Raw genomic sequence first — 53,707 nt, forward strand, 5'->3', positions numbered from 1 at the left:
CCGCGCCAATTTTTACCCGGCGTTGCGCATCACGGGCGGAGCCGGTTTTGGGGCCTTCAAGCCCGGTTTGCTGTTCACTACACCCGAGAGTATGCTGTACTCCCTGGCCGGCGACTTAGTGGCGCCATTGGTGAACCGCAACGGCATCAAGGCCGTGTACGGCAACGCCAACGCCGTGCAGATTCAGGCCGCCTACAACTATGAGCGCACAATCCTGAACGCCTACGTAGAAGTGGCCAACCAGCTCGCCAGCATCAACAACCTGCAGCAGAGCTACGACGAAAAAACCAAGCAAGTGCAGGCCCTGAACCAGTCCGTCACCATCTCCAACAGCCTGTTCCGCTCCGCCCGCGCCGATTACACCGAAGTGCTCTTCACCCAGCGCGACGCCCTGGAATCCAAGTTCAACCTCATCGAAACCCGAATGCAGCAGCTCAACGCCTCCGTAAACGTGTACCGAGCCCTGGGCGGCGGCTGGAAGTAGGCGGCGAGGTAGCAAGCGTATCAAAACCACCTTGTTATCCTGCGCATTCCACGCATCAAGCGGCGACAAAGGACCTTATCACCCCATACAAGCTGTCTACATAGCTCATTCCGGCGTGACACAAGGGCTTTTGAACCATGTAGAGACGCAAATATGCGTCTCTACATGGTTCAAAAAATTACTAGAGGACCTTGAATTGCGCCCAAGATGGGGAGGTGTTCAAAGCCAGCAAGACAAGAAAAAGGGCTTCCGCACACTGCAGAAGCCCTTTTTCTATCTAAACGCAGAACTCGCCTACGCTTGCTCTTTTACCATTTGCTGGCTAGTAGCAGCTTGGCCGTTGCTACCGGCAGCGGCGTGCTGCAGGCCTTCCCGCACGCGGCGGCCGTAATCCTCGTCGCACTGCGTAAACAGGGCAACCATCTTGTCCTGTACCACCTTCTCGGCACCGCTCAGGGCACCTACCAGGTTTTCGATGAGGTCATTGCGCTCCGTTTCGGTGTGCTGACGATACCGCACCCCGGCCTGTTTGAAGTTATTTTGGCGGTCCAGGGTTTGGCGCACCAGCTTGGCGTTGTACTCCGGCTCGTGCTCCTGGCCCGAGGGCGCAGCCTCTTTCAGACCGCTGAGGTTGCTGGGCTCGTAGTTTACATGCGGGTTTTGACCCGGGGCCGTGTCTACGTGGTAAGCCATCTGCCCGTCGCGCTGGTTGGTAGCTACGTGTTTTTTGGGCGCATTAATGGGCAGCTGCAAGTAGTTGGTACCCACGCGGTAGCGCTGCGTATCCGAGTAGGAGAAGGTGCGGCCTTGCAGCATCTTGTCGTCGGAGAAGTCAAGGCCATCTACCAGCACGCCCGTTCCGAAGGCCACCTGCTCTACCTCGGCGAAGTAGTTTTCGGGGTTTTTGTTCAGCGTCATCACGCCTACGGGCAACAGCGGGAACTGGTCTTCGGGCCAGATCTTGGTGTCATCCAAGGGGTCAAAATCCAACTCTTCGTGGTAGCCGTCGGGCATCAGCTGCACCTGGAGCTCCCACTCCGGGAAGTCACCGGCCTTGATATGGTCGTAAAGGTCCTGGGTGGCGTGGTTGAAGTTTTTGGCCTGAATGGCCTCGGCTTCGGGCTGAGTCAGGTTTTTTACACCCTGCTTAGGCTCCCAGTGGTATTTCACCAGGTGCGCTACGCCTTCCTTGTTCACCCACTTGTAAGTGTTCACGCCTGAGCCCTGCATCTGGCGGTAGTTAGCCGGAATGCCCCAGGGCGAGAACAGGAAGGTAATCATGTGCATGGCCTCGGGCGTATTCGAAATGAAATCGAAAATGCGCCCGCCATCCTGGCGGTTAGTTACCGGGTCGGGCTTGAAGGCGTGCACCAGGTCCGGAAATTTCATGGCGTCACGGATGAAGAACACCTTGAGGTTGTTGCCTACCATGTCCCAGTTGCCGTCTTCGGTATAAAACTTCACGGCGAAGCCGCGCGGGTCGCGCAGGGTTTCCGGCGAGTGGCCCCCGTGAATTACCGAGGAGAAGCGCACGAACACCGGCGTTTCCTTGCCAGCCGTGTTGAACAGCTTGGCGCGGGTGTACTGCTCAATGGGTTCGTTACCTACTTTGCCGTAAGCTTTAAACACGCCGTGGGCTCCGGCACCACGGGCGTGCACCACCCGCTCCGGCACCCGCTCCCGGTCGAAGTGGCTGATTTTTTCGAGGAAGTGGTAGTTTTCCAGCGTTACGGGGCCGCGGTTGCCCACGGTGCGCGTATTCTGGTTGTTGGTAACCGGGTGGCCCTGGCGGGTGGTAATGGTTTGGCTCTGCTCCCCGGCGGCCGTACGCTCGTCGTGGGAGGTGCCCGCGACGGTTACGGCCGTGCCAGTACCGTTGCCGGAATGGCCGTTCTGCGGTTGGTCTTGCTGATCTTGTGCCATAGTGTTAGGATGGGAAATACATGCTGAGTGTAATACCGGCAAGGTACACGGAGGTTTGGCTAGTGGAGAATTTTTCTCCGAAAGAATTTTGGCATTCCGTGGTTTTGGCCAGTAAGGAAGAGGCGTGTTTCCCTGAGCGCGAAGCTGAGCTGTAGGTAGGTATGTGCGGCGGCCGGCATTCTATGGGCTACCTTTACGGCTCCGATGCCCGCTACGCTTCCTCCTTCCGCGCCCCCTACCCAACGCGTGTACACCGTTGGTTTTTGGCTGATGTGCCTGTCGTCGCTCCTCTTTTTCATGAGCTTCAACATGCTGCTGCCCGAGTTGCCCGACTACCTCACCCGCCTGGGCGGCGAGGATTATAAAGGCTTCATCATTGCGTTGTTTACTCTCACGGCGGGTATTTCGCGCCCGTTCAGCGGCAAACTGGCCGACACAGTGGGCCGCATTCCGGTGATGGTGTTCGGTTCCCTGGTGTGCTTTGTTTGCGGGTTCTTCTACCCGTTTGCGGTTACGGTAACGGCCTTTCTGGGGCTGCGGCTGCTGCACGGGTTCAGCACCGGGTTCAAGCCCACCGGCACGGCCGCCTTCATTGCCGATATTATTCCGCTGGAGCGCCGGGGCGAGGCTATGGGCCTGTTGGGCGTGGCGGGCTCGGTGGGCATGGCCGCCGGCCCCATGCTGGGCTCCTGGCTGGCCCAGCGCTTCTCCCTCAATACGCTGTTCTACTGCTCCTCGGGCCTGGCCCTGCTGAGCCTGGTGGTGCAAGGCACCATGACGGAAACTCTGCCTAAAGCCCAGCGCCATCCCTTTAGTTGGAAGCTGCTGCGCCTGGAAAGCTGGGAAGAGGTATTTGAGCCCCGGGTACTGGCCCCGGCCGTGGTTACGCTGCTGTGCCTGTTCCCGTTTGGGGCGGTGCTCACCGTGGTACCCGACCAGAGCCGGTTTCTGGGTTTGGTAGGTGAAAATAAAGGACTGTTCTACACTTGTTACACCGGCGCTTCCCTGGTAATCCGGCTGGTGGCGGGCCGTGCCTCCGACAAGTACGGCCGCGTGCCGGTGCTCATTGGTTCTTCGGCCATTATGGTGGCCTCGCTGGGGCTGCTGGCGTTGGCGCAGTCGGCGCCGGTGTTTTTGGCGGGCGCTATTCTGCTGGGCCTGGGTACGGGCCTCAACTCGCCCACGCTGTATGCCTGGACGGTGGATTTGAGTCACCCCGAGCGGCGTGGCCGGGCCGTGGCCACCATGTACATTGCCCTTGAAATGGGAATCGGTCTGGGGGCGCTACTGGCCGGCTGGGTATTCGCCAACAAGCCCAGCCACCTGCCCTACGTGCACTTATTCAGTGTGCTCAGCGTGCTGGCGGGCCTGGTGTATCTGCTGATCTGGCGCCGGAAAACTGTCGCGTAGCTGAACAACACCAGGGGCTGGAAATCTGCCGGGTTGCGCCTATCTTCGTGGTTATTTACTAGGCTGCGGCCTGTTACCACGTATTGCTCGTGTCCTTCATTTACTCCACTGCGGGCCGGGTGCTGGCCACTGCGGGCTTGCTCCTGTGGGCCGCCACTGCGCGCGCCCAGGAAGAGCCCATCAAATTCGGCAAACTCGACGCCAAGGAGGCCGCCGCCCTGCTGGCTAGCCCCACCCCCGATTCTGCCGCCGCCGAGGTGCTCTGCGACTTTGGGCAATCCAGTATCCAAGGCAAGAAAGATGGTTTTGAGTTGCGCTTTGCGCGCACGGCCCGGCTGCTGATACGCCGGCCGGCGGGCTACGAACACGCCACCGTGCGAGTCTACCTCTACCACGACCCAAAGAATGGCGGCCACGAGGACATTCAGCAGCTTAAGGGCTTTACGTATAACCTGACAGCCGGCGTACTCAGCAAGGAGCCGCTACGCACTGAAGCCGTCTTCAGCAAGAAGATAAATGAGCGGCTCAATGAGTATGCTTTCACGCTGCCCAACGTGCGGGAAAATTCCATTCTGGAGTTTACCTACATAGTCCGTTCGCCCTTCCTGTTCAACCTTCAGGACTGGCAGTTTCAGCAAGATATTCCGGTGCGCTGGAGTGAGTACCGCACCGTAATACCCTCGTTTTACCGCTACAAAGAAACCACCCGCACCTACTGGCCCTTCACCATCAACGAAACCGGTACAAAACCTTACGCAACATCGTATCGGGAAGGATCCAACGCTGGATACGGGAGTACCAACGCTGGTGCTTCGGATAATGTATATAGCATTACAACTCAGGCCGTGACGCGCCGTTGGGCCATCAAGAATTTACCGGCTTTCCACTCGGAGCCGTTCATGACCACCCGCCGCGACTACCTCAGCCAGGTGGACTTTGAGTTGGAGCGCATTCAGTTTGATCCGCAACGCGACCCGCAGTTTATAGTGGGCAGCTGGCCCGAGATTGAAAAGGAGCTACTGGAAGATGAGCGGTTTGGTCAATATCTGAAGGCTAATAGTCCGGTAACTACTCTGGCCGCCGTGCTCCAGCCGATGCCCAACCCCACTGAGCGGGCCCAGGCCGTACGGCAGCTGGTCATGCAGCAGGTTGCCTACGACGACACCCCGGCCTCCCACGCCCGCCCGGGCAGCACGGCCAAACGCGTTGCGGAGCAGCGCAAGGGCAACGCGGCCGAGGTGAACCTGCTGCTGGTAGCTGCCCTGCGGGCCGCCGGGCTTAATGCGCAGCCCTTGCTCCTGAGCACCCGCTCAAACGGGCGCGTTCAAACGGAATTACCAGTGGTGAGCCAGTTCAACTACGTGGTGGCCCACGTGCTGCTGCCCGACAATAAAGAGCTGCTGCTGGACGCCACCGATGCCAGCTTGCCTCCCACGCTCCTGCCCGAGAATTGCCTGAACGGCCAGGGGCGCCTGCTAGGCCCGGCCGGGCGCTGGGTAAATCTGATGGACACCGCCCCCACCCTGCTGTATACCCGCGCCCAGCTCACGGCCACGCCCCAGGGCGAGCTGCGGGGCAGCATCCGGCAGGAGTACGCGGGCTACGCGGCTTCCAATTACCGCCGCCCCTTGCCGGAGCTGCGGCAGAACTGGCAGAAAGCTCACCCCGATTGGCAAATCAGCAAGGCCAGCGTGTTGGCGCCGGATGTGAGCCGGCCGGTGGCTCTGGAGCTTACTGCCAGCCTGCCCGGAGTCGAGGCCCCGGCGGCCACGCTCTACCTGCGCCCCTTGCAGCAGTTGGTGCTGAGCGGCAACCTGTTTCAGGCTGATGAACGGCTGTTTCCGGTTGATTTTGCCACTGTGCAGCGCTTCGAGTACGCCACCGACCTCACCTTGCCGGCAGGGTATGCTGTTGCTGAGCTTCCGGCCAACATGCAATTGGTATTGCCCGATAGCGGCGGGCGTTTCCTGTTCAACATCACCCAGCCTACTCCGCAAACCCTAAGCCTGGTGGGCCGCCTGCACCTGCTCAAAACGCACTATACGGCCGAGGAATACCACGCCCTGCGGGAGATGTACACTAAGGCTCTGAGCAAGCTGGCCGAGCCCATTGTACTGCAGCGGCAGTAGCCTATTGGGGTTGCCGAAATCCTGCTCCAGCACAGTTATAAGCCTTTTACAAACTGAGCAGTAGAAAACCGGGCTTCATCTGTTGCTCATGTTCCGGAGAAATAGGATATTTCGGTTCCGATACTCTGTCCAGCTCTATCTACGCCCTTAGTAGTGCCTTATTGCCTGCTTGTTTGCAGCCGGGAATATTCCGCTTGATTTCTTCTTATTTCCCTTTACGTCTTCCTATGAAGTCACCTTTACTCCGTCGGCTGTGGCTGGCTGGTATGCTCACCGGCGCGGCCGTAACCCTGGCCCAGGCCCAAACAGACCCCATTAAGTTCGGCAAGATTGATGAGCTTGACCTGACGCCCAAAAATTTCGTAGCCGACAGCACGGCCGGAGCCGTGGTGCTCGGCGACTTTGGCCGCACCCGCTTTGAATACAATGACGGCCAGTTTAAGGTGGTATTTGAGCGGGTAACGCGGCTCAAGATTCTCCGCAAATCCGGCTACGAGTACGCTACCGTGGAAGTGCCGCTCTACCACCGAAACAGCAGTGAAGAAAAGCTGTCGGGCTTGAAAGGCTTTACTTACAACTTGGTAAACGGGCAGGTAGTCAAGGAAAAGCTGAATGCTGATGCTATTTTCCGGGAAGAAACCTCACCCAACGTTACCACCCGCAAGTTTACGCTGCCCAATGTGCGCGTGGGCTCCGTTATTGAGTACACGTACACGGTTTTGTCGCCATTCACATTCAACTTCCAGGACTGGACGTTTCAGCGCGATATTCCGGTGCGCTGGAGTGAGTACCGGGCAGCCATTCCAGAATATTTCGACTACAAAATGCTGATGCAGGGCTACGAGCCCCTGGAAGTGCAGACGCGGGAAGAAAGCACCACGCAGTACACCATTAGCTGGTCGTCGAAGCTGGAATTTGGGGAGCGGACTTCGGGCGGCTCGCAGGTAGTAACCCCGCGCGTAACCAACCACCGCTGGGCCATGAAAAACGTGCCGGCCATGCGGGAGGAGCCGTACATGACCACCACCGGCGACTACATAGCCAAAATTGACTTTGAGCTGGCTGGCATTAAGTGGCCCGATGAGCCCTATAAAGCCGTGGCCGACTCCTGGGATAAAATTGACCGGGAGCTACTAACCAGCGACAACCTGGGCGGACAGCTTAATCGGGCGGGCTTCCTGAAAGAACAGCTCACCACCTTGCAGGCCCAGCACAAAGAGCCTGCAACGCGTCTGGCGGCCATCCATAACCTGGTGCGCAGCAGCGTGAAGCACAATGGTAACAACGGGGTATACGCCTCCGGCCCCGTGCGGCGCGCCTTCGACCAAAAAACCGGCAACGCCGCAGATATCAACCTGTTGCTGATTTCCGCTCTGCGGGAAGCCGGCTTCAAGGCCAACCCCCTGGTACTGAGCACCCGCAGCCACGGCCGCATGGAAACCAACGTGCCGCTGATTTCCCGCTTTAACTATGTACTGGCCCACGTAGAGCTACCCGATGGCACAACCATGCTGGTAGATGCCACGGAGGAACTGGCCCCCTGCGGCATGCTGCCGCCGCGCTGCCTCAACGGCGTAGGCCGCCTGGTACTGCCCCAGGATGGTGCCTCGCGCTGGGTAGAGCTGAAGCCCGCCGACCGCCTGCTCCACTACAGCCAAATCAACCTGACTGTGGATGAAAAAGGCGGCATCAATGGCAAAGTGCACCAGGAGCACGCCGGCTACCTGGGTCTGGCCCAGCGGGAAAAGCTGCGAAAATTGGGCGAAAAGAAATACGTGGAGGAGTTGGCCTCGGCCCACGAAGGCTGGAGCATTCCGAAGTACACATTCAAGGAGCAAACGACCCTGAACCGCCCCCTTACTTTGGACTATGAGTTTGCCACTGCCGGAGCTGAGGCGCCGGTTGGTACTATTTACCTGAGCCCTTTGCACGACTTCGGCACCGAGAAGAACCCCTTCCTGCACGAAGAGCGACGCTTTCCGGTAGATTTTGGGGCCAACATGGATGAAACCGTGCTGGTGAACCTGACGCTACCCGCCGGCTACGAGCTGGAGGAAATACCCAAACCCATGGCGGTGGAGCTGCCCGAAGGCGGTGGCCGCTTCACTTACGCCGTGCAGCCCGGCAGCGGTACCGTGCAGATTATGAGCCGTATGAGCCTAACCCGGCCAGTATATCAGGCCGAGGAATATGCCTACCTGCGCGAATTTTTCAGCCGCATGATGACCAAGCAGAACGAGCGGCTGGTCCTCAAGAAAAAAAGCTAAGCGCCATGCGTGTTCTTTCGTTGAGTATTGCGCTGGCCTTGGCAGCCGGGCTGCCCGGGCTGGCGGCCCCCGGTCCCGCGCTTAAATATGCCGTGGCCGACCTACCCGCCGCCCTGCGCGAAAACGCCCACGCCGTTATCCGGCGGCAGGATGAGCAGCTGCTGGTGAAGTCGGCGGCGCGCACCGTAGAAACCACCCACCGGGCCGTAACCATTCTGGATGAGGCCGGCGCCCGCTGGGCTTCCGAGCTGGTGTACTACAGCCAGCTCAACAGTATCAGCTACTTCCGGGGGGCCGTGTACGATGCCGCGGGCCGGCAGCTGCGGCAGCTGCGCAGCCAGGATATCCGGGATATTAGCTTATCGGATGGCTTTAGCCTGGCTTCCGATGCCCGGGGCCGGGTGGCCGACCTCAGCCAACCTACCTACCCCTACACGGTGGAGTTCGACTACGAAGTGGTGTCGGATAACCCGCTGTTTTACTCTACCTGGCGGCCCCAGCCAGTGGAGCAGCTGGCCGTGGAGCAGGCCACCTTCAAAGTACTGATGCCGACTGGTATGGCCCTGCGCTACCAGGAGCAGCAGCTACCCGCTGGCACGGCCCAGCCCAAACGCACCCAGGGTAGCCAGGAGGTGTACGAGTGGCAGGTGCACGATTTGGCCGCCCGCGAGGAAGAAACCGACGCTCCGCCCCTGGCCGAGCTAACGCCCGCCGTGTACACGGCTCCCGCCGAGTTTGAGGTGCAGGGCCACGCCGGCCGCCTCACCTCCTGGGCCGACCTCAGCCGCTGGACCTACGAACTCAACGCTGGCCGCGACGAGCTACCGCCCGCTATGAAAGCCGCCGCCGCTGCGCTGGTGCAGGGCGAAACCGACGAGCGGGCTCGCATCCGCAAGGTGTATCAGTTTCTGCAGGCCAACACGCGCTACATTTCCGTGCAACTGGGCCTGGGTGGCTGGCAGACGTTTCCGGCCTCCTCGGTGGCAGCCAACGGCTACGGCGACTGTAAGGCCCTGACCAACTACTGCCAAGCCCTGTTGGGGGCGGCGGGCATCAAGGCCCATGCGGCCCTGGTGCGTGCCGGCTCCGACGAGCAGGATATTCGCACCAGCTTCCCCAGCTCCCAGTTCAACCACGTGATTCTGTGCGTGCCCCTGACCAAAAGCGCCCGCCCCGATACCGTGTGGCTGGAATGCACCAGCCAGACCACGCCGTTTGGGTACATGGGCGGATTTACGGGCAACCGCCACGCCCTGCTGCTGCTGCCTGAAGGCGGCCGCCTGATTGCCACGCCCCGCTACGGTGCCTCCGAAAACCGCCAGGAGCGCCTGACCCACGTGTATCTGGACGCCGCAGGCAATGCTACGGCTACCCTTCGCACCCTGAGCACCGGCCTGGAATACGACGCCGTTTCGGGCCTGGCGGGCCTGGAGCTAGCCGAGCAGAAGAAGCACATCAGCCGGCGCCTGACGCTGCCCAACTTCACTCTTACCAAAGTGGGCTACAAGCACACGAGCCCCACAGCGCCCCTGCCCGGCATTACCGAAACCCTGGCGCTTACTCTGCCGGCACTGGCCCCTCCCAGTGGCAAGCGCCTTTTCCTGACGCCCAACCTTCTAAGCCGCCTGGCCCCGCCCCAGGCTACGGTGGGTGAGCGGCAGGCCGATGTGGTCTTGGAACATGCTTTCACGCAGCAGGACACCCTGCAGCTGCATTTGCCCGCCAGCCTTCACGCCGAGCAGCTCCCCACGCCGGTGCAGCTGACCACGCCCTTTGGCACCTACCACAGCCAGCTGACTGCTCTGCCCGATGGCACTATTCAGTACATCCGGCGCCTGGTAATGCCCCGCACGCGCTTTGCCCGCACGGAGTACCCGGCTTATCTGGAGTTCCGGCGCAAAATCAGTGCTGCTGACAAGGCCCAGCTGGTGCTCCTAAAAACCGATGCATAGGCCGCTAGAAGCCGGTTCTTAGCTCAAAACCACAACACCCGCTACCAGCAGTAGCGGGTGTTGTGGTTTTGCGGTCAGTTGGTGCTACTACCATGCTTCTGACTTGGCATTGAGCTTTTGCCAGAAATTCGGGTTGGGCCCACCACAGGAAATTTGCCGGATTTTAGCCCTTAGCACCATTGATAAACAGCCAAAATATATCCAGCTGGAAGCGCGGCCCCGGCAGGCAAAAACTTTAACTTGAGCCGTCTATTTCTGCTGATTATTTCTCGAATTCTTGCATTCCTCCTCCATAAGTATGCACCAAACCCCTACCCTGTTCCGGCAAGCCTGGCAGTCGTTGCTGGCTGGTGGCGCACTGCTTGCCAGCCTGGGCACCTTCACTACGGCCTCCGCGCAGCGCGTATTGTGGGCCGATGCGCAGCAGGTGCCTACGGCCGCCCGGGCGGCCACGCAGCCGCTTTCCCACTTCCGGGCCGTCACCTTTCAGCTGGATGCGGTGCGCGCCGCTCTGAGTGCGGCTCCCACGGAACGCGGTGGCGGGGCGCGGGCTTCTGCTACGGTCATCTCGTTGCCATTGCCCAATGGTACTTCGCAGCGGTTCCGGGTGGTGCAGGTGCCGGTAATGGCCCCAGAGCTGGCGGCCCGTTACCCCAGCATCCGCACCTACGCAGCCCAGGGCCTCGACGACCCCTCGGCCACGGCCCGCCTCGACCTCAGTCCGGATGGGTTTCACGCCCTGATTCTGTCGGCCAGTGCCACGGTGTACATTGACCCGGCCGAGCGGGGCCAACAGACCCACTTGGTATTTGAGCGCCGGGCCATGAATCGGAGCGCATTCCCGTTTGTGTGCGCCACGCCCGCCGCCGATGCCAGTGCCGCGCTGCCCCAGCTAACCAAAGCGCAGCGGGCCGCGGTAGCCAATGGCACCACGTTGCGCACCTACCGGCTGGCCTTGGCTTGCACCGGAGAGTACGCGGCCTTTCATGGCGGCACCAAAGCCGGGGCCATGGCGGGTATGGTAGCCTCCATGAACCGGGTTAACGGCATTTATGAAAAGGAGCTGGCCGTACGAATGGTGCTGGTGCCCGACAACGACAAGCTGATTTTTCTGGACCCCGCTACCGACCCGTACACCAACGACAACGGCAACGAAATGCTGGACGAAAATCAGGCCACCGCCGACAACCTGATTGGAGACGCCAATTATGATATCGGGCACGTTTTCAGCACCGGGGGCGGGGGCGTGGCCCAGCTGCCTTCAGTCTGCGTTGCCGGCAAAGCCCGGGGCGTAACCGGGGCTTCGGCTCCCCGCAATGATGCTTTCGACATCGACTATGTAGCCCACGAAATGGGGCACCAGTTCGGGGCCGACCATACGTTTAACAGCACCACCGGCAACTGCGGCGGCGGCAACCGCTCGGCCTCATCGGCCTACGAGCCGGGCTCGGGTACAACCATCATGGCCTATGCCGGCATCTGCGGGGCCGATGACATTCAGCCTAACTCCGACCCCTATTTTCACTCGCGCAGCTTCGACCAGATTGTAGCTCACATTGTAGGGGCCGGCAACTGCTCGGTGAATACGGCCACGGGTAATACGCCGCCGGTGGTGAATGCCGGCCGCAACTACGCCATTCCCATCAGTACGCCTTTCACGCTCACGGGCGCCGCCTCCGATGCTAACAACGATGCCCTAACGTACTCCTGGGAGCAGTTTAACCTCGGAAACCCCAGTGCCCCAAACGCCCCGACCGGTGACGCCCCCCTGTTTAGGTTTTTTCCGCCTACCACCAGCCCCTCCCGCACTTTTCCGCGCTTGGCCGACCTGCTCAACAACACTCAAACCAAGGGAGGACTCCTGCCCACGTACGGCCGGCGCCTGATTTTCCGGCTGGTGGCCCGTGATAACCGCGCGGGCGGAGGTGGGGTCGACTACGACTCCATGAATGTGGTGGTGGTAGGCACTGCCGGCCCTTTTGTGGTCACAACCCCCAACACGGCCACTACCTGGGTGGCCGGAGCGGCGCAGCAGGTAACCTGGAACGTGGCCAACACTACGCAGGCTCCCATCAATGCTGCCAACGTGGATATTCTGCTCTCGACCGATGGGGGACTCACTTACCCCACGGTGCTGCTGGCCAACACCCCCAACGATGGGTGTGAGCCGGTAACCGTGCCGGCCAGCGTGGGAGCCTCTTCCCAGGCTCGTATTCGAGTGCAAGCTACCGGTGGTATCTTCTTCGACGTCTCCAACCAGAATTTCACGCTGGAAATACCCACTGGCCCCACCTTCTTCCTGCAGGGCCCCGGGTGCGGAGCCAGTGCCCTCGCTTTTTGCCCGGGCGGGTCGGGTACGGTAGCCGTTACGGCTGGCCAGTTGCAGAACTTTACGGGCGCCGTTGCCTTATCGGCCACAAATTTACCGGCCGGCGTTTCCGTGGTTTTTGCCAACCCCAGTTTGCAGGCCGGTGCCAGCACTACGGCCACCATCAGCACTACCGGGGCCGTGGCGTCAGGTACCTACGTAATTCAGTTGGCGGGCACCAGTGGTGGCGTGGTGCGCTACCTGGATGTGGTACTTACGGTGCAGGCGGCGGCCACGCAGGCCACCGTACTCTCAGTGCCCACCGGCGGCGGCCCAGCTACGCTTCGCCCCTTGCTCACCTGGACGGCCGTGCCTAATGCCACAGCCTACGAAGTGCAGCTTGCTACCGATGCCGCCTTTACCAACGTGGTTCTGAGCCAGACTACCGGCAGTGGAACCAGCTTCACCCCCGCCGGCGCCCTGCAGCCCCTCACTACCTACTTTGTCCGGGTGCGGGCCCTGAGCAACTGCGGCCCGGCGCCATTCTCGGCGGTGGTGCAGTTTACGACTGGTGCCCAGATCTGCCAGAGCCTGGCGGCCACCAACGTGCCTCGCACTATTCAGGCTGGCGCAGCTACTACGGTAACTTCGGTTATAGCCGTTACGCGCACGGAGCGGGTTTCTGACCTGCGCATCCGCAACCTGACCATTACGCATCCCAATGCCGGGCAGCTAGAAATCAGCCTGACCAACCCGGCCGGCCAGCGAGTGGTACTATTTGCCCGCAACTGCCCCGGCACCAGCAACCTCAGCCTCTCGTTTGATGATGCGGCGGCGGCGGCCCTGGCCTGCCCCCTGCCCAGCGGTACCACGGTGCGGCCCGCCACGGCATTAGCCAGTCTGCTGAATACCTCGGCAGTTGGCAACTGGACGCTCACCATTTCCGGCAACGACCCGGCCACGACCGGCACCCTCACCGGCTGGACGCTGGAGCTGTGTACGCTGAATGAAGTACCCGCCGCCCCCATCAACCTTACTTCCTATGCGCCGGTTACCACGGCTACCGGCGCTACCGTTGATATGCTCTGGCTCGATCGGTCGAACAACGAAACCGGCTTCGAGGTAGAGCGGTCCGTGGGCGGCGGGGCTTTTGCTCGCATTGCTACGTTGCCCGCAGGTGACACTTTCTACCAGGATGCGGTTACCGGTAATGGGCTTTACTGTTACCGCGTGCGGGCCGTAAATGGCTCCGGCGCTTCCGCCTACTCCAATGAAAGCTGCCAGACGGTAGGCACCATTACGGGCCTGGGCACCACGCTGCAGCAAGGTATAACCGTAGCTCCCAACCCCAGTGCCAGCGTGTTCAACGTGCGTATCGACAACGACCAGCGGGGCCGTATCGGGCTGCGGGTGACGGATGCCCTGGGCCGCCAGGTTCATTCCCGCAGCCTCACAAAAACCGATACTATTCTGCAGGTTCCCCTGGACCTGGGCAACCTCAGCACCGGGCTCTACTACCTCCACCTGGATCTGCCTAACGGCTCCACGGTAGTGCGCCTGCTGAAAGAATAGTCGCCGTTCAGCACAACGAGCAAAGGGTCGTCTTTCCGCGTGGGAAGACGACCCTTTTTCATGGTTCAAAAGCGCCCCGACTTGCGGTGGACTGCCCATGAATCCTCAAACAGCTTATCAGAACCGATAGCGCAGCTGGGCATTTACATCGGAGCGCCGGGAGCCCTCAATTTCCTCCAGGCCGGAGCCCACGGTGCGCTGGTGGCGGTAGTGCGTATCGGCGTAGCGCAACCAGAGCGTGAGGTGACGGTTGACTTCCACCTGAGCCAGCACATAGGCGCGGGTGCCCTGGCCGGACAGGGCCGGCACCGAAAAAGCGTACAGTACATCCTGCTCAAACACGTACTGGCGGGTATCGTAGTCGTCGGTGTCGAAGAGGGCGTAGCGGGCCGAGAGGCGCAGGCGGCGCCAGGGCTGCACCGTTACGTCCTGGGCCAGCACATAGCCGTGGCGGGCGTGGCCGGCATCCTCTTGGTATTCGGAGCCTTGCACCCGGGTGCGCAAACTCAGGAAGGCGGTGGGGCTGGCATCATAAAACAGCAACAAGCTGCGGCGGCGCGTAGGCACGGGCAGCGGCACGGGGCGCAGAGTATCGGCATCATAGGCCTTGGTACGCTGCCGGACCTGGGCGTAGAGCAGGCTGGTTTTGGTGGGACTGAAGGCCAGGCGTACCAGCCAGTCGTGGCCGGTGCTGGGCGCCCCGGCCTGGTAGCGCAGCCACGGAAACCTAAACCGGTCGTAGTACGCTGATATTTCCCAGCGGACCGCCGGCCGCAGCTTCAGCCCCAGGTACAGGCCACTTTCGTTGATGTTGCGGGTGTTTTCACTCAGGGCATTGCCGTACAGCGTGTGGAAGTTGCGGGCGTAGTGCCGGTACAAAGCCGAGACATCCACGTTGGGCGCGAGACTGGCCAATAGGCCGTTCACTGTGCCCAGCCCGCCCCCGCTGCTGCGGGCTGTTTCGCCAAACAGCAGCAGGTTACGCCACACGTAGCTGTAGTTGGCGCTGAGGGCCAAGTTGCGGCGGCCGCGCAGCTCGTAGGCATTATACGGCTCGTCGCGGCGCTGCAAGGGCTTATCGAACACCGTATTCACGGCCGTGAGGCCGGCCTGCAGGTCGCCGCCGCGGCTGGCGTAGCTGACGTTGCCGCCCAGCACGGTTTCACGCAGGGCTTGGCGGTTGGCCAGTTCGGTGGGCGTGCGGTGGAAGCCCGTGAGCAGCAGGCCGGAGGTAAATTCGCTGAAATCGGCCAGGGAGTCGCGGGCTGTTTGCAGGGCCGCATCCACCCGTTTGCGAGAAGCAAAGGCCGTGGCCCGCACGGTGCCGGTTAGGGCCACCGTTGCCGCTGCACCCCGGAAAAACGTGCTTTCCAGCACTGAGGAGTAGGGTCGCACGCCCACCGAGCTGCGGCGCAGGGTAGTAATGGTTTCGGCCCCCTTGCCCACCGCCAGCCCCGACGACAGCAGCAAGCCCTGACCAAACTGCAGTTGATAGTCGCCCAATGCCAGGGTTTTGAGTCGGCCCCGCTCCTGCACCATCAAGTGGCCGGAGTAGAAGTCGGCGCCGTAGCGGCGGGTTTTCGGGTCCCAGGCAAACTGCTCGCCGGCATCCTGTTCGGCCGTAAAGCCCAGGCTGAAATCCTTGCTGCGGCTCACGCGGTAGCGCACCAGCAGCTTATCGGGCGAGCCGAGGTAGCGCGAGGCGGGCACGCCGGTGCTGGTGGTATCGGGTGGGAGGTAGCCGGGGCGGCCCTGCAGAGTCCGCTCGTAGCGCACAAACAGCGCGTTGTTGTCTTCCTGCCAGATGCGCTGCCACAGCGGCCCGCGGGCGGCGTTGGGGTCGGTGGCTAGCACGGCCACGAAGGGTGCTACCCGGTAAATGGTGCGCAGCTCGAAGCCCTGAATACTCTGTAGCTCATAGAGGCTCAGCAGCACGCCGTTCCGCTGCCGGTGCTCCAGCAGGTTAGTTATCTGGGTTTCGGAGAGTAGCAGCAGGCCGCGCAGTTCCTCGCGGGTGGCCGTGTTCAGGTTGAGGGGCGTCTGGTAATACTGCAGCAGCGTTTCGTAGAGGTCCTCGTAGGGCACCTGGTCGCTTTGGATTTCAGCAAACAGCTCCTGGGTCAGCCGGTCGAGGTCGGGCACGGCGGCGCGGGGGTACTCTTGCGCCCGGGCCCCGGTGGCCGCGAGCAGCAATGCCCCAAATAAAAGCAAGCGGCGGCTCATGGTTGCGGCTGCAGTTTGGCCCACACGTAGGCCACGCTCAGCTGCTGGCTCAGGCCCAGGGCCTCGTGCCAGGCCGCGGCGTAATCCACCTGAAACTGCCCGGCCTTTAGCCCTACTCCGCCCGTAAGCTGCTGCTGCAACGATGAGATGCCCGCGCGCACGGCCAGCACCGGTACCGGCTGGTATTCCAACCCAGCCTTGAAGTCGGCGTCCTGCTCCACGTCTTTCTCGGTTTCAGCCAGCAACAGCACCTTGGCTGAAGCCCGCCACGCCAGCCCGGCCCGTAGCACCGTGGGCAGGCGCTCATCCTGGTAGCGGTAGAGGCGGGCCTGGTTGAGGTTGTAGAGCGTGGCCCCGAAGGTGAGCTTGCGCGGAATGATATCGGCCTGCCCGCCCAACGACGCGGCCACCACCCGCTGGCTCCCCAGACCCTCGAAGCTGGTTTGCAGCACCTCCACCCGCGCCCCCACCCGCACGGTGCCCAGCTGGTAGCCGTAGCCCAGCCCCAGCCGCTGCTCCGAGTACAGCTTACCCCCAAACCGCTGGGCCGTGAAACCCACTACGCCATAGCGCGGAGCCTCCGCAGCAGCCACCGCCGCCGATACGCCCGCCACCGGCGCGGCTGGCTGCCCGGCTCGGTAGCCGATGGGCAAGGACGCAGCCAACGAAACCGTATTCAGTGCGGGCAGCAGATACCGGTTTTCGACTCCCACGCCCACCGTAGGCCGGGCGAGGCTGCCTAGCGCGGCAGCGTTGGCGGCACCGGCCCAACCGTCATTTTCCAGCACGCTCCCGATGTGCCCGAGCCCCGCCGAGCGGGCACCCCACAAACCGGGGCCGTTGCCCTGAGCGTGGGCAGTAGCTACTAGTCCAATACACAACCCAGATAGCAGGTAAATTTTCAGCATAGGCGTAGGATAACAGTTTCTATTGCTGGAAAGTAGCTACTCTAGCTCAACCGTACAACGGCTTTTCTAGAACCCACAAAAAAAGACCCAACGCCAGGTGGCATCGGGTCTTTTTTTGTGGGTTGTCGCTCCGGATAAAGTGAGGAAAATCTATCGAATATTTAACCCGGATTCCTCGCGCTGCTCGGAATGACACAACTGAAGCTGTTTAGAAAGTACCTGAAGCTTGAAAGAACGTCATGCTGAGCTTGTCGAAGCATCTCTACCGCTTCGGTAGGATAGTTCAGGCGAAGCGGTAGAGATGCTTCGACAAGCTCAGCATGACGTTCTTTCGGATTTTCTAAACTGCTTCAACTAAGTGTTACAGCATGGCGGCGTCCTTCTTGCGCTTGATTTTGGTTTTACCGCCTTTTTCGGTTTTTACCTTCATCTTTTCCACGTCACTCATATCGGCACCGCTGGCGGTGGCGGGGCCTACGCCGGGGTTCGGGCCGTTGTTTACCAGCGTCATTTCATCCACGATGTGCTTGGCACCGCCCAGCTTCTCGATGCACCAGAGCACGTAGCGGATATCGGCGTTGATGCAGCGCTTCAGGTCGGGGTCGTAGGCCAGGTCGCCGGTCATGGCTTCCCAGTTGCCATCAAAGGCCAGGCCAATCAGCTCGCCGCGGCCGTTGATGACGGGGGAGCCGGAGTTGCCGCCGGTGATGTCGTTATCGGTGATGAAGGCCACGGGCAGGTTGCCCTGCTTATCGGCGAAGCGGCCGTAATCCTTCATTTTGAGCAGTTCCAGTTCTTTCTGGGGCACCACAAACTCGGGGTTAGTGGCATCTTCCTTTTCCAGAATACCCTGGGCAGTGGTTTTATAGTCGTACTCCACGGCGTCGCGGCCTTTATAGGGGCGCACGGTGCCATAGCTCAGCCGGATGGTAGAGTTAGCATCGGGCGAGTACACCTTCGTGCTGTTCTTCTCGCGCAGGGCGGCCACGTACTGACGGTTGGCGCGGCCCAGGCCGGCCTGCAGGCCCTGCAGCTTGGGCACAATGTTCTGCACGTAGTTGGAGTACACTGACTGATACGTTTTGTAGCCAGGGTCAGCTTCCAGCTTAGCCAGGGTAGGTGCGGCCAGGAAGGCGTTTACCTTGGCTTCCGAGGTTAGGAAGGAGTTGCTGAACACGTAGTCGGCGTACTTCGGCATCGAGCCGCCGTACTGCTTCTGCACCGTCTGGAACACGTCGGGCTGCTGGTCCTTGGGCACGTCCTGCATGTACAGGTTCATGAGGGCGGCAAATACCTTTTTGTCGGTGGGGGCGCTGTAATCCTTGAAGTAGTCAGCTACGGGCTCTTTCAGGTCGGCTACGGCTTTGTCGATTCCGCCCTTGTCGCCGGCTTTCAGCGCGGTGGCGAGGGGCATCATGCGGGCGGCCAGCGTGATGATTTCGGTGCCGAATGCGGCTTCGTTCACGTACTGGCTACTGAGGTTGTACTGGCGGATGCCGGCGTAGCTTTGGTTAATGGTGTTCAGGGCCTCGCCGTACTGCTGGGCGCGGGTCTGGTCCTGGGCAATCCACTGCATGAGGGCATTTTCCTCGGCTTTCTTGGCGTCCACAGTTTTCAGGCGCTTCATGCCTTCATTCTGGCCGATGAAATACTTCCAGTAGTTGGCAATACCGGCGTACTTGGAGGCGTATTTCAGGCGCAGAGCGGGGTCCTGGTCCATGTCCTCTTTCCACAGCTTCAGGCGAGTGTCGCGCAGCTTGATGCGGGCGGGGTTGGTCTGGTCGAGGGTGAGCTGCAGGCCGGCGGCGGGCAAAAAGCGCTGGGTGCGGCCAGGGAAGCCGAACACCATAGCGAAGTCGCCTTCACTTACACCCTGCAGAGCCACGGGCAGGTGCTTTTTGGGCACGTAGGGCACGTTGCCTTCCTGGGGGCCAGCGGTGGGCTGGTTGTTCTTATCGGCGTACACCCGAAACATGGAAAAGTCGCCGGTGTGGCGGGGCCACATCCAGTTGTCGGTATCCCCCCCAAACTTGCCCACGGCTTCCGGTGGCGCGCCCACCAGGCGCACGTCACCAAAGCGCTGGTAAATGAACAGGTAGTACTCGTTGCCGCCGAACATGTCGCGCACGTAGGCCACGTATTTGCCGTTTTCTTTGGCGTTATCCGCCATTTCGCGCTGGCGCTTCTGGATGGTGGCCATGCGCTCCTGCTCCGGGGTGGCGGGCGTAATGCCTTCCAGCACCCGGCCGGTCACGTCCTCCATGCGCACCAGAATATCCACGAACAGGCCGGGGTTCTTCTTCTCGTCGCGCTTGGTAGCGGCATAAAAGCCGTTCTGCAGAATGTTGTTTTCGGGGGTGCTGTGGCTCTGAATGGCGTCGTAGCCACAGTGGTGGTTGGTGAGCAGCAAGCCTTGGCTGCTCACGAACTCGCCGGTGCAGAAACCGCCCAGCTGCACCACGGCATCTTTCAGCGAGGCATTGTTGACGTCGTAGATTTCTTCGGCCGTGAGCTTGAGGCCTTTCTTCTGCATGTCGGCCTGGTTGAGGCGCTTCACGAACAGGGGCAGCCACATGCCTTCGTCGGCCTTGGCGGCCAGCGGGAGCAGCAGCGTGAGCAGCAGCACTTTGGCCCAGTGTTGTTTTTGCATGATGAAATTGGGGGTGGATGAGTGGTTTAGCGGCGAAGATAAGCTGTTCTGCCGTTGGTTCCCGCAGAGGGCGCAGTGTTGACGCGGAGGACGCAGAGCCATTCTGGAACGGTTCTGCGTCTTCCGCGTCAACACTGCGCCCTCTGCGGGAACATCTACCGCACGAGTTAACTTTATCCCCACTATGACCTACCTATTTCGCCAGCTGGTGCTGGGCCTGCTGTGGGTGTACCGCCACCTGATTTCGCCCCTCACCCCGGCCAGTTGCCGCTACGTGCCTACCTGCTCGGCCTACGCCGTGGAGGCTGTGACCAAATACGGCCCCTGGCGCGGCGGCCGGCTGGCCCTGCGCCGCATCGGCCGCTGCCACCCCTGGGGCGGCCACGGCTACGACCCGGTACCGTGAGGTGAGGTGGTGAAATAGTGAGTTTGATGTTCAGTGTGCGCAAGCGGCGCTATCAGAACATCAAACTCACTATTTCACCATCTCCCCATCTTATCATCCGTATAAGGCACTCTGTTGCTGCCGAAACCTGGGGTTACGGCAGTTTTTTTTCGCCTGAAACCAATCTGGTATGCGTAGTTTGTGTGTGGCCGCCGTTGTGGCGGGAATAATGTTCAGTAGCTGCTCGGAGGCCCAGACCAAGGAAACGGTCGGGACCGAAACCGCCGAAAAGCAGGAAAAACAGGGCAAGAAGAAGGGCAAGAAAGGCGGTAAGGGCGCCGAGGCCATTGCGGGCCTCACCCAGGTGGGCACCATGAGCGGCGTGCCGGAAAGCTCGGGCCTGGCCCTCACCGGCGAGGCGGGCTCCTTTTACACCCACGGCGACGACGGTACCCAGCCCATTCTCTACAAAATCAGCACGTCCGGAAAAACCCTCGCCCAAATTGACGTACCCGTAAAAAGCCATGACTGGGAAAGCGTGACCCGTGACCAGAGCGGCAATGTGTACATCGGCGACGTGGGCAATAACAACAACAACCGCCGCGACCTGGTGATTTACCGCCTCAACCCCAGCAACCCGCAGCAGGTGCAGGAAATTCACCTCAAATACCCCGACCAGACGGAATTTCCGCCGGCCAAGGACGACCGGAATTTCGACTGTGAGGCCACACTCTGGTACGGCGGCAAAGTATACCTGTTTACCAAAGACCGGGGCCAGGAGCAAACCAGCAAGGTGTACAGCGTGCCCGATCAGCCCGGCACGTACACGGCTCAACTGGTAGCCAAGCTACCCATCCCTGGCGCTGTCACCGACGCCGCCCTCAGCCCCGACGGCCGCCGCCTGGTGCTGCTGGCCCGCCAGGAAATGTTTGTGCTGGAAGCCGGCAGCCTGCCCGAAATCCTGAAAGCCGCGCCCCAACAGATTTCCCTGAAAGGCGCTGGCCAGACGGAAGGCGCCGTTTTCACGGAAAACAACACGCTTTACATCAGCAATGAGCAGGGCGCTTTGTACACCTATAGCTTTCAATAATCTCCGGCTCGGGCAGCTTACAACACAAGAAAGAAACCAGTAACCGGCGGGCTTACAGCGAAAATTCGCTGTAAGCCCGCTACGGCGTTTAGCATGGCCCTTTTCTTTTGAGTATGTTTGACCGTCGATTCTGCAAACCCGGCGCGGCTCCTTCTGCGCCATCATCCTTTTCAGTACACATGGCTGAACAAACCACTCTCACCGGCCTGCGCGCCGGCGTGCTGCACGGCGACGAAGTGCAGCAACTCTTCGAACACGCTAAAGCTAACGGCTACGCCCTGCCTGCCGTGAACGTAACCGGCACCGACACGGTAAACGCCGTGCTGGAAGCCGCCCGCGACCTGAACTCGCCCGTAATTATTCAGTTTTCGAACGGTGGTGCCCAGTTTTTTGCTGGCAAAGGCTTGGCTAACGACAAGCAGCAGGCCAGCATTGCCGGGGGCATTTCGGGTGCCCACCACGTGCACCTAATGGCCGAAGCCTACGGCGTACCCGTGATTCTGCACACCGACCACGCCGCCAAGAAGCTGCTGCCCTGGATTGACGGCCTGCTGGAAGCCGGTGAGAAATTCTACGCTGAGCACGGCCAGCCGCTGTACTCCTCCCACATGCTCGACCTCTCGGAGGAGCCCATTGAGGAGAACATTGAAGTGTGCAAGGAGTACCTGAAGCGCATGGCCAAAATTGGCATGACGCTGGAAATTGAGCTGGGCGTAACCGGCGGCGAGGAAGACGGCGTGGACAACTCCGACGTGGATTCCAGCAAGCTCTACACTCAGCCTTCGGAAGTGGCCTACGCCTACGAGGAGCTGAGCAAGGTAAGCCCGCGCTTCACCATTGCCGCCGCTTTCGGCAACGTGCACGGCGTGTACAAGCCCGGCAACGTGAAGCTGCAGCCTGTTATCCTGAAAAACTCCCAGGACTTTGTGAAGGAGAAATTTGGCCTAAAGGCTGAGCGCCCCATCAACTTCGTATTCCACGGCGGCTCGGGCTCCTCGCAGGAGGAAATCCGGGAGGCTATCGGCTACGGAGCCATCAAGATGAACATCGACACCGACATGCAGTGGGCGTTCTGGGATGGTATCCGCGGGTACTACCAGAAAAACGAAGGCTTCCTGCAAAGCCAGATTGGCAACCCCACCGGGGAGGATTCGCCCAACAAGAAGTACTACGATCCGCGCGTGTGGCTGCGTAAAGGCGAGGAAAGCTTCGTAACCCGCCTCAAATCGGCCTTCGAAGACCTCAACGCCGTAAACCGCCGCCCCTAATTGGCAGTAGCGCGAACTTTGCAGTTCGCGTTTCCGCCCGCAAGCAGAAAGGCCCCGTGCTCAGGTTGAGCGCGGGGCCTTTTGTGTTACCCCACCCCCGGCCCCTCCCCTGCGGGAGAGGGGTGCCAGACGATAAAATCGTTGAACGCACCCCTCTCCCGCAGGGGAGGGGCCGGGGGTGGGGTGCCTACCGCTTGGCGGCGGCCAGGGCAGCTTCGCGGGCCTCCTGCTCTTCCAAGTCGCGGGGAGCATCCTGGGGGCGGCCGGGGCGGTTGCGGGCCGTGAACAGCACGTAGAGGCCCATGAACACCAGCGGGATACTCAACCACTGGCCCATGTTCAGGGTCATACCCTGCTCAAATGCCACCTGGTCTTCCTTGAAGAACTCTACCACAATCCGGAACGTGAACAGCAGCACCACGAACAGCCCAAACAGCTGGCCGCGGGGCGTGTGCTCCTTGGTGCGGTTCCACATCGAGTACAGTACCACGAACAGGAACACGCAGAACAGCGACTCGTAAATCTGGGTGGGGTGACGCGGCACGGCTACTTGTGCACCTGGACCCACGCTCCCGCTTACGGGCTGAGTTTCGTAGGCCATCTTACCATCAGGCTGGGCCACGCGGCGCACGGCTACCGAGCCGGCCGGCACGGGTTGGTCGGGGCGCGGCTCCTGCAGGTGCTCAGTGTCGCGGGGGAATACAAAGGCCCAGGGCGCATCGGTGGGGCGGCCCACAATTTCGGAGTTCATCAGGTTGCCAATGCGAATGAGCGCACCGCCCACGGCCACTACCAGCACAATCCGGTCAAGGGTCCAGAGCACATCGAACTTATTGTTGCGACTGAACAGCCACACGGCGAAGATGATGCCGATGGTAGCCCCGTGCGAGGCCAGACCCCCTTCCCAGATTTTGAAGATGCTCAGCAAATCATCCTTATACTGGGCCCAGTCGTAGAAAAATACGTGGCCCAGGCGCGCGCCCAGAACCGTGCCCAGCAGCACGTAAATGGTAATGACATCCACCCAACGCGGCGACACCTTCTCGGACTTGTACACGTGGCCCAAGATGAAGGTACCCACCACGAAACCCGACATGAACAGCAGCCCGTACCAGCGCAGCGTGAGCGGGCCGATTTCGGCCAGAATAGGGTTCGGACTCCAAAGAATGGCACTTAGCAAACTCATACGCAGGGAAGGTAAACGGTAGGGTTAGGAAGGAGAAGACAGCAGCTGCACGCTGCCATCCACGTACACTTTGGCCAGAAATGGCCGGGGCGTGCGGAGCGCAAACCGGCGCAGGCGCGGTAGGGCCCGCACCACACAGGCCGCCAAATCAGCGCTGGTGAGGCCTTTAGCTACGATGATAAATGTAGCGCCCCCGCTGGCTAGCAACGCCTGCTGCTCCAGTGGGTTGTAGCGGATGCGGCGCTCCTGGGTAAGTACACATAGGTCGCGAGCTACCACTGCCGGCAGCCACTCAGTATCGGGCGCTTCGGGCCGGAACAGGTCGGCGTGGCTTACAAAAGCCGTTTGCTGCTCGCGCAATGCGGCCTGCACGCGCGGCATGGCCACGGTCCGATCCAGGAAAAATATGGGGTCAGGCTGCGGCTCCAAGCTCATAACGAATTGCTTCTTCCACGGCGCGGGCAGTTACACCATACTCCCCAGCAATAACTTGCACTGAGTCACCGGCGCGGTACAGGCCCACCACCACATCTACGGGCACGTAGTTTTCCGTCAGCACGGGCCGACCAAAGGCAACGGTAGGGTCGACGGCAATGAGGGAGGGTAATCCTTCGGGCACGAAGCCGGCAGTGCTGCCGTACACCGGAAACAACCGCAGCGGAAAACCATCGGCGGCCCGCTCAATGCGACGCAGGTAGGCCTCCACCAGCTCCCGAATAGTTAGCTGCCCCCGCCGAGAGGCATTAATCAGCATGGAATCATCCTCCAGAGCCCGCACAAACAAATCCACGCCGTCGGTTTCAAACTGGTGCTGGGCCAGCGGGTTTTCCGACTGCAGCTCCTGGCGCACAAACTGCACCGCGTGGCGCACCCGCTGCAGCGAAATACCGTGCTGGTGCCGAATGGCGGCCAACACGTGTACTTCTACCAGGTTCAAAAATGATAACCCGTCGGCGCTGGCTGGCTGGACCAAAGCATCCTCGGCCCGCGTCCAGGTTTGCACGGTAGTGGCCGAAAGCCCCGTGAGGTGGGCCACCTGCCGCGTAGAGTACAGGGGCAGCCGGTAGGCCTCACGTTCCTGGTATAGTTGAGTCAGACTGCTTGCCGCCACCATGCTGTTGGGAGTTGAGCTACGAAAGTACAGGGTTTACCGCAGAACCAGCCTTTTCGTGCCTGTCATTCCGGCTCAGCCAGTGTGAGCGGAACGGTCCCCGGTCCGGCGGCTGGAAGCCGTCGGGCCGGTTTAAGCGTGCTGACGTTGTTCCGTTGCCGTTCGGGTGTCGGCTAACGACAACCGGCCCGACGGCTTGCAGCCGCCGGACCGGACGTGCAAGTTTTTTTACAGCGCGTTCAGCTCCTGCGTGAAGCCTCCGCTCAGGATAGGGAAACGCAGCCAAGAACGAGGGTCCACGTTGTAGTCATCGAGGTGGAAAGCCGGGGCGTACCGCTCCCGCTTCCATTGATTGCGGCTCCAGAGGCTGTAAAAGCGCTTTACGTAGGTTTTCAGCTGCTCCTCATCGGTGGCTGTTTCCTCCTGCACCAGCGTAGCCAGCACCTGCCGGGGACTGAGCCGGTTGTAGAACGCCAGCCGTTCGATGCGGTTAAGCAGCGGATAAGGCATGAGGTCCTTTTCGTCCGTTTGCTTTTCTTCCAGGGGGCGCAGCTCGGCGGTGGGCTGCAGGGCATTCACGTGGCGCAGGGCCGGATAATTCAGCTCGGTTTCGGCCCAGCGCAGCCACTGCTTCACAAAGGCCTTATCCACACCCGCAATAGGCGAGATGGAACCGGCTGTGTCGCCGTCCATGGTGCAGTAGCCCACGCTGGCCTCCGAGCGGTTAGAGGTGGTCATGAGCAGGCAGTTTTGCACGTTGGCCAGCAGCCAGATGGCCGGGGCGCGCACCCGAGCTTGAATGTTCTGCAGGGCCAGATCATCCGTCTGCCAGGTTAGCGGGCGGCCCAGCGCGTGCTCAATCTTGCCCACGTAGCCGGTTACTTCCTCATCAATCGTCCAGTCGTAGAACACCGCGCCAATGGAATCGGCCAGTTCCTTGGCAGAGTTGTAGGTGTCGTCGGAGGAATTAACGGTGCCCTGGTAGGCGCAGGTGAGCAAGCGGCGCGTGAGCTGCTGATTCACTGTTTGCTGCTGCTGGCCGGGCTCCGTAAGTGAGGCATCCTTGGGGCCGGGGGTTTGCTGGTCGGGTACTGGCATTACGGGGCCGGCCAGTTGCTCGATTTCCTCCACCGTGAAGCAGCCGACCCGGCGCATAAACTCGGCCGTACCCAGCTCAGCAGTGCCCAGGCGCACCAACTCCGCCACGGCCACGGCGCACATTACCGAGTCAGCCCCACCGCTCAAACTCAGCACAAAGCCCCGGCTGCGGGCCTTGCGCAGGTAGTCGAACAGGGCCAGACTCAAAGCCTGATTCAGCTCCCGGTACTCGTCCGGCGCCGGTAGCGGCTCTATCTCGGCGGCGGGCTCCAGGGGCTGGCTGAAATCTACGTCCACGCATTCCATATCTACTTCCTTGAAGCTCATGAGTTGGTTGCGCAGCAGCAGATGGCCATTACGGGCTACCAGAATTTCGCCGTCGTAAATCATGCGGCCGGCCTCGTTTCCCAGCAAATTGGCGTAGAGGTAGGTGCAGCGGAAGTTGCGCGAAGCCTCCGTCACGAGGTGGTAGCGCACATCGGTCTTGCTCATGGCAAAGTGCGAGGCCGAGGGATTCACAATCAAATCTACCCGGCCCACGAGGCGGCAGGCGGGGCGCACGTCGTCGGGCCGCCACGCATCCTCACAGATTTCAAATCCGAACTTCACGCCCTGGTGCTCGAAAATCATGTCGCCCAGGGTCCACTCCTCCCCTTCCCACTGCACCGTGGTAGTTTCGCCGGCCGGCCAAGGGTGGAAGAAGCGCGGCTCATAGTGCACGCCATCATTGGCCAGAAACTGCTTGGCCGCAAAACCCAGAATCTGCCCGTCGCGCAGCACCGCAGCCGTGTTATAGGTGCGGTGGTTGAGCCGGATGGGCAGCCCCACTACCACGCAAATGCCGTCGGTCCAGGGCCGCACCTGCTGCAAGTGCAGCAGCGCCGCCTCCGGTAGCCAGTCACTCAGAAACAAATCTTCGCAGCCGTACCCGGTAAGGCACAGTTCGGGCAGGCACAGTAGCTCCACCCCGGCCGCTTTGGCCTGCTCAATGGCCTCGCGGATGGTGCGCAAATTATGGGTCCAGTCAAATGGTATCTGATTGAGGGCGGCGCCGGCTATTCGCATGAGTTCGGGTGAAAGGGTTGACAGTGCAAATCAACTCCATTTCCCCGGATTGGGTTGCCTCTGCGCCTTCTGCGTAAACCACCGCGTCCTCTGCGGGCTACGTCGTTGGTACGATGGTAGCCCGCAGAGGACGCGGTGGTTTCGCAGAAGGCACAGAGTTCTTACACCCCCAGCGTATCCAACGCCCGCTCAGCGGCTAGCTGCTCGGCCTGCTTCTTACTCAGGCCCATACCTACGGCTACTGGGTTTTCATCCACCACTACCGTGGCCGAAAACTCCATTACGCCACCGGGGCGGGCTTCGCCGGTGAGGTCGTAGCGCAGGTTTTTGCCGTTGCGCTGGGCCCACTCAATCAGCTTGCTCTTGAAGTTGGTGGTCGTCTGGGTCATGGCCTTCACGTCCACGTAGGGCTTGATGAGGCGGCTGAGCACAAACTTGCGGGCCGTTTTGTAGCCTTGGTCGAGGTACACGGCTCCTACCAGCGCCTCCAGGGCATTGCCATTCACGGAACGGGAGCGGGCAGCCCGGCCCTGGGCAGCATCCAGCTGCACCAGCTTATCGAGGCCAATTTTGAGGGCAATGCCGTTGAGGCTTTCCCGGTTCACGATGCGGCTGCGCATCTCCGTCAGGAAGCCTTCTTGCTCGTACGGGAACTTGCGGAACAGGTACTCGGCCACCACCGTGCCCAGCACGGCGTCGCCGAGGAATTCCAGCCGCTCGTTGCTTTGGTGGCGGGCCTGCTCACCCTGCTGCCGCACAATGGAGGAGTGCGTGAAAGCCAGCTGGTACAGGCGTACGTTGTCGGGCGTGTGCCCTGTGAGGGTGGCAATAGCCTGCCGAAAAGCCCGGTCACGGCCCAGCAGTCGGCGAAAAAAACCGAATAATGGCAGGGGCTGACCGGGCTTTGGCATTAGTCGCGCACTTTACGGAAGATGACGGACGTGTTGTGGCCGCCGAATCCGAAGGTATTACTCATGGCCACGTTCACCTCGCGGGCCTGGGCTTTGTTGAACGTGAAGTTCAGCTTGGGGTCCAGCTCCGGGTCGTCGGTGAAGTGGTTGATGGTGGGGGGCACCACGTTGTGCTGCATGGCCAGGATGCAGGCCACCGCTTCAATAGCGCCCGCGCCACCCAGCAAATGCCCCGTCATGCTCTTGGTTGAGCTGATGTTCAGGTCGTAGGCGTGCTCACCGAACACCTTTTGAATGGCCTTCACCTCGGCCCCGTCCCCCAGCGGAGTGCTGGTGCCGTGGGTGTTGATGTAGTCCACATCGGCGGGCGAAATACCGGCGTCACGCAGGGCATTCTGCATTACCAGCACTACGCCGTTGCCCTCGGGGTCCGGCGCGGTGATATGATAGGCATCGGCCGACATGCCGCCGCCAATCAGCTCGGCATAGATTTTAGCCCCGCGGGCCTTGGCGTGCTCGTATTCTTCCAGAATCAGCGAGGCTGCGCCTTCTCCCAGCACAAACCCGTCCCGCTCCTTATCGTAGGGGCGAGAAGCTTGCTCGGGGGCATCGTTTCGCTCACTCATGGCCTTGAGAGCATTGAAGCCGCCCACCCCCGATTCGGTGATGGCCGCCTCCGAGCCCCCGGTCACCATTACATCGGCCATGTTCAGGCGGATGTAGTTGAAGGCCGAGATGATGGAGTCAGACGAAGACGCGCAGGCCGAGGTAGTTACGAAGTTCGGGCCCCGGAATTTGTGGCGGATGGAGATGTTGCCCGACGCGCTGTCGGCAATCATCTTCGGAATGAAGAAGGGGTTGAAACGGGGCGTACCGTCGCCGTTGGCGAAGTTGATGCACTCGGCCTGGAGGCTGGTGAGCCCCCCGATACCGGAACCCCAGATAACGCCCACCCGGTCTTTATCCACTCCCTTCAGGTTGGCATCCTGAATGGCCTCATCGGCGGCAATCAGGGCAAACTGGGTGAAGATATCCATTTTCCGGCCCTCCTTGGTGGGGAAGTAGGTATCCGGGTTGTAGTTCTTCACTTCGCAGGCGAAGCGAGTTTTGAACTTGCTGGCATCAAAACGGGTGATGGGGGCGGCCCCACTCACGCCGGCTTGCAGGCCCTCCCAATAGGCAGGGGCGGTGTTTCCCAGCGGGGTAATGGCACCCAGGCCGGTCACGACAACTCTCCGAAGAGACATAGGCTGGCTCAGAGAAGCGAAAGAAAGGAAATCACTAGAAAAGCAAAACGGCCGGCGGCAGGCCGGCCGGCAAGCAGCTGTAATAAGTATTTGGTATTGAGTAATTAGTAGTTAGTATGTCGCTATACACAGCAACACCACGGAATCCAACTACTCAATACCAAATACTTATTACTAACTATTTGGCGTGCTCCTCGAGGTAGCTGATAGCCTGGCCCACGGTGCCGATGTTTTCAGCCTGATCGTCTGGGATAGACACGTTGAATTCTTTTTCGAATTCCATGATCAGCTCAACGGTATCGAGCGAATCAGCGCCCAAGTCGTTGGTGAAGGAAGCCTCCGGCGTTACTTCCGAAGCTTCTACGCCGAGTTTATCGATGATGATGGCCTTTACTTTTTCTGCAATTTCAGACATTTCCGTGGGGGTTTAAGGAAAACTCGGCACAAATAACACCATCTTCGCTAACATTGTCAAACTTCACCCCCCTAATCTTCCGGGTGCAAGATTATGGCCCGTTGAGTTCCACCGGGGTACTACGGCGCTTATTTTTGCGTTTTCCTTCCTTTTTCCGCTCATGAAAACCCTTACCCTGGATGTGGAGTATGACTGCGACTTCGACTTGTTCGGGCTCGTATCGTCCAGCCGGGAGCATACCTTGGCCTGGGTACTCAACCGGGCGCTGCATCTGCGGCTGATTAAGCAGCAGGACCTGATTTACGACCTGTTTAGCCAGGGCCGGCTGGTCATCAGCAACTATCTGCATACCACCGAGCACTACACGCTACGCTTGCTCCGTAACCGCTCCGTGGACCCTTCGCCCCTGAAAAAGCCTTTCCTCGCCCCCGATATCAAGGAGTACGACTATCTGTTGCAGGTGAGCAACGGCATGGCCAGCCACTCATCAGATGAGTTGCTCGTGCAACTTTCGGCTCTGCCCGAGGTCCAGTTAGTCAGCCAGGTTGACCCGAATGACCTTAAATTCAAAGAAAATCTGCTCTTTTGAGTTTTGAACTCCTGTACTGCTGGGTAGCACGAAGGACCTTATCACGCCGGACTGCCACTCGCCCAGACGAGCTGTTGCTACGGGGTAAGGTCCTTTGCGCTGCTCAGTGCGGCATGTGTTTCCTTGTTTTACTGAACTACTTTTTTGACCATACAACGCCTCATGGAAGCTCGTCCGCATTTTAATAAAACCAAGATAATTGCCACCGTGGGCCCCGCGTCCAACACCTACGAGAAGCTGGGCATGCTCATGCGCGAAGGCGTGGACGTATTTCGCCTCAACTTCTCGCACGGCAGCCACGAAGACCACCTATCGGTGATTAACACGGTGCGCCGCCTCAATAAGGACATGCGCACGCACGTAGGCCTGCTCCAGGACTTGCAGGGCCCTAAAATTCGTCTCGGGGAGGTGGAAGGCGGCGGCGTAGAAATTAAGGCCGGCGACAAAATTAAGCTGGTGTGCGGCGAGAAGGAAATCAGCACGGCTACCCGCTTGAGCACGATTTACCTGGGCCTGGCCCGCGACGTGAAAGCCGGCGACATGATCCTCATCGACGACGGTAAGATTGAGCTGCGCGTGCTGGCTACCGACCGGGACAAAGAAGTGGACGTGGAAGTAATCTACGGCGGCCTGGTGAAGCCCCGCAAAGGCATCAACCTCCCCGACTCGGAGGTTTCGGCTCCTTCCATGACGGAAAAGGATATCGAAGACCTGAAATTTGGCCTCGAAAACGACGTAGACTGGATTGCCCTCTCGTTTGCCCGCCGGGGCGAGGACATCCGCTTTATCAAGAGCCTGATTGCGGAGAGCGGCAAAACTGCCCGCGTAATTGCCAAGATTGAGACGCCCGAAGGCCTCAAGAACCTCGACGAAATCATTGCCCTCACTGACGCTGTAATGGTAGCGCGCGGCGACCTGGGTGTGGAGGTGAAGATGGAGGAGGTGCCAATGGCCCAGAAGATGATTGTGGAGAAGTGCAACAAGGCCGGCAAACCGGTAATTGTAGCTACCCAGATGATGGAAAGCATGATTACCGCCCCCCGTCCTACCCGCGCCGAAACCAGCGACGTGGCTAACGCCGTGCTCGACGGGGCTGATGCCGTAATGCTCTCCGCTGAAACCGCCGTGGGTGCTTATCCCGCCGAGGTAATTCGCTCGATGGTGGGCACGATTATGAGCGTGGAAACCCGCCGCGAGTCGCTGTACCACCGCTGGTGGCCCATCACGCCCGAGTCGCCCACGTTCATGGTGGACAGCGTGCTGTCGGCGGCCTGCCACCTGGCCAAGAACACGGGTGCCAAAGCCATTACTGGTATGACGCACCGGGGCTACACGGCCTTCCAGATTGCCAAGTACCGGCCCAAAGCCAACATCTTCATCTTCACCGATAACCGCTCCCTGCTTACTACTTTGAGCTTAATCTGGGGGGTACGCGGCTTCTACTATGATCGGATGGTGAGCACCGACAGCACCGTATCGGATATTAAGTACGCCCTGACTACTACCGGCCACCTGCAGAAGGGTGACGTGTTTATCAATACGGCCTCCATGCCCATTAACGAAAAGGGCAAAACCAACATGGTAAAGGTAAGCGTAGCGTAACCGCCTACTGCTATTCACGAAAAAGTCCGTCAGCACTTTGCTGACGGACTTTTTTATTGAAGCTTTTTAGGAGGTCCTAAAGATCAACCGACTGTCATGCAGAGCCGGAGGCGCAGCATCTCGCGTGCTGACGTTGCCGTGCCATTCATACATCAGCACGCGAGATGCTGCGCCTCCGCTTCTGTATGACATTTCACTATTTTCTAAACAGCGTCATTGGCTTGCCGTGAATGTAGCAGCCACTATTTGCCGCTAGGACAGTGTGCAGCCGAAACAGCAAAAGGCCCTGAGCTTGCGCCCAAGGCCTTTCTGTATAAAAGAGCAGAAAGCCGGTTGACTACTTAGGCAGCCAGCGACTTCACGAACTTGGCCAGCTTCGACTTGTTGTTGGCGGCTTTGTTCTTGTGAATGATGTTCTTCTTGGCCAAACGGTCCAGCATCGACGATACTTTTTGCAGCTGCTCCTGAGCGGCCGAAGCATCGGTGATACCGCGCAGCTTTTTGATAGCAGTGCGAGTAGATTTAGCCTGGTAACGGTTCAGCACGCGCTTAGCTTCGTTGGAACGGATGCGCTTAAGGGCCGATTTATGGTTTGCCATGGGGGTTGAAATATGGTCTTCTGCTCGAATTCAGTTCAATTGGGGAGTGCAAAGGTAGTGGTTTGGTTTGAAATAGCAAACCTCTCAGACAAAACCTCCTCATCCTCCCCCCAGTAAGCAGCCGCCCCGGCTTTAGCTCAGAAGCCAAGGTCGGGGCGGTATCTATTTCAACGGAACGCTATATCGACGGGCTTGTTGGTTTAACCTTTCGCTCAGCGCCTAGTCTACCTTTTTTTCGGTTTCACTGGCCATCTTCTCATGGGAGCGAAGCATAGGTAGGGTGTTGGTAGCAAACGTCTTCACGGTTGGCGTGTCGGCAGCCCGGCTTTTCACTTCAAACATGGCAATGTCCATCTTGTGCGCTGTTTCCATGGCGTCCATGTATGCTTCATCGAAATCCTTACCCGATTTGCTCATGACTTTATCAGCCATGGCCTGATGTACCGGCATCATGGTTTCAGGTATCTGCACACCCAGGGGCGTGGCCACTGATTTGAGGTCTTGGGTGGCTTTGGTATGGTGCGTCACCATCATCTGTGCGAATCGCTTCACGTCGGCATTGCTGGCCCGTTGCGCGGCCGCTTGCCCAAGCTGTATTTCCAGCAGATTACTACTAGCCGCATTCATCAGAAACACGGGGTCCTGCATGGTAGCAAAGGTGGCCGTGAAGGCAGTCATATCGGCGGGGTTGCCCGCGCCGGCACCGGTGGTGCTACCGGTAGCGCTGCCGGTTGTGCCAGCCGCCCCGCTCGATGCTGCTGTAGTAGTTCCGCTACTGCCAGTGCCGGAGGTAGCATCTGCAGCAGGAGTCGAGGTCATGTCGGTGCCGGAGCCGGTGCCGGTAGCATCAGTAGCTGATGTGGTAGCGGCATTAGTGGCGGCACCGGGGCTGGTACCCGTACAGGCAGCGCCTGTAGCAAGTGAACCCAGCAGAAAAAGGCGGAAAATACTGTGCGTTGTTTTCATAATGCGTAGGCAGTTGGTCAGGACCCTATTCTACGTTCATCCTGCTGGTGGGTACGCATATTTCTCTGATTTTATTCTAGCTCAACCAGTCACAAAATATTGAACCTCAACTATTAACACAACAGCACGTGCATTGTAGAGGTGGAGGTAAAAAGGCTATTTCACGCCCAAACTGTTTCCCTTTCAGACAACGGTAAAGTAGGCATGCCTACTTTACCGTTGCGTATATTTCCAGGCCCTACTTGGCTGCACTTTTCTGGATTACTGCTGCCTACTGCTATGCCCCTCGTCTCACACTCCGCTTACCAGCCGCCGTTCTACATGTTCAACGGCCACCTGCAAACCATTGTGCCCAGCCTGTGGCGCTCTGTACCCGATGTGCGCTACCAGCGGGAACGGGTCGAAACCGAGGACGGCGACTTTCTGGACTTGGACTGGTCGCGCCGACCTGACGGACAAGCTACCGATACCCTCGCCATTGTATCACACGGGTTGGAGGGCGACGCGGGCCGGCCCTACGTGCGGGGTATGGTGCGGGCTCTTAACCACGCCGGCCTCGATGCCCTGGCTTGGAATTACCGCAGCTGCAGCGGCGAGATGAACCGCCTGCTCCGCTCCTACCACCTCGGCGACACCGACGACCTGGATTTTGTGGTGCGCTACGCCTTAGGCACTGCCCGCTACCGCCGCGTGTTTCTGACGGGGTTTTCGGCAGGCGGCAACGTGACGCTCAAATACTTGGGCGAAAACCCGGCCCGGGTGCCGAAAGAAGTGCAGCGGGCCGCTGTGTTTTCAGTGCCTACCGACCTCAAATCCAGTTCCCACCATATTGCCCGCCTAGAAAACCGCATCTACCTGAACCGCTTCATGAAAACGCTACGGGAAAAGATGCGGCAGAAAGCGGCCTTATTACCGGGCCAGGTAGACCTGACGGATATTGATACCCTCCAGGATTTCCCCCAGTTTGACGACCGGTTTACGGCACCCATGCACGGCTTCAAGTCGGCGGATGAATACTACGAGCACGCCAGCTCGGGCCGCTACCTCAGCGGCATCCGCATTCCTACACTGCTGGTCAATGCCCAAAACGACCCGTTTCTGCCGGCTTCCTGCTTTCCCCGTGAGGTAGCTGCCCAAAGTCCCTATTTATTCCTAGAAACGCCCGCCGACGGGGGCCACGTGGGCTTCGGGGAAGGCGCCCCGGATGGACCGTACTACTCAGAGCGGCGCGCCGTGGAGTTTCTGACGGCGGAGGTACCGCGCTAGTGAGGTAGCAGCTACGGGTTGTGCGGTATTTTATGCTTGGTTTGATCTGCTTTCTTCCACGAGTGTTCTGAAGCCTGGTCAGCGCATAACTGATGGAGCAGGACAACTGTCTCCTCTTGAGTTGCAGGCATCCTAGTGGTTTAGCGCAGCTATAGTAGCAGCAGACACTTGTGTTCAAGCTCCTGTAACGCTTGAAACTCCTTCTCGACCTATTTGTATCCCCTGCTCCGGAATTGCACCGGTTTTACGCCTACTCCTCCTGACACCGGCGCGGGGTATTCTCCTTATCCTCACTATCCAGCTACCTTTCACGGTGTCTGGGGCGGCCGGGGCACTACCCACGCTCCGCTAACGGCTCCCGTTTCTTATGTGGACTTCTTCTCGCAAGCGTTTAGCGCGCCTGGAGGCGGCCTGGCAGCAGCCGGTTTCGCACTCCGCTAACCTGCCCTTAGTGACCCGCTACTATGACTTGGTGCAGCACGAGCCGGCCTATCACCGGTTGCCGGACCAAACCTGGGCCGACCTGAACGGCGACCTGCTCTTTGAGCTGCTCGATGCCACGGTGAGCCGGGTAGGCCAGCAATGCCTCTACCACCGCCTGCGCAGCCCGTTGGCCGATGAAAACGCCCTGCGCGAGTTTGATGCCGCCGTCACCTTGCTGGCACAGCAACCCGTAGCGCGCGGACAGGCCCTGCTCGCCCTCGACCAGCTAACTGCCCGCGAGGCGTATTATCAGGTCGATTTGATTAGCGGCGAACCGCTCCCCACGTTGCCCGGGGCCCGCTTCGCGCCGCTGCTCGCGCTGGGGTTGCTAGCCACGTTGCTCGTCGGTTTTTGGCTACCCATTTTCTGGCTGGGCACGATTACGTTTGCCCTTACCAATGCGGTGTTTCATTTCTGGCAACTTCAGCGGATTAATATTTGTGTCCGCCCGCTGCTGCAGTTGGGCCGCCTGTACCAAGCGGGACGGGAGTTGCAGCAGACGGCACTACCCTTGCAGCACCTACCAGCGCCCCTGGCCCGGCTGAAGGCTCTCGTGTGGCAGGTGGCCTTCTTTCAGGTGGAAGACAACTGGCTGCTGGAACTACTCAAGATGCTGCTGCTGCTCGATATGGCGGTGTACGCGCGTTGCCGGGCGGCCGTGCAACGGGAAGCCCCCGCTATCCGGGCGGTGTTCGAGGCGGTTGGCTACATTGATTGCGCCCTGGCGGTGGCCAGCTTCCGCCAGCGTCATACTACCTGTGCGCCCTGCTTCGGGCCGGCGGCCGAGGGTATTCAACTGCAAGCCGGCTACCACCCGCTGGTGCCGGGGTGCGTGCCGAACGACCTGACCCTCGCCGGGCCGGGCGTCCTGCTGACCGGCTCGAATATGTCGGGCAAAACCACCTTTATGCGCACGCTGGGCGTGAGTGCCCTGCTGGCCCAGACCATAGCCACCTGTCCGGCCACCGCCTACCGCGCCCCTTTCTGCCGGATACTCACCAGCCTCAGCCTGGCCGACAGCCTGCCCACGGGCAAAAGCTACTACTTGGTAGAGGCCGAAACCATGCGGCAACTGCTGCTGGCCTGCGACGCGGCTCCCGACAGCTACCTCCTGCTGCTGGATGAACTGTTTAAAGGCACGAATACCCAGGAGCGCATTGCTGCCAATAAAGCCGTGCTGGAGTATCTGCAGCCCCGTAGCTGGGTAATGGCAGCCACCCACGACGGCGAGCTGGGGGCGCTGTTGCAGTCGTGCTTTACCGAGTACCATTTCTGCGAGACGGTCACGGCAGAGGACTGGTATTTCGACTACCGCCTCAAACCCGGGCCGCTTACCACGCGCAACGCCATCCGGTTGCTGGCGCGCCTGCACTACCCGGCACCGGTGGTAGCGGCGGCCCAGGCCCTTAGCGCCACACTGGCTACGCAAGCCCCACCCAGTAGCGCACCATTACCCCAGCCGGAGGAGCTTATTTCCGCCGCTGATTCGGCCAGGTAGCAGAAAAACTTTTGCACGGCGTAAAAAAGCGCAGCGAGGCAGGTACTTATTCCCCTACGCGGGCACCACTACCACTTTCTTGGTTTCAAAAAAGGGCTCTTGGAAGAAGTCTGGCAAATCAATGACTGTGGCTTTCAGGCCGGATTCCTGAATTTCCTCGGTCAGGTCGCCGCCTTTTAGGTAGTAGAGGCCGCTGCCCGGGGCCGCTTCGTGGCGGGGCTTGTAGCGGTGGGCAATCCAGGTGTGGAAGGTGGCCAGGCGGGCTACGGCACGACTCACTACGTAGTCGTACTTGGGGCGGAGCTGCTCGGCGCGGGTTTGCTCGGCGGTGAGGTTAGTGAGGTGCAGAGCATGAGCCATTTCCTGCACCGCCCGGATTTTCTTGCCGATGCTATCCACCAAATGAAACTTCACCTCCGGGAACAGGATAGCCAGCGGCAAGCCCGGCAAACCGCCCCCCGTACCCACATCCAGCACTGAGGAACCCGGCGCAAACTCCACTACTTTGGCAATACCCAAAGAGTGCAGAAAGTGCCGCTCCTCCAGGTTGTCCACGTCGGTGCGGGCTACCAGGTTGAGGCGCTCATTCCAGCCCCGGAACTCAGTATCGAGCTGCTGGAACTGCTGGCGCTGGTGGTCGGTGAGGTGCGGGAAGTAGTGGTTGATCAGGTTCATGGTGGGCGTAAAGGTACAGCGTGGTCCGACCAATTCCCGCAGGGTTGGTCGGACCACTTTCGTTGAACGATACGCTGGCAGATACCGCAGACATGAGCAACCTCAGCAACGAGAGTGGTCCGACCAACTCTGCGGGAATTAGTCGGACCACGCCGGGCATAAAAAAGCCCCGCCTTACGGCGGGGCTTTTTCACTAGATGATTTCCTTCTTGTTTTTCACCATGTCATAGAGCAGCTCACGGGCGCGGTGCAGCTGGGCTTTCACGGTGCCGAGGGGGGCTTTTAGCTCCTGGGCAATTTCCTCGTAGCTCAGCTCATCGAAGTAGCGCAGCGTTACCAGGCGCTGGTATTTATCGGGCAGCCGGGATACCACGTGCTGCATGATTTCGATTTTCTGGTTCTTAATGGCCGTTTCCTGGGGGTTCAGGTTCTGGTCGCGGAAGTCGATGGTGATTTCGTCGCCGTTGTCAATCTTGATGGCCGAGTCAATCGACATCGTCTTGATTTTATTCTTGCGAATAAAGTCGATGCAGTTGTTGGTGGCAATGCGGAACAGCCAGGTGCTGAAAGCAAACTCGGGGTTAAACTTGTGCAGGTTACGGAAGGCCTTAGCGAAGGCTTCGATGGTGAGGTCCTCGGCGTCGTCGGGGTTGCGCACCATCTTCAGCACCACGTGGTACACGGGCTTCTTGTAGATCTGCATCAGCTCGGCGTAAGCCTTGCCGTCGTTCTTCTCCACAGCGGCCCGAATCAACTTGAAGTCGTGCTTGGCTTTGGCGGAGAACTGTTTTTCCTGATTTACTTCCATCGGAGCGTACGGTAGAGGAACAGCGAGATTCCCAGAGCGAGATAATAAAAAAAATACACAGCATCGAGCACCGGCAGCCATATGAGAGGCAACTGGTTATCGAGCCTACGGCCGAGTTGGTGGTACACGGCCGGCATAGCAGCGGTGCGTAGCAGGCACACCGTAGCCAAAGGTACCCAATCGGAGTGGGAAAACAGCAGGCCGATTGCCGTACCGTAAAAAAGCACATTGGAGCCAATAAAAGCCCCTATTCGAGCCCGATCGGCGAGGCGGTAGCTGCGCCCGGCGGAGAGGTGCCGACGCTTTTGCCGCCACCACGCGCCCCAGGTTGCAGCCGGCTCACTGAGGGTATGCGCCCCCGGCTCGGCCACTACCGCTACCCGCGCCCCGCGCTGCACGGCGTCCTGCACCAGCAGGTCGTCGTCGCCGGAGAGGCTGCGAATGTGGGAAGCGAATCCTTTAGTTAGCTGAAAGACTTGCCGGGTGTACCCCAGGTTGCGCCCTACCCCCATGTAAGGCTGGCCGCGCCATGCGAAGGACAAATACTGTGCCCCCGACAGCAAGGTTTCAAACCGAATTAACTTATTCAGGAAGCCCGGTTCTTCAGCGTAAGCCGAGTATCCCAATACCATATCGGCCTGTTGGCTGAAGCCGCGCTGCATGTATCTGATCCACTGATTGGTGGCCGGAATGCAGTCGGCATCGGTGAATAACAGGCGGGGGTAACGAGAAGTTTTGATGCCCAGTGTCAGGGCGTACTTTTTGGGTGCCAATCCGTCAGGGGTGCTCGTGACAGTGACCAGCCGCACGTGCGGATAGTACTGGGTAAGCTGCTGCACGTACAAGTAAGTATCATCACTGGAGCGGTCATCGATAACCACCAGTTCAAAGCCGGCCGGGTAGTCTTGCTGGAGCAGCAGCGGCAGCAGGCGGCGCAGGTTTTCCAGCTCGTTGTGGGCGCACACGAGTACGGATACAGGCTCATCATCCGGGCCGGTAGTGGGCTCTGGGCGGCGGCGGGCAAAGGGCAGAAAGTAGTAGGCCGCGTAGTAGAACTGCACCAGCACGGCGGCCAGCAGCACCCAGGTGGCAGGAGAAAGAGAGAAAGGCAAAATGCAAGGTGTGATTCAGCTGGCAAAAGTAGGCATTCGGGGTGGGGCGAGTACCTTTGTGGATAGGAGTTAGGAGTTAGGAGCTGGAAGATAGGAGGCTGTCCATGGTGGCGGCGGCTTCATCTTGCTCCTAACTCCTGGCTTCTAGCTCCTAGCTCCTCCCAGAATGACCTTCGACCTCGTAGCCAACGACCCGCACAGCAACGCCCGCGCCGGCGTGGTGCACACCGACCACGGCGCCATTGAAACGCCCATTTTTATGCCCGTGGGCACGGCCGGCACCGTGAAAGCCGTGCAGCAGCGCGACCTCAAAAACGACATCAACGCTCAGATTATCCTGGGCAATACGTATCACCTGTACCTGCGCCCCGGCCTGGAAGTGCTGCAGAAAGCCGGTGGCCTGCACAAGTTCAACGGCTGGGACCGGCCGATTCTGACCGACTCGGGCGGATACCAGGTGTATTCGCTTTCGGGCACGCGCAAAATCAAGGAGGAAGGCGTGAAGTTCCGCTCCCACGTGGATGGCTCCCAGCACCTGTTTTCGCCGGAGGGCGTGATGGACATTCAGCGCACCATCGGGGCCGACATTATGATGGCCTTCGACGAGTGCACGCCCTGGCCCTGCGAGTACAGCTACGCCGCCCGCTCCCTGGATATGACGCACCGCTGGCTGAAGCGCTGCATTCAGCGCTTCGACAGCACCGAAGGCCATTACGGCTACTCCCAAACCCTGTTTCCGATTGTACAGGGCTCTACCTTCAAGGATTTGCGCGTTAAGTCGGCGGAGTTTATTGCTGAGCAAGGCCGGGAGGGCAACGCTATTGGGGGCCTGAGCGTGGGTGAGCCGGCGGAAATGATGTACGAAATGACCGATTTGGTGTGCGGCATCCTGCCCAAGGACAAGCCCCGCTACCTGATGGGCGTGGGCACGCCGGCCAACATCTTGGAAAACATTGCGCTGGGCGTGGATATGTTCGACTGCGTGATGCCCACCCGCAACGCCCGCAACGGCATGCTGTTCACCACCCAGGGCATCATAAACGTGACCAATAAGAAGTGGGCCGACGACTTCGCCCCCATTGACGAGGAGCTGGGCGGCTACGTGAGCACCTTCTACTCGCGCAGTTACGTGCGCCACCTCTTCCATAGCAAGGAAATGCTGGGCCCGCAGATTGCCTCCATCCACAACCTCACCTTCTACCTCTGGCTGGTAAAGCAGGCCCGCCAGCAAATCCTGGCCGGCACCTTCCGCGAGTGGAAAGATAAAATGGTGAAACAGGTAATGACCCGTTTGTAAAGCACAGATGCCCGCTGATTAAACTGATTATACTGAGTTGTTCGTTTGCCAGAATGATCAGCCTGTTGACGCATAGAGCCGCAGTGCAGCAGTTGGGCGCTTCTGGTCTGAATCTAACCGTTTTTCCCTATTTGTTTGCGCCAGGAAATTTGGGTACTCAATTTCATCAGCGTGCATCTGTGATTCATGAAGCTGCTCGATAAGTACATCATTAAGAAGTTTCTCACCGCGTTTTTCTTCTCGGTGGTGCTGCTCGTGTCGGTTATCTGCGTGATTGACTTCACGGAGAAAAACGACGATTTTCTGCAGCACAACCTGGGGGCCTGGCAGATTCTGACGGAGTATTACGTGAATCTGTTCCCGTACTTCGCCAACCTGCTCTCCCCCATCACGGTATTTATTGCGGTGGTGTTTGTGACGGCTCAGCTGGCGGCGCGCACCGAGGTAGTGGCTATTCTGGCCTCGGGCATCAGCTTTAAGCGGTTTTTGCTGCCCTACATCATGGGTAGTGTGATTCTGGGGGTGATGACGATGGCTATGACGGGCTGGCTGATTCCCATTGCCAACAAAACCCGGGTGCGCTTCGAGAAGGCCTATATCAAAAACCCCTACCGGTTTAGCGGGCGCAACGTGCACATCAAAATCGGCCCCCAGAGCTACGCCTTCATGGAGAGCTACGACAACGTGAACAACGTGGGCTACAAGTTTGCGCTGGAAACCATTGACGGGCAGCTGCTGAAGCGCCGCATAACGGCCGAAGCCATTACCTGGGACTCCACCAAACGGGCCTGGCACCTCACGCCCCAACTCGTCCGCACGTTTCGGGGCGAGAAGGAGACGCTGCAAACCATGCCCGCCCGCGACACCACGCTCAACCTCTACCCCAAGGACTTCGCCAGCACCTACCGCCTAGCCGAAACCCTCACCCTGCCCGAGCTCAACCGCTTCATCGACCAAAAAATAGCCCGCGGCTCCGACGATACGCAGGTGTACCTGAGCGAAAAACACGAGCGGTACGCCTACCCTTACGCCATGTTTATTCTCACGGTCATTGGGGTGATTATGAGTGCCCGCAAGAGCCGGGCCGGCGTGGGCGGGCAAATTGCGCTGGGCTTCGTGCTGGCCTTCGTGTTTATCATCTTCGTGATTCTGAGCCGCAACCTGGCCGCCGTGGGCACCCTCTCGCCCCTGCTGGCCGCCTGGATTCCCAGCATCATTTTCACCCTCATCGGCGCCGTGCTCTACCGCGTCATTCCGCAATAACGGTGAAATGGTAAGGTGGAGAAATGGTGAGTTGTGGTTCTGACGGTGCCGCTTGCGCGTGTTGCGCAGCCAGAACCACAACTCACCATTTCACCACCTCACTATTTCACCACCTCCCCTCATGCTTAAAGACTACCTGCGTTTACATTTCATTGTGTTACTCTGGGGCTTCACGGCTATTCTGGGCAAGCTCATATCGGTGCCGCCGGTGGAGCTGGTGTTCTGGCGCACGTTGCTGGCCGCTACCGGCCTGGGCGCATTGCTGGTGCTACGGCGTCAGCCCTGGCGGGTGGCAGCGGGTGAGGCGGCTAAGCTGCTAGGCGTGGGCGTGCTGGTGGCGGCCCACTGGATTACGTTTTTCCTGGCGGCCCGCTTGTCATCGGTGAGTGTGTGTTTGGCGGGTTTGGCTACGCTGGCGCTGTGGACTTCTCTGCTAGAGCCGCTGGTACTGTGGCGGCAGGTGCGCTTCTACGAGGTAGGTCTGGGTTTGCTGACGATGGTGGGACTGTACCTAGTGTCGCAGGCAGAGCTGGACCAGATGGCGGGGCTGCTGGTGGCCATACTGTCGGCGGGTCTGTCGGCCCTGTTCAGCGTGTTCAACTCCAAGCTGGTGAAGCGCCACACACCGTTTCAAGTGACGCTGTACGAAATGGCCGGGGCCTGCCTCAGTATTGTGCTGTTTATGCCCATCTATAGCCTGTACTTCACCGACGGTCAGGGCCTGCAACTGGCACTTTCCGGCTACGACTGGCTGTGGCTGCTGCTGCTGGCGGGCGTGTGCACGGTGTACGCCTTCAGCACGTCGGTGGAACTCATGAAGCGCATTTCGGCCTTCGTAGTGAACCTGACCATCAACCTGGAGCCGGTGTACGGTATTGTGCTGGCCGTCATCATGTACACGCTACGGGTGCCTGGTTTTGGGCAGGAAAAACTTTCTACTGGCTTCTATCTGGGCACGGTCGTCATTCTGTCCAGCGTGCTCATTCACCCCATTCTCGACCAGTGGAACCAGCGCCGCCAGCGCAAAGCCCAGGCGGCTGATGTGCTGGTGGGGTAAGTAACGCGAACTTTGTAGTTCGCGCCCCCGCACCATCCGGGTGATTTCGTTTTGGGACGCGAACTACAAAGTTCGCGCTACTCTCCTATCACAAGCGCCCATCCCACACCTGGTACGTATCCGGTAGCACCAGTTTCGGTGGCGTTTGCTGGCCCGGAAACAACCCGTACACCGCCGAACCGGAGCCCGATAAGCTGGCGTAGGCCGCACCGGTCGCGTACAGCTGCGCTTTGATTTCGCCCAGCACCGGGTAGTGCGGCGTGAGGGCTTCCTCGAAGTCGTTGCTGATGGTATCCCGCCAGGTTTCCAGGGGTTGACCGATGGCCGTGCGCAAATCGTAGCGGGGAGTGCGGGGCTGCACGCGGCTGTAGGCCTCGGCCGTGCTGATGTGCAAACCGGGGTAGATAACCTTGCAGGCCACCCCGGTCAAATCCAGCGTAATATCCTCAAAAACGTCGCCCCGCTCATAGGCGAAAACCGGCTTGTTTCGAATGAAAAAGGCGCAGTCGGAGCCCAGGCGGCGGGCGTAGGCTTCCAGCGCAGCCGGAGTAAGCTCCAGCGCAAACAGGTCGTTGAGGGCCCGCAGGGCAAACGCGGCGTCGCCGGAACCGCCACCCAGCCCCGCCCCGATGGGTACTACCTTGTGCAGGTGCAGCTGCACTAGGGGCAGGTTGAAATCCACTTTCAGGAGCTCATAAGCGCGTAAACACAAATTGGTAGCCGGCTCGCCGGGAATAGGAATTCCGGTGAGAGCCAGCGAGGTTGCCACCCCAGCAGGGGCGGGCAGCGCCTCCAGCGCATCGGTCCACGGCAAAGGCACAAACACCGATTCGAGGTTGCGGAATCCATCGGGCCGCTGACTGGTGATATAGAGGCCGAGGTTGAGCTTGGCGTTGGGAAAAACGAGCATGGGAATCAGAAGCTAGAGGCCGCAAGCTACGAGCTACCCGCCATTCCCATCACGCCACCGGCTACCCAATTACACCAAGCGGCACAGAAAAGAGCGGACAGCGTGTAGCTTGCGGCTTCAAGCTCACCGCCATGCCACAACGCCCTTCCTGGTACGCCCGCTCCGGCAAGCGCCTGCTCGACGTGACCGTGGCCGCTCCGCTGCTGGTGCTGGCACTGCCCGTATTAGCAGTGTTGGCGGTGCTGCTGGCCCGCCAGAATGGGGGCCACTGGCTGTTCCGCCAGCCCCGGCCCGGCCGTCACGGCCAGTTGTTTTCCTTCTTCAAGCTTCAGACGATGACCAACCAGCGCGATGCTCAGGGCCAACTGCTGCCCGATGCGGAGCGCCTGCCGCGGCTGGGGCGCTGGGTACGCGCCACCTCACTCGACGAGCTACCCCAGCTCTGGAACGTGCTGCGCGGCGACATTAGCCTGGTTGGGCCCCGCCCCTTGCTGGCGCAGTATCTACCGCTGTACTCACCGGAGCAGGCTCGCCGCCACGAGGTGCGGCCCGGTATTACTGGCTGGGCCCAAGTTAACGGGCGTAATGCCATCAGCTGGGAGCAGAAATTTGCCTACGACGTGTGGTATGTGGAGCACCTGTCGTTTGGGCTGGATATGCGAATTTTGCTGCGCACCGTAGGCCGCGTGCTGGGTGCCCACGATATTGCCGCGCCTGGCCAGGCCACCACGGAAGCCTTCCGGGGCACGCCGCCCGAATCTCCTAGTTCGCCCTCATAATTCTACATCCTCTATGCAGCCAGCTTCTACTTTTTCCAAGGCATTGCGGCCACTGGCTATTGTGGGGGCTGGTGGGCTAGGCCGGGAAGTGCTGCTACTGGTGCGGCAAATTAATGCGCAGCAACCCACCTGGGAGGTTACTGGCTTCTACGATGACCAGGTGCCAGCCCAGCCTACTATTCACGGCATCCCCTACCGCGGCACCGTGGCCGACCTCAACTCCAGCCCGCAGCCGTTACACGCCATAATTGCCGTGGGCAGCAGCCGCAGCCGCCAAGCCATTGCGAGCCGGTTAACCTCCGCGCACGTGCAGTTTGCCACCTTGGTGCACCCTGGCGTGGCGCGAGCCGACTATCAGCACCTCACCATCGGGGCAGGTTCGGTTATCTGCCAAGGCTGTATTCTTACCTGTGACATCACCCTGGGCCAGCATGTACTCCTGAACTTGGGGTGTACCATTGGCCACGATGCTGTACTGGATGATTTCTGCTCCCTGATGCCGCATGCCAACGTGGGCGGCGAGGCTCACCTGGAAACCGGCGTGTACCTGGGCACCAATGCTACGGTTATCAACCAAGTGCGCGTAGGAACCGCCACCATTGTTGGGGCCGGGGCCGTGGTAGTGCGGAATCTGCCGGGTAATTGCACGGCCGTGGGCGTGCCCGCCCGAACGGTTCAGGCCCAAAGACAACCGTAGCTCCTGGCAGATTTCCACCCCGGCATCAGCAAATTTCTTCATCTTGCTAGCTACCCGCCTACCTTTTTCCCTCTTGAGTTTCATGCGCAGTCAGGATTACGACCGGTTGTATCTGTCCCCACCCCACCTGGGCCGCCATGAGCTAAACTACCTGCACAAGGCTATTGAAGACAACTGGGTGGCCCCGGTAGGGCCCAACCTGGATGGGTTTGAGCAAGATATCTGTGAGTTCACCGGCACCGGACACTGCGTGGCCTTATCATCGGGCACTGCCGCTATTCACCTGGGCTTGCAGTTGCTGGGCGTGGGCCCCGGCGACGAGGTGCTCTGTCCTTCCTTCACGTTCGTGGCCACGGCCAATCCCATTTTGTATCTGGGAGCCAAGCCCGTTTTTATTGACAGTGAAACCGAAACCTGGAATATTTGCCCGGAGCGGCTGCGGGAAGCCCTACTGGACATGCAGCGGCAGAACCGCCGGCCCAAAGCCCTCATCATCGTGCACCTCTACGGCATGCCCTGCCGCCTGCGCGAGGTGCTGAGCGTGGCGCAGGAATACGGGGTACCGGTGCTAGAGGACGCCGCCGAAGCCCTAGGCAGCCGCTATCAAGGCCAGCCCCTGGGTACCTTCGGCGACGTAGGCGTTTTCTCCTTCAATGGCAATAAGATTCTGACAACCAGCGGGGGGGGCGCCCTGGTAACAAACCGCCCGGATTGGGCCGACAAAACGCGCTTCTGGGCCACCCAAGCTCGCGACCCGGCACCCTACTACCAGCACTCCGAAGTAGGCTACAATTACCGGCTCAGCAACCTATTGGCGGGCATTGGCCGGGGTCAGATGGGGCTTCTGGAAGACCGGGTTAAGAGCCGCCGCGAAATCTATACTTGGTACCAGAAGCACTTAGCGGCTATTCCCGGCCTTGCACTTGGGCCCCAGGAGCCGGCTGGGGGGCACTCCAACCGCTGGCTTACCTGCCTCCTACTCAATCCCGCCGAAACCAGCGTTACGCCCGAGCAGCTGCGCCTGCACCTAGAAACCCACAACATTGAGAGCCGCCCGCTCTGGAAGCCCCTGCATCTACAGCCACTTTTCGCGGCGGCTCCGGTGTACGGCGGCGAGGTTTGTGGTGGCCTATTCCAACGGGGCCTATGTTTGCCTTCCGGCTCAGCCATGACAGAAGCTGATGTACAGCGCGTTGCATCGTCCATTCACGCAATTAACTACCTAACGTAACTCACTGATTTGGCACAAAAAGTTTCATGAGTAGTTTATAGAGTACAAAATTATTTACAAGTAGTATATAGAAAAAGAGCCTCTAAATTGCTTTAGAGGCTCTTTTTCTATTGAATCAGGCTAATCAAGCGCCTGCTGCAGATCCGCTAGCAAGTCAGCCACTGGCTCAATCCCTACCGACAGGCGTACCAACCCGGCCGTAATACCAAGCTGCTGCTGCTGCTCCTCGGAGAGTGCCCGATGCGAGGTGCCGGCCGGATAAGACAAGGACGAGTCAACCCCCGCTAGGGAAGGTGCAAACGGAAACTGGTGACTGGCGCGTATGAACCGGTTCACTGCCTCCACCGAGTCATCGGCCAGCCGGAATGAGACCATGCCCCCGAAGCGTCCCGCGCCTTGCTCGGAAGCGAGGTGGTGCTGCGCGTGAGTGAGCAGTCCCGGGTAAAATACCTCCGCCACGGCCGGGTGCTGAGTTAAGAGTTCGGCTACAGCCTGGGCATTGTAGCAGTGAGCATTCATGCGTAGGCGCAATGTTTTCAGGCCCCGCACCGCCAGCCAGCTTTCCATGGGGCTAAGCGTAAGCCCAAACAACATTCCAATGTGCTTGAGGCGAGTGGCGTCTTCCGCTGTGCGGGCTACTACCGCGCCAGCTGTTACATCGGAGTGGCCCGAGAGGTACTTGGTTACGCTGTGCATCACCAAATCGGCCCCAAAAGCCAAGGGGTTGGTGAGCACCGGGGAGGCAAACGTATTATCCACTACCAGCTTCAGGCCCAGAGCATGAGCGGCCTCGGCCGCCGCCTGCAGGTCAACCACGCGCAGCAATGGGTTGCTAATCGTTTCACAGAGCAGCAGCCGGGTGCGGGCCTGTGCGTACTGGGCTAGGTTGGTGGTTAGGTCATCGAAGGGTACGTAGGTTACGCCGATGCCCAGCCGTTCCAGTTCTTGGCTGAGCAGCGCCGCTGAGCCCCCGTAAATATCCGCCGCGCACAGCACATGGTCGCCGGCCGTGCAATACGTGAGAATTGCCGCAAAAATTGCCGCCATGCCCGAGCCCGTAGCCACCGTACCCGCGCCGCCTTCCAACTGGTTTACCGCCTCGGCTAGCTCATCGGAGTTGGGGTTGCCGTTACGCGAATACATGTAGCGGCTACCCGGTTCCCCGAAGTACAATTCCAACTCGTTGAGGTCTTCAAACTTGAAAACCGAGGTCTGGTAAATGGGTGTGATTTTGGGGTGGATATGCATGGGTTTCTCTGGTAAGCGGCCGTTACAGGGTGGGACGGCAGGCCAAGAACACCAGCCTCCCGCAAAAGCTGCAAGCTACAACCTCCCCTTTCACCAAAACAAAAGCCCCGCGCCTGCTAATCAGGTGCGGGGCTTTTGCATACTCAGGTCCTGACAAGTTACGCAGTAGCGCCTTCTGCCAGTACAATCACGTTGTTACGCAGCACTTCTACCACGCCGCCTTCAATGGCAAAGCGGGTAGAACCACCGTTCAGCACCACTTCCCCGGCTTTCAAAGCCGAAATCAGCGGGGCGTGGTTGTTCAAAACTTCAAACAGGCCATCTACACCCGGAAACTGGGCCGATGTAACCTCCCCCTCGAATACCTTACGGTCAGGCGTGATGATTTCCAGATGCATCTTTTCTAATGTGAGAAATTGTAAAAATGTGCTGAATGTGCTGATGAGAAAGCGTGACGCCGGAGCATATTCACATTTCTCACATCAGCACATTCCTCACATTAGAAGAAATTACTTGGCGTCGGCCATCAGCTTTTCGCCCTTCACTACGGCATCCTCGATGTTACCAACCAGGTTGAAGGCGGCCTCGGGGAGGTGGTCGTATTTACCGTCGATGATGGCGTTGAAACCAATGATGGTTTCCTTGATGTCAACCAGCACACCTTTCAGGCCAGTGAACTGCTCAGCAACGTGGAAGGGCTGCGACAGGAAGCGCTGCACCCGACGGGCACGCGTTACGGTCAGCTTGTCTTCCTCCGAGAGTTCGTCCATACCCAGAATGGCGATGATATCCTGCAGTTCTTTGTAGCGCTGCAGAATCTCTTTCACGCGTTGAGCAGTGTTGTAGTGCTCCTCGCCTAGTACTTCTACCGACAGAATGCGGGAAGTAGAGTCCAGCGGATCCACGGCGGGGTAGATGCCCAGCTCGGAGATTTTGCGGCTCAGTACGGTGGTAGCATCCAAGTGGGCAAACGTCGTCGACGGAGCCGGGTCAGTCAAGTCATCCGCCGGTACATATACGGCCTGTACCGAGGTGATGGAACCACGCTTGGTCGAGGTGATACGCTCCTGCATGGCACCCATTTCGGTGGCCAGCGTGGGCTGGTACCCTACGGCCGAAGGCATCCGGCCCAGCAGAGCCGATACTTCCGAGCCCGCCTGCGTGAAGCGGAAGATGTTGTCGATGAAGAACAGGATGTCGCGGCCGGCACCGGTGCCGTCACCGTCGCGGAAGTTCTCGGCCACCGTGAGGCCCGAGAGGGCTACGCGGGCCCGGGCTCCGGGGGGCTCGTTCATCTGACCGAACACGAGAGTAGCCTGCGACTTGAGCAGTTCGTTCTCGTCAACTTTGGTCAGGTCCCAGCCACCGGCTTCCATCGAGTGCTTGAACTCCTCGCCGTACTTAATGATGTCCGACTCAATGAATTCGCGCAGCAGGTCATTGCCTTCGCGGGTACGCTCACCCACACCAGCAAACACCGACAGACCAGCGTAGGCCTTGGCAATGTTGTTTACCAACTCCATGATGAGTACGGTTTTGCCTACACCGGCACCACCGAACAAACCAATTTTGCCACCTTTCACATAAGGTGCGAGTAGGTCAATTACTTTGATACCCGTGTAGAGAATCTCGGAAGAAGTGGCGAGGTCTTCGAAAGGCGGAGCCTGGCGGTGAATCGGCAGGGCACCGTCGCTCTTGGGCTGGGGAATGCCGTCGATGGCTTGGCCGATTACGTTAAACAGACGGCCTTTGATGCCCTCGCCCGTGGGCATCGACATTGGAGCGCCTAGGTCACGCACGGCGGCGCCGCGGGTCAGACCCTCAGTCGAGTCCATGGCAATGGTACGCACCCGGTCTTCGCCTAGGTGTTGCTGGACCTCCAGCACGACCACCTGGCCGTTGTCCTTGATGACTTCGAGGGCGTCGAGAATGTTGGGAAGCTTAGAGCCTTCACCCGCGAAGCTCACGTCCACCACGGGACCGATAACCTGGGTGATTTTGCCGGTATTCGCCATTTCTTTTACTATAAGGGGATGGGTGCAACGTTTCAGGTCGCAAAAGTACGGCTTAATCCCGGCATTGCCAAGGCCGCCTGACAGGCCAGTGCACCAACTTTTTTTTCAGCGGCTGAACTGCTGAAAATCAGCTAGGAAAGCCTCTTTTTCGGCCTTTCACACTGGAACCCGGCAAAAAATAATTGCCCAGAAATTTGCCTTGAATAAAAGCCGCCGTACATTTGCACAACCAAACGGCACGCTTACACCGGCAGCCGAGCGGGAAATTGTCCGATGGTGTAACTGGCAACACGCTTGATTTTGATTCAAGAAAGTCCAGGTTCGAGCCCTGGTCGGACAACTTCGACACTCTCCAACGCGAAAGGCGCTGATTCTTCCCTCTACCGGAAGAGTCGGCGCCTTTCGCTTTTTCAATCACAGATTTTTCAGATTGAAAAGGGATTTCGCAGATGGAACAGCCCGTTCTGTCGTCTGCGGAATCCCTTTTTTCAGTTTGCAGAATCTGTGACTCACTTTTCCACCACCCCTTTCATGTCACAGCAGGTTAAGATTTTTGCGGGTAACGCTTCCCGCGAGTTGGGCGAGCAAATTGCGGCCGCCTACGGCATTCAGCCCGGCGACTTAAGCATTCAGCGGTTTGCCGATACGGAGCTGGGCCCCTCGTTCAATGAAAGCGTGCGGGGCTGCGCCGTATTCCTGATTCAGAGCACCAACCCCCCGGCCGAAAACCTAATGGAGCTAGCCCTGATGGTAGATGCCGCCAAGCGCGCCTCGGCTTACAAAGTGAACGTGGTGATGCCGTACATGGGCTATGCCCGCCAGGACCGCAAAGACAAGCCGCGCGTGAGCATCGGGGCCAAAGTGGTGGCCAACATGATTCAGAGCGTGGGCGCCGACCGCCTGATGACCTGCGACCTGCACGCCGGCCAGATTCAGGGCTTCTACGACATTCCGGTAGACCACCTCGATGGCTCCACCGTAACGGCCCCCTACATCAAAAGCCTGAACCTGGATAACCTTTTATTTGCCTCCCCCGACGTGGGCGGCGTGGTCCGCACCCGGGCCTTCGCCAAGAAGTTTGGGGCCGAAATTGTGGTCTGCGACAAAATGCGCCTGCGGGCCAACGAAATTGCCTCCATGCAGGTAATTGGCGACGTGACCGGCATGAATGTGGTGCTGGTGGATGACATTGTGGATACGGCCGGCACCATCTGCAAAGCTGCCGAGCTGCTGATGGAGCGCGGGGCCAAATCCGTGCGGGCCGTTATTACCCACCCGGTACTCTCGGGCCCGGCCCACGAGCGGATCCGCAACTCGGTGCTGGAGGAGTTGGTGGTTACCGATACGATTCCGCTGAAAGAGGAAAACCACAAAATCAAGGTTATTTCCCTGGCTCCGCTGTTCGCCCAGGCTATCCACAACGTGGTATCGCACGAGTCGATTAGTTCGTTGTTTGTGTAAGGTCAGCGCAGTTTTCTTTTCGTATTTGCACCATGCCGGAGCACTCTGTATTAGGAGTAGTAACAGGCGCAATAATCCTTTCTTGCTTGGTGGCTATCGGACGATGGGCATTTGCTGCTAAATCTGTCAGTAAAGGATTGCTACGCTTATTTGGCGGCTTGGTGTTACTTGCTTTCGTTCGCTTCGTCGCTTGGGTAGCTTTCCGATAAAATGGGGAAGTCCGCAAATGACAGCCAGAAATATCGAAGAGGAGAATCGATTATCAGGCTACCTTTCAACTCCCGATTCATCTACCTATCTTTGCGGCCCGTTTGCCTGCTTTGGGCACGCGTTTTTTTCCTCAAAAGCACACTTTTATGAAAAGCCTCGAGATTGTAGGGTTTAAAAGAGCGAATCTCGGTAAGAAGGACGCCAAGGCGCTCCGCCTCGACTCGTACGTTCCTTGCGTACTGTACGGCGGCGCCGACGAAGTTCACTTCTCCGTTCCGGCCATCCTGTTCCGTGAGCTGCTGTACACCCCCGAGGTGCACGTAGTTGAGCTGAACATTGAGGGCGACATCCGCCGCGCCATCGTGCAGGATTCGCAGTTTCACCCCGTGAACGAAATGCTGCTGCACGTTGACTTCCTGGAGCTGCAGGACGGCAAAGAAGTGAAAATGGAAGTTCCCGTGAAGTACGTAGGCGTTTCGCCGGGCGTACTGGCTGGTGGCAAGCTGGTAAGCAAGCTGCGCAAGATCAAAGTAAAAGCTACCCCCGAAAACCTGCCTGACTCCGTGGAAGTGGATATTTCGGACCTGGGCCTGGGCAAGTCGATCAAGGTGAACAAAGTGGAGCCCAAAGGCTACACCATCCTCACCAACGCGTTGGCTCCCATTGCCACCGTTACTATCCCGCGTGCCCTCAAAGGCCAGCTGCAGGCTGACAAATAAGGACCGCTGATTACACGGATTTCTCGCGGATTTCACGGATTTTGTGGACGATTCGCGGTTATCAGACAAAGAGCCGCCCTGTTGCAGGGCGGCTCTTTTTGTTTTTGGGGCAGGTACTGATTCACGGTGTATCGTGCATCTTTGCGCTGCCGATGGATGTAGGCAGGCTGCAACTCAGGCCTAATCGTCCCCGAAATCAGTGAAATCTGCGGGAAATCCGTGTAATCAGTGGTCAATTAGTGAGCAAGTTTCTTGTGCTGTGCCTAGGCAATATCGGGCCGGAATACGCCGATACGCGTCACAACGTGGGCTTTATGGTGGGTGACTACCTGGCCCGTAAGCACGACGCCGCGCCCTGGCAGCTGGGCCGCCACGCCTTCACCACCGAAATCAAGCATAAGGGCCATACCTACGTGCTGGTGAAGCCCACTACCTACATGAACCTGAGCGGCAAGGCGGCGGCCCACTGGCTGAGCACGCTCAAGCTCACCAAGGAAAATATGGTAGTCGTGACGGACGACCTCGCCCTGCCCTTCGGCAAGCTGCGGCTGAAAGCCAAAGGCTCGGCCGGCGGCCAGAACGGCCTCAAGCACATCCAGGAAACTCTGGGCTCCGACGAGTACGCCCGCCTGCGCTTCGGCATCGACTCCAGCTTCTCCAAGGGACGACAGGTGGATTATGTGCTCAGCCCCTTCTCCGCCGATGAACAGATTGACCTGGAAGGCCGCCTGGAAAAAGCCGCCGAAGCCGTATTGGCCTTTGGGGCTATGGGTGTGGAGCGGGCTATGAACGTGGTGAATGTGAAATGAAACCTGAGTCGATAAATAAAAAGCCACTACCATTCACACGGTAGTGGCTTTTTATTTACCCCGGATAAGATGATCTGAGAGTTTTTGCACACCAAAAATACTGGACAGACTATCTACTTTCTCACACAAAACTGTCAGCGTCCTTTCGGCTGAAGAAATGGCGGCTGCCAATGCTTGTATGTCCACTGAGAATTCTGTTAAGGCTGGTTGATCAAACTGTCCGTCTTCATCATGACAGGTAATGCGCAGTCTAGATCCTTGTTTAGTGGCTTTCGGGCATGGATGGCCTTCCATGCAGAAATAGCTTGACTGAAATTGCGGTTCCACTAATCCTTGCCAACTGTATATATCAGCTAGTGTACCGCAACACTGCGGAACTAGTACAGGAGTACCATTCAGAAACAATATACCGCCGCCGAATAAGGCACAGGAATCTGCTGCAGCTACTACCTCATCTCCGGGATGCAAGTGAGCATCTATAAGCTTCTGTAAATCTGATAGAGTCCAGTCATCTACCGCTAGAAAACGGCTACCCGGTAGCACACGCCTGTAATTATTGAATCCGTCTATCTGCAGTATGCGGGCCTGATACTGCTCCCATTGCAGCGGATTTTGCATAAAATTCGACTCAGGCCGTGGCCCTATCCGTTGCCAATCAACAACTGACGGCGAAATTTCTACTACGGGGACTAGTTCCACTTTCACTGACTAATATAGAAGCTGTTTAGGAAGTCGGTTGCTTGTTGATTTTACGCAGCAGGAGTGTCGTAAATGCGAGCCAATGCAGAGCGAGCCAGTTTTCCAGACACGT

43 protein-coding genes and 1 tRNA gene (1 of these 44 only partly in view) are annotated in these 53,707 nt (G+C 59.3%); 23 read left to right on the top strand and 21 right to left on the bottom strand.

The annotated features are described in order from the left end of the window. Window positions 1-484 carry the end of a TolC family protein gene (locus ABIB60_RS11470; protein ID WP_354580000.1) on the top strand. The gene continues 953 nt to the left of window position 1, outside the view, so 484 of the gene's 1,437 nt are visible here — the last part of the coding sequence; its start codon lies beyond the left edge, outside the window; it ends in the stop codon at window positions 482-484. 294 nt (window positions 485-778) lie between these two features. On the opposite strand, the gene ABIB60_RS11475 is transcribed toward ABIB60_RS11470, so the two are convergent. Beyond that, window positions 779-2,407: a catalase gene (locus tag ABIB60_RS11475; protein WP_354580001.1), complete on the bottom strand. Its 1,629-nt coding sequence runs from the start codon at window positions 2,405-2,407 to the stop codon at window positions 779-781. A 204-nt stretch (window positions 2,408-2,611) separates the two neighbouring features. Between ABIB60_RS11475 and ABIB60_RS11480 the strand changes: the two genes are divergently transcribed. The 5 genes from ABIB60_RS11480 to ABIB60_RS11500 all read left to right on the top strand — a co-directional run bounded on the left by ABIB60_RS11480 (window position 2,612) and on the right by ABIB60_RS11500 (window position 14,045). Beyond that, window positions 2,612-3,817, top strand: a complete 1,206-nt coding sequence (locus ABIB60_RS11480) for an MFS transporter (protein ID WP_354580003.1) — start codon at window positions 2,612-2,614, stop codon at window positions 3,815-3,817. An 89-nt stretch (window positions 3,818-3,906) separates the two neighbouring features. Continuing rightward, the gene (locus tag ABIB60_RS11485; RefSeq protein WP_354580004.1) at window positions 3,907-5,946 is read left to right on the top strand and encodes a DUF3858 domain-containing protein; all 2,040 of its coding nucleotides are present in this window, start codon (window positions 3,907-3,909) and stop codon (window positions 5,944-5,946) included. Between the two features lie 227 nt (window positions 5,947-6,173). Then, the gene (locus ABIB60_RS11490) at window positions 6,174-8,213 is read left to right on the top strand and encodes a DUF3858 domain-containing protein (protein ID WP_354580006.1); all 2,040 of its coding nucleotides are present in this window, start codon (window positions 6,174-6,176) and stop codon (window positions 8,211-8,213) included. Window positions 8,214-8,218: 5 nt separating this feature from the next. After that, window positions 8,219-10,165 carry a DUF3857 domain-containing protein gene (locus ABIB60_RS11495; protein WP_354580008.1) on the top strand — a complete coding sequence of 649 codons (1,947 nt, stop codon included), beginning with the start codon at window positions 8,219-8,221 and terminating at the stop codon, window positions 10,163-10,165. A 298-nt stretch (window positions 10,166-10,463) separates the two neighbouring features. After that, window positions 10,464-14,045: a reprolysin-like metallopeptidase gene (locus tag ABIB60_RS11500; RefSeq protein WP_354580009.1), complete on the top strand. Its 3,582-nt coding sequence runs from the start codon at window positions 10,464-10,466 to the stop codon at window positions 14,043-14,045. Window positions 14,046-14,162: 117 nt separating this feature from the next. Here ABIB60_RS11500 and ABIB60_RS11505 read toward each other — a convergent pair whose 3' ends face one another. From ABIB60_RS11505 to ABIB60_RS11515, 3 genes are all read right to left on the bottom strand, one after another. After that, window positions 14,163-16,268 (bottom strand): helix-hairpin-helix domain-containing protein, encoded by a 2,106-nt coding sequence (locus ABIB60_RS11505; protein ID WP_354580011.1) that lies wholly within the window; start codon window positions 16,266-16,268, stop codon window positions 14,163-14,165. Beyond that, on the bottom strand, window positions 16,265-17,176 hold the full coding sequence (locus tag ABIB60_RS11510) for a hypothetical protein (RefSeq protein ID WP_354580012.1): 912 nt from the start codon (window positions 17,174-17,176) through the stop codon (window positions 16,265-16,267). Before ABIB60_RS11510 ends, ABIB60_RS11505 begins: the two co-directional genes overlap by 4 nt. 361 nt (window positions 17,177-17,537) lie before the next feature. After that, window positions 17,538-19,826: a S46 family peptidase gene (locus tag ABIB60_RS11515; RefSeq protein ID WP_354580014.1), complete on the bottom strand. Its 2,289-nt coding sequence runs from the start codon at window positions 19,824-19,826 to the stop codon at window positions 17,538-17,540. Window positions 19,827-20,010: 184 nt separating this feature from the next. Between ABIB60_RS11515 and yidD the strand changes: the two genes are divergently transcribed. From yidD to fbaA, 3 genes are all read left to right on the top strand, one after another. Then, window positions 20,011-20,232, top strand: coding sequence for a membrane protein insertion efficiency factor YidD (gene yidD / locus ABIB60_RS11520; RefSeq protein ID WP_315997896.1), 222 nt, complete (start codon window positions 20,011-20,013; stop codon window positions 20,230-20,232). A 169-nt stretch (window positions 20,233-20,401) separates the two neighbouring features. Continuing rightward, window positions 20,402-21,301 carry a hypothetical protein gene (locus ABIB60_RS11525; protein ID WP_354580016.1) on the top strand — a complete coding sequence of 300 codons (900 nt, stop codon included), beginning with the start codon at window positions 20,402-20,404 and terminating at the stop codon, window positions 21,299-21,301. Window positions 21,302-21,480: 179 nt separating this feature from the next. Next, on the top strand, window positions 21,481-22,569 hold the full coding sequence (gene fbaA / locus ABIB60_RS11530; protein ID WP_354580018.1) for a class II fructose-bisphosphate aldolase: 1,089 nt from the start codon (window positions 21,481-21,483) through the stop codon (window positions 22,567-22,569). 187 nt (window positions 22,570-22,756) lie between these two features. Here the strand turns inward: fbaA and lgt are convergent, their stop codons facing one another. From lgt to ABIB60_RS11565, 7 genes are all read right to left on the bottom strand, one after another. Next, a complete protein-coding gene (gene lgt / locus ABIB60_RS11535; RefSeq protein ID WP_354580020.1) occupies window positions 22,757-23,755 on the bottom strand; it encodes a prolipoprotein diacylglyceryl transferase in 999 nt (332 codons plus the stop codon). A gap of 24 nt (window positions 23,756-23,779) precedes the next feature. Beyond that, complete coding sequence (locus tag ABIB60_RS11540; protein ID WP_354580022.1) at window positions 23,780-24,190, bottom strand: PIN-like domain-containing protein; 411 nt, start codon at window positions 24,188-24,190, stop codon at window positions 23,780-23,782. Beyond that, on the bottom strand, window positions 24,168-24,869 hold the full coding sequence (locus ABIB60_RS11545) for a DUF433 domain-containing protein (protein WP_354580024.1): 702 nt from the start codon (window positions 24,867-24,869) through the stop codon (window positions 24,168-24,170). Before ABIB60_RS11545 ends, ABIB60_RS11540 begins: the two co-directional genes overlap by 23 nt. 225 nt (window positions 24,870-25,094) lie before the next feature. Beyond that, complete coding sequence (gene nadE / locus ABIB60_RS11550; protein WP_354580026.1) at window positions 25,095-27,029, bottom strand: NAD(+) synthase; 1,935 nt, start codon at window positions 27,027-27,029, stop codon at window positions 25,095-25,097. 161 nt (window positions 27,030-27,190) lie between these two features. Next, entirely contained in the window at window positions 27,191-27,940 is a 750-nt protein-coding gene (gene rnc, locus ABIB60_RS11555; RefSeq protein ID WP_354580028.1) for a ribonuclease III, read from the bottom strand. After that, window positions 27,940-29,187 (bottom strand): beta-ketoacyl-ACP synthase II, encoded by a 1,248-nt coding sequence (gene fabF, locus ABIB60_RS11560; protein ID WP_354580030.1) that lies wholly within the window; start codon window positions 29,185-29,187, stop codon window positions 27,940-27,942. Before fabF ends, rnc begins: the two co-directional genes overlap by 1 nt. Before the next feature lie 178 nt (window positions 29,188-29,365). Further along, complete coding sequence (locus ABIB60_RS11565; protein WP_019948606.1) at window positions 29,366-29,602, bottom strand: acyl carrier protein; 237 nt, start codon at window positions 29,600-29,602, stop codon at window positions 29,366-29,368. A gap of 160 nt (window positions 29,603-29,762) precedes the next feature. On the opposite strand from ABIB60_RS11565, the gene ABIB60_RS11570 reads away from it, so the two are divergent. Both ABIB60_RS11570 and pyk read left to right on the top strand, forming a co-directional pair. Next, the gene (locus ABIB60_RS11570) at window positions 29,763-30,191 is read left to right on the top strand and encodes an IPExxxVDY family protein (RefSeq protein ID WP_354580033.1); all 429 of its coding nucleotides are present in this window, start codon (window positions 29,763-29,765) and stop codon (window positions 30,189-30,191) included. 162 nt (window positions 30,192-30,353) lie between these two features. Next, complete coding sequence (gene pyk / locus ABIB60_RS11575; RefSeq protein WP_354580035.1) at window positions 30,354-31,793, top strand: pyruvate kinase; 1,440 nt, start codon at window positions 30,354-30,356, stop codon at window positions 31,791-31,793. Window positions 31,794-32,134: 341 nt separating this feature from the next. Here pyk and rpsT read toward each other — a convergent pair whose 3' ends face one another. Together rpsT and ABIB60_RS11585 are read right to left on the bottom strand one after the other, a co-directional pair. Continuing rightward, window positions 32,135-32,392 carry a 30S ribosomal protein S20 gene (gene rpsT / locus ABIB60_RS11580; protein ID WP_354580036.1) on the bottom strand — a complete coding sequence of 86 codons (258 nt, stop codon included), beginning with the start codon at window positions 32,390-32,392 and terminating at the stop codon, window positions 32,135-32,137. A 219-nt stretch (window positions 32,393-32,611) separates the two neighbouring features. Further along, on the bottom strand, window positions 32,612-33,358 hold the full coding sequence (locus tag ABIB60_RS11585; protein ID WP_354580037.1) for a DUF4142 domain-containing protein: 747 nt from the start codon (window positions 33,356-33,358) through the stop codon (window positions 32,612-32,614). A gap of 279 nt (window positions 33,359-33,637) precedes the next feature. On the opposite strand from ABIB60_RS11585, the gene ABIB60_RS11590 reads away from it, so the two are divergent. Next, a complete protein-coding gene (locus ABIB60_RS11590) occupies window positions 33,638-34,624 on the top strand; it encodes a YheT family hydrolase (protein ID WP_354580039.1) in 987 nt (328 codons plus the stop codon). 367 nt (window positions 34,625-34,991) lie between these two features. Next, the gene (locus ABIB60_RS11595) at window positions 34,992-36,605 is read left to right on the top strand and encodes a MutS-related protein (protein WP_354580040.1); all 1,614 of its coding nucleotides are present in this window, start codon (window positions 34,992-34,994) and stop codon (window positions 36,603-36,605) included. 54 nt (window positions 36,606-36,659) lie between these two features. Here ABIB60_RS11595 and rsmG read toward each other — a convergent pair whose 3' ends face one another. From rsmG to ABIB60_RS11610, 3 genes are all read right to left on the bottom strand, one after another. Further along, window positions 36,660-37,280 carry a 16S rRNA (guanine(527)-N(7))-methyltransferase RsmG gene (rsmG, locus tag ABIB60_RS11600; RefSeq protein ID WP_354580041.1) on the bottom strand — a complete coding sequence of 207 codons (621 nt, stop codon included), beginning with the start codon at window positions 37,278-37,280 and terminating at the stop codon, window positions 36,660-36,662. Window positions 37,281-37,473: 193 nt separating this feature from the next. Continuing rightward, window positions 37,474-38,088, bottom strand: a complete 615-nt coding sequence (locus tag ABIB60_RS11605; RefSeq protein ID WP_044001076.1) for an RNA polymerase sigma factor — start codon at window positions 38,086-38,088, stop codon at window positions 37,474-37,476. Continuing rightward, complete coding sequence (locus tag ABIB60_RS11610) at window positions 38,079-39,200, bottom strand: glycosyltransferase (protein WP_354580043.1); 1,122 nt, start codon at window positions 39,198-39,200, stop codon at window positions 38,079-38,081. The genes ABIB60_RS11605 and ABIB60_RS11610 overlap by 10 nt, the downstream gene beginning before the upstream one ends. Before the next feature lie 166 nt (window positions 39,201-39,366). Here ABIB60_RS11610 and tgt point away from each other — a divergent pair, with 166 nt between their 5' ends. The 3 genes from tgt (at window position 39,367) to ABIB60_RS11625 (ending at window position 42,817) form a co-directional block, all read left to right on the top strand. Further along, window positions 39,367-40,497, top strand: coding sequence for a tRNA guanosine(34) transglycosylase Tgt (tgt, locus tag ABIB60_RS11615; RefSeq protein WP_354580045.1), 1,131 nt, complete (start codon window positions 39,367-39,369; stop codon window positions 40,495-40,497). A 186-nt stretch (window positions 40,498-40,683) separates the two neighbouring features. Further along, window positions 40,684-41,760, top strand: coding sequence for an LptF/LptG family permease (locus ABIB60_RS11620; protein ID WP_354580046.1), 1,077 nt, complete (start codon window positions 40,684-40,686; stop codon window positions 41,758-41,760). A 121-nt stretch (window positions 41,761-41,881) separates the two neighbouring features. Next, window positions 41,882-42,817, top strand: coding sequence for a DMT family transporter (locus tag ABIB60_RS11625; RefSeq protein WP_354580047.1), 936 nt, complete (start codon window positions 41,882-41,884; stop codon window positions 42,815-42,817). A gap of 88 nt (window positions 42,818-42,905) precedes the next feature. Here the strand turns inward: ABIB60_RS11625 and ispE are convergent, their stop codons facing one another. Continuing rightward, window positions 42,906-43,727 (bottom strand): 4-(cytidine 5'-diphospho)-2-C-methyl-D-erythritol kinase, encoded by an 822-nt coding sequence (gene ispE / locus ABIB60_RS11630; protein ID WP_354580048.1) that lies wholly within the window; start codon window positions 43,725-43,727, stop codon window positions 42,906-42,908. A 131-nt stretch (window positions 43,728-43,858) separates the two neighbouring features. On the opposite strand from ispE, the gene ABIB60_RS11635 reads away from it, so the two are divergent. From ABIB60_RS11635 to ABIB60_RS11645, 3 genes are all read left to right on the top strand, one after another. Continuing rightward, complete coding sequence (locus ABIB60_RS11635; protein WP_354580050.1) at window positions 43,859-44,506, top strand: sugar transferase; 648 nt, start codon at window positions 43,859-43,861, stop codon at window positions 44,504-44,506. Between the two features lie 13 nt (window positions 44,507-44,519). After that, window positions 44,520-45,203, top strand: coding sequence for an acetyltransferase (locus ABIB60_RS11640; protein WP_354580052.1), 684 nt, complete (start codon window positions 44,520-44,522; stop codon window positions 45,201-45,203). Between the two features lie 82 nt (window positions 45,204-45,285). After that, the gene (locus tag ABIB60_RS11645; RefSeq protein ID WP_354580053.1) at window positions 45,286-46,434 is read left to right on the top strand and encodes a DegT/DnrJ/EryC1/StrS family aminotransferase; all 1,149 of its coding nucleotides are present in this window, start codon (window positions 45,286-45,288) and stop codon (window positions 46,432-46,434) included. A gap of 120 nt (window positions 46,435-46,554) precedes the next feature. Here the strand turns inward: ABIB60_RS11645 and ABIB60_RS11650 are convergent, their stop codons facing one another. From ABIB60_RS11650 to atpD, 3 genes are all read right to left on the bottom strand, one after another. Further along, on the bottom strand, window positions 46,555-47,682 hold the full coding sequence (locus ABIB60_RS11650; RefSeq protein WP_354580055.1) for a trans-sulfuration enzyme family protein: 1,128 nt from the start codon (window positions 47,680-47,682) through the stop codon (window positions 46,555-46,557). Between the two features lie 158 nt (window positions 47,683-47,840). Next, a complete protein-coding gene (gene atpC / locus ABIB60_RS11655) occupies window positions 47,841-48,080 on the bottom strand; it encodes an ATP synthase F1 subunit epsilon (protein ID WP_354580056.1) in 240 nt (79 codons plus the stop codon). A 111-nt stretch (window positions 48,081-48,191) separates the two neighbouring features. Further along, window positions 48,192-49,697 (bottom strand): F0F1 ATP synthase subunit beta, encoded by a 1,506-nt coding sequence (gene atpD / locus ABIB60_RS11660; RefSeq protein ID WP_354580058.1) that lies wholly within the window; start codon window positions 49,695-49,697, stop codon window positions 48,192-48,194. Window positions 49,698-49,964: 267 nt separating this feature from the next. Here atpD and ABIB60_RS11665 point away from each other — a divergent pair. The 4 genes from ABIB60_RS11665 (at window position 49,965) to pth (ending at window position 52,896) form a co-directional block, all read left to right on the top strand. Beyond that, window positions 49,965-50,037, top strand: a tRNA-Gln gene (locus ABIB60_RS11665). 191 nt (window positions 50,038-50,228) lie between these two features. After that, window positions 50,229-51,158, top strand: coding sequence for a ribose-phosphate pyrophosphokinase (locus tag ABIB60_RS11670; protein ID WP_354580059.1), 930 nt, complete (start codon window positions 50,229-50,231; stop codon window positions 51,156-51,158). 356 nt (window positions 51,159-51,514) lie between these two features. Next, entirely contained in the window at window positions 51,515-52,087 is a 573-nt protein-coding gene (locus ABIB60_RS11675; protein WP_354580060.1) for a 50S ribosomal protein L25/general stress protein Ctc, read from the top strand. A gap of 239 nt (window positions 52,088-52,326) precedes the next feature. Then, complete coding sequence (pth, locus tag ABIB60_RS11680; protein ID WP_354580062.1) at window positions 52,327-52,896, top strand: aminoacyl-tRNA hydrolase; 570 nt, start codon at window positions 52,327-52,329, stop codon at window positions 52,894-52,896. Between the two features lie 51 nt (window positions 52,897-52,947). On the opposite strand, the gene ABIB60_RS11685 is transcribed toward pth, so the two are convergent. Beyond that, the gene (locus tag ABIB60_RS11685) at window positions 52,948-53,514 is read right to left on the bottom strand and encodes a hypothetical protein (RefSeq protein ID WP_354580063.1); all 567 of its coding nucleotides are present in this window, start codon (window positions 53,512-53,514) and stop codon (window positions 52,948-52,950) included. Window positions 53,515-53,707: the final 193 nt, after the last annotated feature.

The sequence above is a fragment of the Hymenobacter sp. UYP22 genome (assembly GCF_040547285.1).
GTDB lineage: Bacteria > Bacteroidota > Bacteroidia > Cytophagales > Hymenobacteraceae > Hymenobacter.

Coding starts and splice junctions, on each gene's coding strand:
- ABIB60_RS11490 (WP_354580006.1), top strand. CDS start 6,174: ATGAAGTCACCTTTACTCCGTCGGCTGTGGCTGGCTGGTATGCTCACC.
- lgt (WP_354580020.1), bottom strand. CDS start 23,755: ATGAGTTTGCTAAGTGCCATTCTTTGGAGTCCGAACCCTATTCTGGCC.
- yidD (WP_315997896.1), top strand. CDS start 20,011: ATGACCTACCTATTTCGCCAGCTGGTGCTGGGCCTGCTGTGGGTGTAC.
- ABIB60_RS11515 (WP_354580014.1), bottom strand. CDS start 19,826: ATGCAAAAACAACACTGGGCCAAAGTGCTGCTGCTCACGCTGCTGCTC.
- ABIB60_RS11585 (WP_354580037.1), bottom strand. CDS start 33,358: ATGAAAACAACGCACAGTATTTTCCGCCTTTTTCTGCTGGGTTCACTT.
- fbaA (WP_354580018.1), top strand. CDS start 21,481: ATGGCTGAACAAACCACTCTCACCGGCCTGCGCGCCGGCGTGCTGCAC.
- ABIB60_RS11565 (WP_019948606.1), bottom strand. CDS start 29,602: ATGTCTGAAATTGCAGAAAAAGTAAAGGCCATCATCATCGATAAACTC.
- ABIB60_RS11620 (WP_354580046.1), top strand. CDS start 40,684: ATGAAGCTGCTCGATAAGTACATCATTAAGAAGTTTCTCACCGCGTTT.
- tgt (WP_354580045.1), top strand. CDS start 39,367: ATGACCTTCGACCTCGTAGCCAACGACCCGCACAGCAACGCCCGCGCC.
- ABIB60_RS11640 (WP_354580052.1), top strand. CDS start 44,520: ATGCAGCCAGCTTCTACTTTTTCCAAGGCATTGCGGCCACTGGCTATT.
- ABIB60_RS11570 (WP_354580033.1), top strand. CDS start 29,763: ATGAAAACCCTTACCCTGGATGTGGAGTATGACTGCGACTTCGACTTG.
- atpC (WP_354580056.1), bottom strand. CDS start 48,080: ATGCATCTGGAAATCATCACGCCTGACCGTAAGGTATTCGAGGGGGAG.
- ABIB60_RS11500 (WP_354580009.1), top strand. CDS start 10,464: ATGCACCAAACCCCTACCCTGTTCCGGCAAGCCTGGCAGTCGTTGCTG.
- ABIB60_RS11495 (WP_354580008.1), top strand. CDS start 8,219: ATGCGTGTTCTTTCGTTGAGTATTGCGCTGGCCTTGGCAGCCGGGCTG.
- ispE (WP_354580048.1), bottom strand. CDS start 43,727: ATGCTCGTTTTTCCCAACGCCAAGCTCAACCTCGGCCTCTATATCACC.
- atpD (WP_354580058.1), bottom strand. CDS start 49,697: ATGGCGAATACCGGCAAAATCACCCAGGTTATCGGTCCCGTGGTGGAC.
- rpsT (WP_354580036.1), bottom strand. CDS start 32,392: ATGGCAAACCATAAATCGGCCCTTAAGCGCATCCGTTCCAACGAAGCT.
- ABIB60_RS11685 (WP_354580063.1), bottom strand. CDS start 53,514: ATGCAAAATCCGCTGCAATGGGAGCAGTATCAGGCCCGCATACTGCAG.
- rnc (WP_354580028.1), bottom strand. CDS start 27,940: ATGCCAAAGCCCGGTCAGCCCCTGCCATTATTCGGTTTTTTTCGCCGA.
- ABIB60_RS11650 (WP_354580055.1), bottom strand. CDS start 47,682: ATGCATATCCACCCCAAAATCACACCCATTTACCAGACCTCGGTTTTC.
- ABIB60_RS11540 (WP_354580022.1), bottom strand. CDS start 24,190: ATGAGCTTGGAGCCGCAGCCTGACCCCATATTTTTCCTGGATCGGACC.
- ABIB60_RS11645 (WP_354580053.1), top strand. CDS start 45,286: ATGCGCAGTCAGGATTACGACCGGTTGTATCTGTCCCCACCCCACCTG.
- nadE (WP_354580026.1), bottom strand. CDS start 27,029: ATGCGAATAGCCGGCGCCGCCCTCAATCAGATACCATTTGACTGGACC.
- ABIB60_RS11510 (WP_354580012.1), bottom strand. CDS start 17,176: ATGCTGAAAATTTACCTGCTATCTGGGTTGTGTATTGGACTAGTAGCT.
- ABIB60_RS11525 (WP_354580016.1), top strand. CDS start 20,402: ATGCGTAGTTTGTGTGTGGCCGCCGTTGTGGCGGGAATAATGTTCAGT.
- rsmG (WP_354580041.1), bottom strand. CDS start 37,280: ATGAACCTGATCAACCACTACTTCCCGCACCTCACCGACCACCAGCGC.
- ABIB60_RS11505 (WP_354580011.1), bottom strand. CDS start 16,268: ATGAGCCGCCGCTTGCTTTTATTTGGGGCATTGCTGCTCGCGGCCACC.
- ABIB60_RS11595 (WP_354580040.1), top strand. CDS start 34,992: ATGTGGACTTCTTCTCGCAAGCGTTTAGCGCGCCTGGAGGCGGCCTGG.
- pyk (WP_354580035.1), top strand. CDS start 30,354: ATGGAAGCTCGTCCGCATTTTAATAAAACCAAGATAATTGCCACCGTG.
- ABIB60_RS11480 (WP_354580003.1), top strand. CDS start 2,612: ATGCCCGCTACGCTTCCTCCTTCCGCGCCCCCTACCCAACGCGTGTAC.
- ABIB60_RS11670 (WP_354580059.1), top strand. CDS start 50,229: ATGTCACAGCAGGTTAAGATTTTTGCGGGTAACGCTTCCCGCGAGTTG.
- ABIB60_RS11675 (WP_354580060.1), top strand. CDS start 51,515: ATGAAAAGCCTCGAGATTGTAGGGTTTAAAAGAGCGAATCTCGGTAAG.
- ABIB60_RS11475 (WP_354580001.1), bottom strand. CDS start 2,407: ATGGCACAAGATCAGCAAGACCAACCGCAGAACGGCCATTCCGGCAAC.
- ABIB60_RS11635 (WP_354580050.1), top strand. CDS start 43,859: ATGCCACAACGCCCTTCCTGGTACGCCCGCTCCGGCAAGCGCCTGCTC.
- ABIB60_RS11625 (WP_354580047.1), top strand. CDS start 41,882: ATGCTTAAAGACTACCTGCGTTTACATTTCATTGTGTTACTCTGGGGC.
- ABIB60_RS11545 (WP_354580024.1), bottom strand. CDS start 24,869: ATGGTGGCGGCAAGCAGTCTGACTCAACTATACCAGGAACGTGAGGCC.
- ABIB60_RS11590 (WP_354580039.1), top strand. CDS start 33,638: ATGCCCCTCGTCTCACACTCCGCTTACCAGCCGCCGTTCTACATGTTC.
- ABIB60_RS11605 (WP_044001076.1), bottom strand. CDS start 38,088: ATGGAAGTAAATCAGGAAAAACAGTTCTCCGCCAAAGCCAAGCACGAC.
- fabF (WP_354580030.1), bottom strand. CDS start 29,187: ATGTCTCTTCGGAGAGTTGTCGTGACCGGCCTGGGTGCCATTACCCCG.